This is a genomic window from Escherichia sp. KTE96 (assembly GCF_000408525.1).
Lineage (GTDB): Bacteria > Pseudomonadota > Gammaproteobacteria > Enterobacterales > Enterobacteriaceae > Escherichia > Escherichia marmotae.
This window is the reverse complement of sequence record NZ_KE137149.1, coordinates 1,712,364-1,770,034: the sequence shown is the minus strand read 5'-3', so window position 1 is coordinate 1,770,034 and position 57,671 is coordinate 1,712,364. Positions and strand designations below refer to the sequence as shown.

General features: G+C 52.0%; 50 protein-coding genes, 1 tRNA gene and 3 pseudogenes (1 of these 54 only partly in view). 32 read left to right on the top strand and 22 right to left on the bottom strand.

Annotated features, from left to right (window positions below; genetic code table 11):
• The 3 genes from citR to A1WG_RS06315 all read left to right on the top strand — a co-directional run.
• Window positions 1–239: the 3' portion of a DNA-binding transcriptional repressor CitR gene (gene citR / locus A1WG_RS06305; protein ID WP_000002459.1), read on the top strand. 667 nt of this gene lie to the left of the window's left edge; 239 of the gene's 906 nt are visible here — the last part of the coding sequence; its start codon lies off the left edge, out of view; its stop codon occupies window positions 237–239.
• 141 nt (window positions 240–380) lie between these two features.
• Complete coding sequence (locus tag A1WG_RS06310; protein ID WP_000029788.1) at window positions 381–1,601, top strand: phosphoadenosine phosphosulfate reductase; 1,221 nt, start codon at window positions 381–383, stop codon at window positions 1,599–1,601.
• Entirely contained in the window at window positions 1,574–2,203 is a 630-nt protein-coding gene (locus A1WG_RS06315) for an IbrB-like domain-containing protein (protein WP_000526876.1), read from the top strand. The genes A1WG_RS06310 and A1WG_RS06315 overlap by 28 nt, the downstream gene beginning before the upstream one ends.
• On the opposite strand, the gene ybdL is transcribed toward A1WG_RS06315, so the two are convergent.
• Window positions 2,204–3,364: a methionine-oxo-acid transaminase gene (gene ybdL / locus A1WG_RS06320; RefSeq protein ID WP_000183958.1), complete on the bottom strand. Its 1,161-nt coding sequence runs from the start codon at window positions 3,362–3,364 to the stop codon at window positions 2,204–2,206.
• 108 nt (window positions 3,365–3,472) lie between these two features.
• On the opposite strand from ybdL, the gene hcxA reads away from it, so the two are divergent.
• A complete protein-coding gene (gene hcxA / locus A1WG_RS06325; protein WP_001515956.1) occupies window positions 3,473–4,561 on the top strand; it encodes a hydroxycarboxylate dehydrogenase HcxA in 1,089 nt (362 codons plus the stop codon).
• 9 nt (window positions 4,562–4,570) lie between these two features.
• Here hcxA and A1WG_RS06330 read toward each other — a convergent pair whose 3' ends face one another.
• The 7 genes from A1WG_RS06330 to entC all read right to left on the bottom strand — a co-directional run bounded on the left by A1WG_RS06330 (window position 4,571) and on the right by entC (window position 12,031).
• Window positions 4,571–4,768 carry a YbdD/YjiX family protein gene (locus tag A1WG_RS06330; protein ID WP_000460431.1) on the bottom strand — a complete coding sequence of 66 codons (198 nt, stop codon included), beginning with the start codon at window positions 4,766–4,768 and terminating at the stop codon, window positions 4,571–4,573.
• A 148-nt stretch (window positions 4,769–4,916) separates the two neighbouring features.
• Window positions 4,917–7,022 carry a pyruvate/proton symporter CstA gene (gene cstA / locus A1WG_RS06335; protein WP_001515955.1) on the bottom strand — a complete coding sequence of 702 codons (2,106 nt, stop codon included), beginning with the start codon at window positions 7,020–7,022 and terminating at the stop codon, window positions 4,917–4,919.
• A gap of 180 nt (window positions 7,023–7,202) precedes the next feature.
• Window positions 7,203–7,616: a proofreading thioesterase EntH gene (gene entH / locus A1WG_RS06340; RefSeq protein WP_000637956.1), complete on the bottom strand. Its 414-nt coding sequence runs from the start codon at window positions 7,614–7,616 to the stop codon at window positions 7,203–7,205.
• A gap of 2 nt (window positions 7,617–7,618) precedes the next feature.
• Window positions 7,619–8,365 (bottom strand): 2,3-dihydro-2,3-dihydroxybenzoate dehydrogenase EntA, encoded by a 747-nt coding sequence (entA, locus tag A1WG_RS06345; protein ID WP_001011656.1) that lies wholly within the window; start codon window positions 8,363–8,365, stop codon window positions 7,619–7,621.
• On the bottom strand, window positions 8,365–9,222 hold the full coding sequence (gene entB / locus A1WG_RS06350) for an enterobactin biosynthesis bifunctional isochorismatase/aryl carrier protein EntB (RefSeq protein ID WP_001515953.1): 858 nt from the start codon (window positions 9,220–9,222) through the stop codon (window positions 8,365–8,367). The genes entA and entB overlap by 1 nt, the downstream gene beginning before the upstream one ends.
• A gap of 13 nt (window positions 9,223–9,235) precedes the next feature.
• Window positions 9,236–10,846: a (2,3-dihydroxybenzoyl)adenylate synthase EntE gene (gene entE / locus A1WG_RS06355; RefSeq protein ID WP_001515952.1), complete on the bottom strand. Its 1,611-nt coding sequence runs from the start codon at window positions 10,844–10,846 to the stop codon at window positions 9,236–9,238.
• A gap of 9 nt (window positions 10,847–10,855) precedes the next feature.
• Complete coding sequence (gene entC, locus A1WG_RS06360) at window positions 10,856–12,031, bottom strand: isochorismate synthase EntC (protein ID WP_001515951.1); 1,176 nt, start codon at window positions 12,029–12,031, stop codon at window positions 10,856–10,858.
• 188 nt (window positions 12,032–12,219) lie between these two features.
• On the opposite strand from entC, the gene fepB reads away from it, so the two are divergent.
• The gene (gene fepB / locus A1WG_RS06365; protein WP_001515950.1) at window positions 12,220–13,176 is read left to right on the top strand and encodes a Fe2+-enterobactin ABC transporter substrate-binding protein; all 957 of its coding nucleotides are present in this window, start codon (window positions 12,220–12,222) and stop codon (window positions 13,174–13,176) included.
• A 3-nt stretch (window positions 13,177–13,179) separates the two neighbouring features.
• On the opposite strand, the gene entS is transcribed toward fepB, so the two are convergent.
• The gene (entS, locus tag A1WG_RS06370) at window positions 13,180–14,430 is read right to left on the bottom strand and encodes an enterobactin transporter EntS (protein ID WP_001515949.1); all 1,251 of its coding nucleotides are present in this window, start codon (window positions 14,428–14,430) and stop codon (window positions 13,180–13,182) included.
• Between the two features lie 110 nt (window positions 14,431–14,540).
• Here entS and fepD point away from each other — a divergent pair, with 110 nt between their 5' ends.
• From fepD to fepC, 3 genes are read left to right on the top strand one after another with little or no spacing between them, the layout of a single operon-like run.
• Window positions 14,541–15,545: a Fe(3+)-siderophore ABC transporter permease gene (fepD, locus tag A1WG_RS06375; RefSeq protein WP_001515948.1), complete on the top strand. Its 1,005-nt coding sequence runs from the start codon at window positions 14,541–14,543 to the stop codon at window positions 15,543–15,545.
• Complete coding sequence (gene fepG / locus A1WG_RS06380; RefSeq protein ID WP_000640983.1) at window positions 15,542–16,534, top strand: iron-enterobactin ABC transporter permease; 993 nt, start codon at window positions 15,542–15,544, stop codon at window positions 16,532–16,534. The genes fepD and fepG overlap by 4 nt, the downstream gene beginning before the upstream one ends.
• Entirely contained in the window at window positions 16,531–17,346 is an 816-nt protein-coding gene (fepC, locus tag A1WG_RS06385) for an iron-enterobactin ABC transporter ATP-binding protein (RefSeq protein WP_001515947.1), read from the top strand. The genes fepG and fepC overlap by 4 nt, the downstream gene beginning before the upstream one ends.
• Here fepC and wzz(fepE) read toward each other — a convergent pair.
• The 4 genes from wzz(fepE) to fes form a co-directional block, all read right to left on the bottom strand.
• The gene (wzz(fepE), locus tag A1WG_RS06390) at window positions 17,343–18,476 is read right to left on the bottom strand and encodes an LPS O-antigen length regulator Wzz(fepE) (protein WP_001515946.1); all 1,134 of its coding nucleotides are present in this window, start codon (window positions 18,474–18,476) and stop codon (window positions 17,343–17,345) included. The two genes, fepC and wzz(fepE), sit on opposite strands and share 4 nt — an antisense overlap.
• Before the next feature lie 215 nt (window positions 18,477–18,691).
• A complete protein-coding gene (gene entF, locus A1WG_RS06395; RefSeq protein WP_001515945.1) occupies window positions 18,692–22,573 on the bottom strand; it encodes an enterobactin non-ribosomal peptide synthetase EntF in 3,882 nt (1,293 codons plus the stop codon).
• Window positions 22,570–22,788 carry an MbtH family protein gene (locus A1WG_RS06400; protein WP_000885802.1) on the bottom strand — a complete coding sequence of 73 codons (219 nt, stop codon included), beginning with the start codon at window positions 22,786–22,788 and terminating at the stop codon, window positions 22,570–22,572. The genes entF and A1WG_RS06400 overlap by 4 nt, the downstream gene beginning before the upstream one ends.
• A gap of 2 nt (window positions 22,789–22,790) precedes the next feature.
• On the bottom strand, window positions 22,791–23,993 hold the full coding sequence (gene fes, locus A1WG_RS06405; RefSeq protein ID WP_001515944.1) for an enterochelin esterase: 1,203 nt from the start codon (window positions 23,991–23,993) through the stop codon (window positions 22,791–22,793).
• Window positions 23,994–24,237: 244 nt separating this feature from the next.
• Here fes and fepA point away from each other — a divergent pair, with 244 nt between their 5' ends.
• Together fepA and entD are read left to right on the top strand one after the other, a co-directional pair.
• Entirely contained in the window at window positions 24,238–26,478 is a 2,241-nt protein-coding gene (gene fepA, locus A1WG_RS06410) for a siderophore enterobactin receptor FepA (RefSeq protein WP_001515943.1), read from the top strand.
• A gap of 174 nt (window positions 26,479–26,652) precedes the next feature.
• Window positions 26,653–27,273: an enterobactin synthase subunit EntD gene (gene entD / locus A1WG_RS06415; RefSeq protein WP_077633338.1), complete on the top strand. Its 621-nt coding sequence runs from the start codon at window positions 26,653–26,655 to the stop codon at window positions 27,271–27,273.
• Window positions 27,274–27,398: 125 nt separating this feature from the next.
• Here the strand turns inward: entD and A1WG_RS22675 are convergent.
• A pseudogene (locus tag A1WG_RS22675) lies at window positions 27,399–27,584 on the bottom strand (Hok/Gef family protein); the annotation flags it as partial.
• Between A1WG_RS22675 and A1WG_RS25325 the strand changes: the two are divergent.
• From A1WG_RS25325 to ybdG, 6 genes and pseudogenes are all read left to right on the top strand, one after another.
• Window positions 27,517–27,784 (top strand): annotated as a pseudogene (locus A1WG_RS25325) (hypothetical protein). The pseudogenes A1WG_RS22675 and A1WG_RS25325 sit on opposite strands and share 68 nt — an antisense overlap.
• A 219-nt stretch (window positions 27,785–28,003) precedes the next feature.
• Window positions 28,004–29,122: a YbdK family carboxylate-amine ligase gene (locus A1WG_RS06420; RefSeq protein ID WP_000056358.1), complete on the top strand. Its 1,119-nt coding sequence runs from the start codon at window positions 28,004–28,006 to the stop codon at window positions 29,120–29,122.
• Window positions 29,123–29,187: 65 nt separating this feature from the next.
• Window positions 29,188–29,436 carry a DUF1158 domain-containing protein gene (locus A1WG_RS06425; protein ID WP_001515941.1) on the top strand — a complete coding sequence of 83 codons (249 nt, stop codon included), beginning with the start codon at window positions 29,188–29,190 and terminating at the stop codon, window positions 29,434–29,436.
• Between the two features lie 64 nt (window positions 29,437–29,500).
• Complete coding sequence (locus tag A1WG_RS06430; protein WP_000360970.1) at window positions 29,501–29,869, top strand: MmcQ/YjbR family DNA-binding protein; 369 nt, start codon at window positions 29,501–29,503, stop codon at window positions 29,867–29,869.
• A gap of 92 nt (window positions 29,870–29,961) precedes the next feature.
• Window positions 29,962–30,615, top strand: coding sequence for an oxygen-insensitive NAD(P)H nitroreductase (nfsB, locus tag A1WG_RS06435; RefSeq protein WP_001515940.1), 654 nt, complete (start codon window positions 29,962–29,964; stop codon window positions 30,613–30,615).
• A 107-nt stretch (window positions 30,616–30,722) separates the two neighbouring features.
• Entirely contained in the window at window positions 30,723–31,970 is a 1,248-nt protein-coding gene (gene ybdG / locus A1WG_RS06440) for a mechanosensitive ion channel YbdG (protein WP_001153127.1), read from the top strand.
• A 96-nt stretch (window positions 31,971–32,066) separates the two neighbouring features.
• Here the strand turns inward: ybdG and pheP are convergent, their stop codons facing one another.
• From pheP to cusC, 5 genes are all read right to left on the bottom strand, one after another.
• Complete coding sequence (gene pheP, locus A1WG_RS06445) at window positions 32,067–33,449, bottom strand: phenylalanine transporter (RefSeq protein WP_000786335.1); 1,383 nt, start codon at window positions 33,447–33,449, stop codon at window positions 32,067–32,069.
• A gap of 244 nt (window positions 33,450–33,693) precedes the next feature.
• On the bottom strand, window positions 33,694–36,831 hold the full coding sequence (gene cusA / locus A1WG_RS06450; protein WP_001515938.1) for a Cu(+)/Ag(+) efflux RND transporter permease subunit CusA: 3,138 nt from the start codon (window positions 36,829–36,831) through the stop codon (window positions 33,694–33,696).
• A gap of 11 nt (window positions 36,832–36,842) precedes the next feature.
• Window positions 36,843–38,066 carry a Cu(+)/Ag(+) efflux RND transporter periplasmic adaptor subunit CusB gene (gene cusB, locus A1WG_RS06455; RefSeq protein WP_001515937.1) on the bottom strand — a complete coding sequence of 408 codons (1,224 nt, stop codon included), beginning with the start codon at window positions 38,064–38,066 and terminating at the stop codon, window positions 36,843–36,845.
• Between the two features lie 15 nt (window positions 38,067–38,081).
• On the bottom strand, window positions 38,082–38,414 hold the full coding sequence (cusF, locus tag A1WG_RS06460; RefSeq protein ID WP_000753226.1) for a Cu(+)/Ag(+) efflux RND transporter periplasmic metallochaperone CusF: 333 nt from the start codon (window positions 38,412–38,414) through the stop codon (window positions 38,082–38,084).
• Window positions 38,415–38,438: 24 nt separating this feature from the next.
• On the bottom strand, window positions 38,439–39,821 hold the full coding sequence (cusC, locus tag A1WG_RS06465; RefSeq protein WP_001515936.1) for a Cu(+)/Ag(+) efflux RND transporter outer membrane channel CusC: 1,383 nt from the start codon (window positions 39,819–39,821) through the stop codon (window positions 38,439–38,441).
• A 156-nt stretch (window positions 39,822–39,977) separates the two neighbouring features.
• Between cusC and cusR the strand changes: the two genes are divergently transcribed.
• The 6 genes from cusR (at window position 39,978) to A1WG_RS06500 (ending at window position 49,665) form a co-directional block, all read left to right on the top strand.
• Complete coding sequence (cusR, locus tag A1WG_RS06475; RefSeq protein WP_000770938.1) at window positions 39,978–40,661, top strand: copper response regulator transcription factor CusR; 684 nt, start codon at window positions 39,978–39,980, stop codon at window positions 40,659–40,661.
• A complete protein-coding gene (gene cusS / locus A1WG_RS06480; RefSeq protein ID WP_001284605.1) occupies window positions 40,651–42,093 on the top strand; it encodes a Cu(+)/Ag(+) sensor histidine kinase CusS in 1,443 nt (480 codons plus the stop codon). The genes cusR and cusS overlap by 11 nt, the downstream gene beginning before the upstream one ends.
• Window positions 42,094–42,242: 149 nt before the next feature.
• Window positions 42,243–44,480: a cyclic di-3',5'-guanylate-activated glycosyltransferase NfrB gene (nrfB, locus tag A1WG_RS06485; protein WP_000383933.1), complete on the top strand. Its 2,238-nt coding sequence runs from the start codon at window positions 42,243–42,245 to the stop codon at window positions 44,478–44,480.
• Window positions 44,467–47,439, top strand: coding sequence for a bacteriophage adsorption protein NfrA (gene nfrA / locus A1WG_RS06490; RefSeq protein WP_001515934.1), 2,973 nt, complete (start codon window positions 44,467–44,469; stop codon window positions 47,437–47,439). The genes nrfB and nfrA overlap by 14 nt, the downstream gene beginning before the upstream one ends.
• On the top strand, window positions 47,440–48,330 hold the full coding sequence (locus A1WG_RS06495; protein WP_001515933.1) for a DUF4434 family protein: 891 nt from the start codon (window positions 47,440–47,442) through the stop codon (window positions 48,328–48,330).
• Window positions 48,331–48,987: 657 nt separating this feature from the next.
• Window positions 48,988–49,665, top strand: a complete 678-nt coding sequence (locus A1WG_RS06500) for a hypothetical protein (RefSeq protein WP_001515932.1) — start codon at window positions 48,988–48,990, stop codon at window positions 49,663–49,665.
• 353 nt (window positions 49,666–50,018) lie between these two features.
• On the opposite strand, the gene emrE is transcribed toward A1WG_RS06500, so the two are convergent.
• The gene (emrE, locus tag A1WG_RS06505) at window positions 50,019–50,351 is read right to left on the bottom strand and encodes a multidrug efflux SMR transporter EmrE (RefSeq protein ID WP_001070455.1); all 333 of its coding nucleotides are present in this window, start codon (window positions 50,349–50,351) and stop codon (window positions 50,019–50,021) included.
• Window positions 50,352–50,444: 93 nt separating this feature from the next.
• On the opposite strand from emrE, the pseudogene A1WG_RS23635 reads away from it, so the two are divergent.
• Window positions 50,445–50,614 (top strand): annotated as a pseudogene (locus tag A1WG_RS23635) (integrase); the annotation flags it as partial.
• Window positions 50,615–50,629: 15 nt separating this feature from the next.
• On the opposite strand, the gene A1WG_RS06510 reads toward A1WG_RS23635, so the two are convergent.
• Window positions 50,630–50,706 (bottom strand) — tRNA-Arg (locus tag A1WG_RS06510).
• A gap of 95 nt (window positions 50,707–50,801) precedes the next feature.
• On the opposite strand from A1WG_RS06510, the gene A1WG_RS25135 reads away from it, so the two are divergent.
• The 4 genes from A1WG_RS25135 to A1WG_RS06525 all read left to right on the top strand — a co-directional run bounded on the left by A1WG_RS25135 (window position 50,802) and on the right by A1WG_RS06525 (window position 52,696).
• Window positions 50,802–50,924: a hypothetical protein gene (locus A1WG_RS25135; RefSeq protein WP_256734171.1), complete on the top strand. Its 123-nt coding sequence runs from the start codon at window positions 50,802–50,804 to the stop codon at window positions 50,922–50,924.
• Window positions 50,925–50,976: 52 nt separating this feature from the next.
• The gene (gene folD / locus A1WG_RS06515) at window positions 50,977–51,843 is read left to right on the top strand and encodes a bifunctional methylenetetrahydrofolate dehydrogenase/methenyltetrahydrofolate cyclohydrolase FolD (protein ID WP_000729173.1); all 867 of its coding nucleotides are present in this window, start codon (window positions 50,977–50,979) and stop codon (window positions 51,841–51,843) included.
• A gap of 1 nt (window position 51,844) precedes the next feature.
• On the top strand, window positions 51,845–52,057 hold the full coding sequence (gene ybcJ, locus A1WG_RS06520; RefSeq protein WP_000190288.1) for a ribosome-associated protein YbcJ: 213 nt from the start codon (window positions 51,845–51,847) through the stop codon (window positions 52,055–52,057).
• Window positions 52,058–52,165: 108 nt separating this feature from the next.
• Window positions 52,166–52,696, top strand: coding sequence for a metal-dependent hydrolase (locus A1WG_RS06525; protein WP_001143525.1), 531 nt, complete (start codon window positions 52,166–52,168; stop codon window positions 52,694–52,696).
• 41 nt (window positions 52,697–52,737) lie between these two features.
• Here A1WG_RS06525 and cysS read toward each other — a convergent pair whose 3' ends face one another.
• Window positions 52,738–54,123 (bottom strand): cysteine--tRNA ligase, encoded by a 1,386-nt coding sequence (cysS, locus tag A1WG_RS06530; protein WP_000912352.1) that lies wholly within the window; start codon window positions 54,121–54,123, stop codon window positions 52,738–52,740.
• A gap of 173 nt (window positions 54,124–54,296) precedes the next feature.
• On the opposite strand from cysS, the gene ppiB reads away from it, so the two are divergent.
• The 5 genes from ppiB to purK all read left to right on the top strand — a co-directional run bounded on the left by ppiB (window position 54,297) and on the right by purK (window position 57,626).
• Window positions 54,297–54,791 carry a peptidylprolyl isomerase B gene (ppiB, locus tag A1WG_RS06535; protein WP_000256002.1) on the top strand — a complete coding sequence of 165 codons (495 nt, stop codon included), beginning with the start codon at window positions 54,297–54,299 and terminating at the stop codon, window positions 54,789–54,791.
• A gap of 2 nt (window positions 54,792–54,793) precedes the next feature.
• Complete coding sequence (gene lpxH / locus A1WG_RS06540; RefSeq protein ID WP_000212261.1) at window positions 54,794–55,516, top strand: UDP-2,3-diacylglucosamine diphosphatase; 723 nt, start codon at window positions 54,794–54,796, stop codon at window positions 55,514–55,516.
• 111 nt (window positions 55,517–55,627) lie between these two features.
• Complete coding sequence (locus A1WG_RS06545; protein ID WP_001515931.1) at window positions 55,628–55,957, top strand: hypothetical protein; 330 nt, start codon at window positions 55,628–55,630, stop codon at window positions 55,955–55,957.
• A 95-nt stretch (window positions 55,958–56,052) separates the two neighbouring features.
• A complete protein-coding gene (gene purE, locus A1WG_RS06550; RefSeq protein ID WP_001295318.1) occupies window positions 56,053–56,562 on the top strand; it encodes a 5-(carboxyamino)imidazole ribonucleotide mutase in 510 nt (169 codons plus the stop codon).
• Window positions 56,559–57,626: a 5-(carboxyamino)imidazole ribonucleotide synthase gene (gene purK / locus A1WG_RS06555; RefSeq protein WP_001515930.1), complete on the top strand. Its 1,068-nt coding sequence runs from the start codon at window positions 56,559–56,561 to the stop codon at window positions 57,624–57,626. The genes purE and purK overlap by 4 nt, the downstream gene beginning before the upstream one ends.
• Window positions 57,627–57,671: the final 45 nt, after the last annotated feature.

The window sequence follows — 57,671 nt, the reverse complement described above, 5'->3', positions numbered from 1 at the left end:
AAATAGCATTCCGTAGTTCTTCTCTGTTTACTATTATCAATACTATTGCGGTAACCGATTTACTGGGTATTGTTCCCTTTGAACTATATCGTTGTCATCAGAAAAACCTGCAATTAAAACAAATAAAACTAAAACATAATCTCCCCTCTAATACACTTTATATTTCCTATAATAAATCATCATTAAACAATCTGGCGTTCTCTCGATTTATTGATCGCTTAAATGACAGCTTATCCTGAAAACCTATCAATAAGAACAATATTCATCATAAAAAAATTCACCTAGTGAATATAAAATAAGATATTTCATTTAAGTTTATTAATATTATAATCAGCAAACTATTGCACTTTCTCCCGGTCATGTTAAGAGAGCGTTTACAGATGTCCATTTATAAAATTCCGCTTCCTCTCAATATTCTGGAAGCAGCACAAGACCGTATCACCTGGACACTTAATACACTGCCCCGCGTATGCGTCTCTTTTTCTGGTGGTAAAGATTCTGGCTTAATGCTTCATTTGACCGCAGGTCTGGCCAGGAAAATAGGAAAAAAAATACACGTCCTGTTTATCGACTGGGAAGCACAGTTTTCTTGTACTATTGACTATGTTCAATCGCTACGGGAACAATATGCGGATGTCATCGAAACGTTTTATTGGGTGGCTCTACCGTTAACAACACAAAATTCATTATCCCAATATCAACCTGAATGGCAGTGCTGGCAACCTGATACTGAATGGGTTCGACAGCCACCAGAAGATGCGATAACCGACCCGGCATTTTTCTCGTTTTATCAATCGGGTATGACGTTTGAACATTTCGTGCGTGAATTTGCCGAATGGTTTTCACAACAACGACCAGCCGCAATGATGGTCGGGATCCGTGCCGACGAGTCTTATAATCGTTTCGTCGCCATTGCCAGTTTAAATAAACAACGTTTTGCTGACGATAAGCCGTGGACCACCGCCGCGCCAGGCGGTCATTGTTGGTACATTTACCCCATTTACGACTGGAAAGTCGCTGATATCTGGACCTGGTACGCTAAAGGCCAAAACCTCTGTAATCCGCTGTATAACCTGATGTACCAGGCTGGCGTCCCTCTGCGTCAAATGCGAATTTGCGAACCTTTTGGTCCAGAGCAACGGCAAGGTTTGTGGCTATATCATGTTCTTGAACCTGATCGATGGGCCGCAATGTGCGCCCGGGTCAGTGGCGTAAAAAGCGGTGGAATTTACGCTGGTCACAATAATCAATTCTATGGCCACAGGAAGATCCTAAAACCTGACCATTTAGACTGGCAGGAATATGCCTTATTACTGCTTAACAGCATGCCAGAAAAAACGGCTGATCATTATCGCAATAAAATTGCTGTTTATTTGCACTGGTATCAAAAAAAAGGAATCGAAATTCCTCAGACTCAACAAGGAGATATTGGCTCAAAAGACGTCCCCTCCTGGCGACGTATCTGCAAGGTATTACTCAACAATGATTATTGGTGCCGGGCGTTATCATTCAGCCCTACAAAAGCTAAAAATTATCAACGTTATAACGAACGGATGAAAGAAAAACGTCAGGAGTGGGGAATATTATGCAACAGCGATTAACTCAGGATTTAACGCAATTTCTCGCCAGTTTAGCGGAAGAAGATCGCATTAAGGCGATCAATGAGATCCGGATGGCGATACATCAAGTGAGTCCATTTCGCGACGAGCCGGTGGATTGTGTGTTATGGGTTAAAAATAGCCAACTCGTGCCAAACGATTACAATCCCAATAATGTGGCACCGCCAGAGAAGAAGCTATTAAAAAAATCCATTGAAATTGATGGTTTTACCCAACCGATTGTAGTAACCAACACCAGAGCTAATACGCTTGAAATTGTTGATGGTTTCCACCGCCATGAAATTGGTAAAGGCTCTAACACGTTAAAAACGCGCTTAAAAGGGTATTTACCGGTTACCTGTCTGGAAAGGGATCGTAACGAACGCATCGCTGCAACGATTCGCCACAACCGCGCGCGTGGCCGCCACCAAATCACAGCAATGTCAGAAATCGTTCGTGAACTCAGCCAGTTGGGATGGGACGATAATAAAATCAGTATAGAACTGGGTATGGACAGCGACGAAGTGCTACGCCTCAAGCAAATAAACGGCCTGCAAGAGTTGTTTGCCGACCGTAGATATTCCCGTGCCTGGACGGTGAAATAATTACAACTGGCGCAGGCGTTCAGCCGCCGCCAGCAGCGTCGATTCCTTCTTGGCAAAACAGAGACGAATCAGTTTATGCGGGAAGGGATCGGCACAAAACACCGACAGAGGGATCGCCGCTACACCATGCTCCTGCGTTAACCACTGACAGAACTCGACATCATTCAACGTAGAAACGGCGCTGTAATCCACCAGCAAAAAGTAAGTGCCTTCACAGGGTAAGATCTCCAGTCTGCTCTCTCGTAATGCATTCACAAGAATATCGCGCTTCTGGCGATAAAAGTCCGGTAACGCAAGATAATGTTCAGGTTCCTCCCGCAGCATATCGGCAAGCGCCAGTTGTGTGGGAGTATTGACCGAAAAAGTCAAATACTGATGCACCTTGCGGATCTCGGCGCTGATGGGCGCTGGCGCAACGCAATACCCCACTTTCCAGCCAGTCATATGATAGGTCTTGCCAAACGATGACACCGCCACCGCCCGCTCACGCAGTTGCGGATGCGCCAGTACACTGGCATGGCCCTGCTGTGAAAAATTGATGTGCTCGTAGACCTCATCGCTAATGACAAAAATCTCGCGCTCGGCAATCGCCTGCCACAAGGCTGCAAAATCAGCCTGCTGCCAGACAGTGGCGCTGGGATTATGCGGCGTATTGAGGATCACCAACCGGGTACGCTCGCTCAGTAACGCAGCAAACTCTTGCCAGTCAACGCGAAAATATGGCGGTTGCAGCGCGATGCGTTTCACTACCCCACCCGCTAGCGCGATGGCGGGTGCGTAACTGTCATAGCTGGGATCAAAACAGATAACCTCATCGCCACTACGTACCAACGCGGTAATCGCCGCATATAACGCCTCCGTCGCTCCTGCTGTTACGGTGATGTCATGTTCAGCATCCGGTTGATAGCCATACAGCCGTGCGGTTTTCTCAGCAATCGCCTCGCGCAATGCCTGCACGCCAGTCATTGGCGCGTATTGATTTGCGCCCTGAGCAACGTGATACGCCAGCCGCTCCTGCAAATAGCGCGGGCCATCAAAATCAGGAAAACCTTGCGACAGATTAATCGCCTGGTGCTGCTGCGCCAACGCGCTCATCCGGGTAAAAATAGTCGTGCCTAGTTGTGGAAGTTTGCTTTGTGGAATCAGAGGGTTATTTGTCATTTTTATCATGCCTGACGAAGTTGCGTGTTGAAGGCACTATAACACGATGTTAGTATTTGGCAATCAAGACGTTTAGATGTCTAAATAAAACAATAAGGACAACACAACATGCCTCACAATCCTATCCGCGTCGTCGTCGGCCCTGCTAACTACTTTTCTCATCCAGGAAGCCTGAATCACCTGCATGATTTTTTCACCAACGAACAGCTTGCTCGTGCCGTGTGGATTTATGGCGAACGTGCCATTGCTGCGGCAGAAACAAAACTTCCACCAGCGTTTGAGCTGCCCGGCGCAAAACATATTTTGTTTCGTGGTCATTGCAGCGAAAACGATGTGCAACAACTGGCGGCTGAGTCTGGTGACAATCGCAGCGTCGTGATTGGCGTCGGCGGCGGCGCACTGCTCGACACCGCGAAAGCCCTCGCCCGCCGTCTGGGTCTGCCGTTTGTTGCCGTTCCGACGATCGCCGCTACCTGCGCTGCCTGGACACCGCTCTCCGTCTGGTATAACGACGCCGGACAGGCGCTACATTATGAGATTTTCGACGACACCAATTTTATGGTGCTGGTGGAACCAGAGATTATCCTCAATGCACCGCAAGAATATCTGCTGGCGGGTATCGGTGACACGCTGGCGAAATGGTATGAAGCGGTGGTGCTGGCACCGCAACCGGAAACATTGCCGCTGACTGTGCGTCTGGGGCTCAATAGCGCACAGGCCATCCGCGACGTATTGTTAAGCAGTAGCGAACAGGCTCTTGCCGATCAGCAAAACAAGCAGTTAACGCAGTCATTTTGCGATGTGGTGGATGCGATTATCGCCGGTGGAGGTATGGTAGGAGGTCTGGGCGATCGTTTTACGCGTGTGGCGGCAGCTCATGCCGTGCATAACGGTCTGACCGTGCTGCCGCAAACCGAGAAATTTCTCCACGGCACCAAAGTTGCTTACGGCATTCTGGTACAAAGCGCCTTGCTGGGACAGGATGACGTGCTGGCGCAATTAACCGGGGCATATAAGCGTTTTCATCTACCGACCACGCTGGCGGAACTGGAAGTGGATATCAATAATCAGGCGGAAATCGACAAAGTGATTGCCCATACTTTGCGTCCGGTGGAGTCCATTCATTATTTGCCGGTCACGCTGACACCTGATACGTTGCGTGCAGCGTTCGAAAAAGTGGAATCATTTACCGTCTGACATGCAGATTTAGCAACAGCGCGCGCCGCCTTTGCCACCGTAGCGCGCGTCCTGCCGCTCGCGGAAAAACTCTTCATAAGTCATCGGCGTCTGATCAGGATGATTGACCCGCATATGTTCGACATAGTTATCGTAATCGGGCATGCCAATCATCAGCTTCGCCGCCTGACCTAAATATTTTCCGGCTTTTGCCAGTGAATCAAACATCAATACCTCCGGTAATCAGATTGCTGAGATATTGCCGGATGCGGCGTGAACACCTTATCCTGTCTACAAATGTTGCAGCGCATCAGGCAATTTTGCGTTTGTCATCAGCCTTACGCTCTCCCAAAAGAGAGAGCGTAATAGTGATAATTTAGTGCGCGCCTTTCGCCTGCGCCACGATCTCCTCAACATTTTCCGGCATCGGCTCATACGGCGTTTCTTTCGCCGTCGACTTCGACTCTTTCAATGCCGCCAGTGCCGTCTTAATCGAGAACAGCGCCAGAACCACCACAACCACCATAAAGAAGATGGTCAGTCCGGCATCCAGACGGTTGTTGAACACCAGTTGCGCCAGTTGTGACTCGGTATACTGCGACGGAATATTACCGCTGTCGATCATTGCCTGGAACTTGTTCGCAATTGCCAGGAAGCCGACCTTCGCATCCGGGCTAAACGCTTTCTGCCAGCCTGCGGTCAGGGTACAAATCAGCAACCAGGCCGTTGGCACCAGTGCCACCCAGGCATAACGTTGACGTTTCATCTTGAACAGCACCACGGCACAAAGCATCAGCGCCATCCCCGCCAGCATCTGGTTAGCAATACCAAACAGCGGCCACAGGGTATTAATGCCGCCCAGCGGATCGACCACGCCCTGATGCAGGAAGTAACCCCAGGCCAGTACGCACAGCGCCGTCGCCAGCAGGTTAGCAGGCAGTGAATCCGTCCGTTTCAGACCAGGAGAAACCACGCCCAGCAGATCCTGCAACATAAAGCGCGCAGCACGCGTACCCGCATCTACCGCCGTCAGAATAAACAGCGCTTCAAACAGAATGGCAAAATGATACCAGAACGCCACATCCATCATGCCGCCCAGCGCACCGTGCAGGATGTAGGCCATCCCTACCGCCAGCGTTGGCGCACCGCCCGCACGAGAAATGATCGACTGTTCACCGACTTCACTGGCAATCTGGTTTAACGTATCCGGGGTAATTGCAAAGCCCCAGCTACTCACCACTTGCGCTGCAGAAGCCACCACATCTGCCGTACCTGCCGGAGCCAGCACCGCCATCGGGCTGTTCATGGCGAAGTACACGCCCGGATCGATGATACAGGCGGAAACCAGCGCCATAATCGCCACGAAGGATTCCATCAACATCCCGCCGTAACCGATAAAGCACGCCTGACCTTCGTTCGCCAGCATCTTTGGCGTGGTGCCGGAAGAGATCAGCGCATGGAAGCCAGACACTGCACCACAGGCGATGGTGATAAACAGGAACGGGAACAGGTTACCGGTCCATACCGGGCCAGTACCATCGATAAATTTGGTCAGCGCCGGCATGGTCAGCGTGGGGCGCATAATCAGAATTCCCACCGCCAGACCAACGATAGTCCCGATTTTCAGGAAGGTAGAGAGGTAGTCACGCGGAGCCAACAGCAGCCATACCGGCAGCACTGCCGCCACAAAACCGTAGCCCACCAGCATCCAGGTCAACTGCACGCCCGTAAAGTCAAAGTACGGTGCCCAGGTCGGACTTTCTGCCACCCAGCCGCCAGAAATGATGGCGAAAATCAGGAACACCAGACCGATGATCGACACTTCACCAATGCGACCTGGACGCAGGTAGCGCAGGTAGATCCCCATAAAAAGCGCCAGCGGAATAGTGAACGCAACGGTGTACGTTCCCCACGGACTATGGGTCAGGGCTTTCACCACGATCATCGCCAGCACCGCCAGAATGATCACCATGATCATAAAGCAGGCCACCAGCGCAATCACCCCGGCGGTTGGTCCCATTTCTTCTTTGACCAGTTCACCCAACGAGCGACCATCGCGGCGCGTGGAAACAAACAGCACCATGAAGTCCTGCACCGCACCGGCGAGAACCACCCCGGCAAGCAGCCAGATCATCCCCGGCAGGTAGCCCATCTGCGCCGCCAGCACCGGCCCGACCAGTGGGCCTGCGCCGGCAATGGCCGCAAAATGGTGACCGAACAGCACTTTTTTGTCCGTCGGCACATAGTCCAGACCGTCGTTATGGCGCACGGCTGGCGTCATACGAGTCGGGTCAACCGCCAGCACTTTTTTGGCGATAAACAGACCGTAAAAACGATAAGCGATGAGATAGATACAGACCGACGCCACCACAATCCACAGCGCGTTAATCTGTTCCCCACGATTTAAAGCAATGTATCCCAGAGCGAATGCTCCCATCACAGAGAGCACTGTCCAGACGAGGTATTTCCCTGACTTGTTCATAATTGTTATCCGTGTACGTATCCATAGAGATGTTACATTTTGTTTCTATAACATCTTTGCAAAATTTAACAACGCGATAACCAAACAAATAAGAGTTAAAACCAATAATTAACTTCACAATGTTAACTCGATCACTCCATTAACCGAGTTTTCCTGCAATCTCATTTTATTCTGTCGGGTTCATCCCAAAACCGCCGTACCCAGCCGACAGGTGCAGCAACGCCGTCCCTGTTCATCGAAAACGACAATCTCCCAGCTCTGATTTTGTCGCCCAAGATACAGCGGCTGACAGACGCCACGCACCTTTCCCTGCGAGACAGGGCGATGATGGGTGGCATTAAGTTCCGTCCCCACCACGCACTGCCCGTCGCGAGTCATCATAAATCCAGCCATCGATCCCAACGTTTCTGCCAGCGCCGCCGACGCGCCGCCGTGCAGCAGACCAAACGGCTGATGAGTACGGGTATCGACCGGCATTTCGGCTTCCAGCACATCATCACCCAGACGGGTGTAAACAATTCCCAGATGCGCCACCATCGTGTTATCGCTGGTAGCGTTCAGTTCATCCAGGGTCAAATGACGTTTCCAGATCACAGTTATGCTCCCAGCGTTGAGCCGCCATCCACCACGATATCCTGTAGCGTGATATGGCTGGCGAGATCGGAGGCGAGGAACAAAATCGTGTTGGCGATCTCCTGCGGACGGGCGATTTTCCCCAGTGGAATGCCAAGCTTAAACTGCTCACCAAAGCCGCGAATACGCTGCTCTTCCGCGTCATCGCTCACCCACAGCGTGCGTTGCATGTCGGTGTCGGTGGAACCCGGCGAAACCACGTTGCAACGTACTCCACTACCTGCCAGTTCCAGCCCGACGCTCAACGCCAGACTTTTCAGCGCCGCTTTCGACGCGCCATAAGCACTCATACCAATACGCGGCGTGTGTGCGGCATCGGACGCTACCGTAACAATCGCTCCACCCCGCTGACGGCGAAACTGATTCATGGTCTGTTGAAACAGGTTAAACGCACCGCCGACGTTGACCGCAAAAGTCTGCTGCCAGTCTTCTTTACTCAGTTGGTCTGTCGCGCCCATGCGCAAAATTCCTGCCGCATTGACCAGCACGTCCAGGCGCTGCGTTTCGCCTAACAGCCGCTGGCAGACTTGCGCCACCTGCCCGGCATCAGCAACATCCAGCACTTCAGTCGCAAAGGGATAATGCTCCAGCGTGAATGCCCGATCAAAGCCTGTGACTTTTGCTCCCGCTTCAACAAACGCCAGCGCCGTGGCATAGCCGATGCCTTTCCCCGCGCCGGTTACCCAGACATTTTTGCCGCTGAAATTCATTATTTCACCTCGCGAGAGAGTAGCTTCCACCAGGCGTCGATGGTCGGATTTTTCGCCAGCATGACAAAATCGATATCGCCATGCACTTTGCGCCAGCGCGCCGCCAGCGCCATCATGCGCACCGAATCCAGACCGTAGTCGATCAGGTTGTCGTCATCAAACGGTTCATCAGATTCATCCAGCAACGGCAGAACCACCTCGCGCAGCTCCGCTTTACTGGCAGGGATCGGTGCTGGCAGTAACTCTTCAGTCATCACCACCCGACCGGAACGCCCGGCAACATATTTCAGCGACATCAAATGCTCGTCACGGCTGAAATCGGCCAACGCATCAGCCACCATAAACGGTTTAATATCGCGCATAAACGCGTCGGTCGCAGTGGTCATACAACCGATGTGCGCATACACTCCGGTAATAATCAGTTGGTTACGTCCGCTCTCTTTAAGCATTTGCTCCAGCGGGGAACGATGAAACGCGCTGTAGCGCCACTTCACCAGCACTGTATCGTCAGCATCTGGCGTCAGGCGATCCACCACCTTTTGTTGTTCCGGCGAACGCGTCAGGCCCGGCCCCCACATATCATTCAGCAGCGCCCGATCTTCATCGCTCTGCTCTTTTGGCTGGGCAGTGTAATAAACCGGAATATTGTGTTGCTTACAGTAGTCACGCAGGGCGGCAATATTAGCGATCACCTGCTCCATCATCGGGCAGTTATCGCCCCAGAAGCTGACAAAATAGTCTTGCATATCATGGATTAATAGCGCAGCACGTTGCGGTTCAAAGGCCCAGTCGACTTTATTTTGCGGAATATCGTGAGACTCCGGCAGTGCGTAAGCCTGTAATTTTGGAATAGCCATCGTGTTCTCTCCTTCAGGCTGATGCGCGTGACGCCAGCCACTGACGTAATTGTTTTTTATCGACTTTCCCGACCGCCGTCAGCGGAAGTGAATCCACACACTCCACGCGATCCGGTAATTTAAATTCGGCAATACCCTGTTCACGCAGGAAACGACGCACCTGCACCGCACGCAGCGGCTCTTTTACCACCAGATAAGCGCAGCTTTTTTCGCCCATCAGCTCATCTTCCATGCTCACCAGCGCGGCATAGATCACCGCCGGATGGCGCAGTAACAGGTTTTCGATCTCTTCGGCAGCGATCTTCTCACCGCCACGGTTGATCTGATCTTTCTCGCGCCCCTGCACAATGATGTAACCGTCTGGATCTATGGAGATCAGATCACCGGAACAGTAAAAACCGTTGGCGTCAAAGGCATTGGCATTGTGCTGCGGGCTTTTGTAATAACCGCGGAAGGTGTACGGCCCACGCGTCATCAGACGCCCGACTTCCCCTTGTGGCAATGGATTTCCGTCGGCATCGGCAACCCACACTTCATCGTCCGGACACATTGGGTAGCCCTGGGTATGGATAATTTTCTCCGCGCTATCATCAAGACGGGTGTAGTTCACCAGCCCTTCCGCCATGCCAAACACCTGCTGCAACTGGCAGCCAATCTCTGCGGGAATACGCGCCGCCAACGTGGCAGAAAGACGCGCGCCGCCGACCTGTAACAGTTTTAACGAGGCGAGTTGCGCCCGACTTTCGCCCTCGCTCAATGCCTGTAACCACAGGCTGACTGCCGGTGGCACCAGTGCGGTAACGTTAACCTGATGTTTGGCAATCAATGGGAAACAGAGCGTGGCGCTGGGATCGTCCGCCAGAACCACTGTGCCGCCTGCGAGAAAAACCCCCAGCGATCCAGGCGAACTCATGGCGTAATTGTGAGCCGCCGGAATCGCGCACAGGTAGCGTGTCTGTTGCGTGAACTGACAAATCTCGACGCTACGGCGCACACTGTAGTAATAGTCATTATGGGTACGCGGGATCAACTTCGGCGTGCCGGTCGTGCCGCCGGAAAGCTGGAAATACGCCACTTCATCGGCAGGCGACGGAGTGGCAGTAAAACCGTCTGCCGGGTGGTTAATCGCATCCTGCAAATTGTGCTCGCCGCTGTCGTTCAGCAGTTGCACCACGCGAATGGAGGAATGCTCTGCAACAAATGTATTGAGGAAATCATCCCCGCTAAACAGCGCATGTTGGCGATCGGCAATCAGTAATGCCGGTTCAATCTGGCTGGCATAGGCGTTCAGTTCGCTACGCTGATGGCTGAACAGCGCCAGCACCGGCGCAACGCCCAGTTTCAGCAACGCGAAAAAGGTAATGTAAAGTTCAGCGACGTTACCTAAGTGTACCAGCGCGGTTTCACCAGGTTTAATGCCCTGACGGCGCAAACTACACGCGAGGTTATCAGCCGCTTGATTCAACTGGCGATAACTCAACTGCCGCTCGCCGTCGATAACCGCGACGCTGTCACTCTCAGCATGTCGCGTCAGAATGTCAGTTAGTGGCAAATCCTGCCAGTAGCCTTTTTCCCGATAGCGACGGGCAAATTCTTCCGGCCAGCGGGTGAATGGAATGCTCATCCTCACTCCTTAATGCAATCCAAAAACATTCAACATGGTAGAAAGTTTGACGCCCGTTTCGCGCCACTCCCCCAGCGGTGACGACGCAGGCACAATCCCCGCACCGGCAAACAGACGCACCTGATTTTCCCGCAGCTTCGCGCAGCGGATGGTCACTACCCACTCGCCGTTACCTTCGCTGTCGCACCAGCCAACAATGCCGCCAAACAGTTCGCGGTCGAACGGCTCCAGTTCAGCAATAACCTGGGTCGCGGCCTGATGCGGGAAACCGCTCAGCGCGGGGGTCGGATGCAGCAGACAGGCCAGCGTCAGTGCGTTTTCTTGCGAATTCGCTTTACCTTCAAAGGGCGTTGCGAGATGCCACAGCGTCGGCGTGGTGATCAATTGTGGAGAGGAGGGAACGTGTAACTCACTGCTGCGCTCGCGCAGTACCTCTTTCATCGCCTGGGTCACCAGTTCATGTTCATGGCGATCTTTTTCCGACGCCAGCAGACGATTACCCGCTTCGCGATCGAGCACTTCATCCGGCTGACGACGCGCGGAACCGGCTAACGGAATCGAGCTAAAACGCTCGCCATCTTTACGCAACAGCAGTTCCGGGCTGGCTCCGAGCAGGACGCCACCATCGGCCAGCGGCACATGGAAGTTGTAACTAACCGGGTTTTGCGCGATCAACCGTTCCAGCAGTACGCCGCTGTCGATGGCGGCATCGGTGGTGATATCAATCAACCGTGACAACACCACTTTGTCGACTTGCGGTGTGGCGGTAAGTGCGGCAGCGCGGGCAACCATCTGTTCAAACGTGGCTTGTTCCGGAATTGCCTGCCGTTCAACCACATTCAGCGACTGGCTGCGGGTAAAACGGCGCGCAGAAGCTTGTTTTTCCTGGCGGGAGAATGGCTGCCAGGATTCGGGAATATACAGCGATGAAGGTTGACGTGGATCGAAGGGGATTGCCCCGACCATCACTGGATTTTTAATGCCCTGCGATTTGGCATTAGCAAACAGGGCGGTGAGTCTTTGCTGGAAGGGACTGTCTAGCGAATCCCCGTTCACAGCCGGTTCATCAAAGCGGGCGAAACATCCTGACGTCGTAAAACTGCGGTACGGCGACATAAAGAAAAAGCGATTGGGCGCAAGTGTTGCCATGGTCTGCTGTACTTCCTCAGCCAGTGACGTATCCATATCATCCTCCACAAAATGATAAAGGCTTTAATAATGATTATCATTTATATTTTCGGTCGCTAACCTAAAAGCAAACAGCCACTATGTCAACTCTTGCCGCAACACAATCTACGACTCGGGCTTGCATCTGCTTGTCGTTACAATGAAAATGAGAAGCATTAACTTCACTAATAACAGGACGCTGATTCGTGAGACTCGCCCCGCTCTACCGTAAGACCCTTTTCTTAGCAGGACTTTTGCTTTCAGGAATATCCGCAGTGCAGGCCGCCGACTGGCCGCGTCAGGTGACTGACAGCCGCGGCAGCCATACGCTGGAAAGCCAGCCACAGCGCATCGTCTCAACCAGCGTCACGCTGACGGGGTCGCTGCTGGCGATAGACGCTCCGGTGATTGCCAGTGGTGCAACTACGCCGAATAACCGCGTCGCGGACGACCAGGGATTCTTGCGCCAGTGGAGCGATGTTGCGAAGGAACGCAAACTGCAGCGCCTCTATATCGGAGAACCGAACGCCGAAGCGGTAGCCGCACAAATGCCGGATCTGATTTTGATTAGCGCAACCGGCGGCGATTCTGCAATGCCACTGTACGATCAGCTTTCCACCATCGCGCCGACGTTAATTATCAATTACGACGACAAAAGCTGGCAGTCGCTGTTAACGCAACTTGGCGAAATTACCGGGCATGAGAAACAAGCGGCAGAGCGGATTGCGCAGTTTGATAAGCAACTGGCGGCAGCGAAAGAGCAAATCAAATTACCGCCGCAGCCGGTCACTGCCATTGTTTATACTGCTGCTGCACACAGCGCCAATCTCTGGACGCCGGAATCAGCACAAGGGCAGATGCTGGAACAACTCGGCTTTACGCTGGCGAAACTGCCTGCGGGCTTAAACGCCAGTCAAAGTCAGGGCAAACGCCATGACATCATTCAGCTTGGTGGAGAAAATCTGGCTGCCGGGTTAAACGGTGAGTCGCTGTTCCTGTTCGCCGGCGATCAGAAAGATGCCGATGCAATTTATGCTAATCCGCTGCTCGCGCACCTGCCTGCAGTACAGAACAAGCAGGTTTATGCACTGGGAACCGAGACGTTCCGTCTGGATTACTACAGCGCCATGCAAGTGCTGGAACGACTTAAGGCGCTGTTCTAAGCATTAACTGTCGGACGCTGCCGCTTGTGGTGGCGTCTGGCGAAAACGGCGCAACTCCACCAGCACCAGCAACAACAATACACCGATAATCAACAAGCCAAAGCCACTGACACTGGCGGATGTAACCGGTGTCATCATCGCCCCCAGACCGCCCAGCAACGCCGCACCAATCGCATCGCCCGTCACGTTCTGCGCCGTCCACAAACCGTTAATCCGCCCTAACATCGCTTCCGGAGTTTGCGTTTGCAGCATTGTATATTGCAGCAACGAACTGACCGCGCTCAGCCAGCCGAACAGCGCCAGACAAACCACGCCCGGAATCCACATTGGCATCAGGCCAAACAAACCAATGGCGAGAAATGAACCTAATGTGGAAAGCAGCATTAACAATCCTGGCCGCACGCTATGCGCCAGTTTCCCGCTAGTCAACGCCCCGATTGCCGCACCGAGCGGAATTGCCGCATAGAGAAAGCCAATCTGCGCCGCCGACATCTGCCAGTTGATTGCCAGCGCCGGATACAGTACCCGCACCGCACTCGCCATCGTCAACAACCCACCCAACAGCGCAATGCCGCCCACCAGCGGGCTGGCGAGCAGAAAACGAAAGGCTGCCAGAAGCGATTTCAGCGGATGCTCACGCGGCTGCGGTGGCGGCGGCAGTGCCGGAAGGCTTAACAGAGGCAGTAAAGTGATGAACGTTCCTGCCGCCGCCAGCCCGTAGTTCCAGGCGACGCCGCCAGTCGCCAGCAGTAAGCCACCCATCATGGGCGAAATTACCGATCCCAGGCGCACGGTCAACATGGTAATCGCCCCGGCCTGCATTAAGTTTTCCCGCCCAACTAGCGCAGGCGTTGCCGCCAGCAGCGCCGTAACGCCCAGCGAGGCAAAAAAACCATCCCATAAACCGAGTAAATAGATTGCCAATAGTGATGACTCCGGCAACAGCGCGTTCAGGCACAGACCAATAAAGCCAATACCACAGGTGCCGCGCGCCAGCAAAATCACTTTTTTGCGCTCATAACGATCCGCCAGCACACCACCGACCATCAGACCGACAAACATCGCGCCGCCGGTCAGCGTCACTGAAAGCCCAACCTGCCAGGTGGAATTCGTCATCATCTGGATCTGCACCGGCACCGCGACGCCGAGCAACCCCAGAGAAACAATTGAGATAAAACGAGCGAGGAATACTGCGCGAAACACCGGGTGCGTTTTCAACAGGCTGAGGTTAAGCAGCCAGGATTGTTTATTCATTACAATGCCTTGCCATCAAATATTTTAAATACCTATTCTTAGGCTGCACATGCTAACATATCCAAATAAGATCGATAACGATAATTAATTTCATTATCATGGAAGTTCGTATGTCTGGTTCTGTTGCCGTGACACGCGCCATTGCCGTGCCCGGATTGCTGTTATTACTGATTATCGCGACGGCATTAAGCCTGCTCATTGGGGCAAAATCACTCCCCGCCTCCGTGGTCCTGGAGGCACTCTCCGGCACCTGCCAGAGCGCCGACTGCACCATCGTGCTCGACGCGCGACTGCCGCGCACCCTTGCCGGATTGCTGGCGGGCGGAGCGCTTGGCCTTGCCGGGGCGTTAATGCAAACCCTCACCCGAAACCCGCTTGCCGATCCCGGTTTGCTTGGCGTGAACGCCGGAGCCAGCTTTGCCATTGTGCTCGGCGCAGCGCTGTTTGGTTACTCTTCCGCCCAGGAACAACTGGCGATGGCTTTCGCTGGCGCGCTGGTGGCCTCGTTGATTGTTGCCTTTACCGGCAGCCAGGGCGGCGGGCAGTTAAGTCCGGTGCGTTTAACCCTGGCGGGCGTGGCGCTGGCGGCGGTACTGGAAGGGCTGACCAGCGGCATCGCCCTGCTTAATCCTGACGTCTACGATCAGTTGCGTTTCTGGCAAGCCGGTTCACTGGATATTCGCAACCTCCATACCTTAAAAGTGGTGCTGATCCCGGTGCTGATCGCCGGAGTAACCGCACTCTTACTGAGTCGTGCGTTAAATAGTTTAAGTCTGGGAAACGACACCGCGACGGCGCTGGGTAGCCGCGTAGCGCGCACACAGTTGATTGGTCTGCTGGCGATTACTGTGCTTTGCGGTAGTGCGACGGCAGTGGTGGGTCCAATTGCCTTTATTGGCCTGATGATGCCGCATATGGCGCGCTGGTTGGTAGGAGCAGATCATCGCTGGTCACTCCCCGTTACACTACTCGCCACGCCTGTCCTGCTGCTGTTTGCCGATATCATCGGGCGTGTGATTGTGCCCGGCGAGCTGCGCGTTTCCGTGGTCAGCGCCTTTATTGGCGCACCGGTATTAATCTTCCTCGTCCGACGTAAAACGCGAGGTGGCGCATGATTTACGTCTCTCGCAGATTACTCATAACCTGTTTGTTGCTGATTACCGCCTGTATCGTGGCGGGCATCTGGGGATTACGCAGTGGTGCTGTGACACTGGAAACATCGCAGGTATTCGCCGCGCTGATGGATGATGCTCCCCGCAGTATGACAATGGTCGTCACCGAATGGCGCTTACCGCGCGTGCTGATGGCGCTGTTAATTGGCGCGGCGCTGGGCGTCAGCGGCGCTATTTTTCAGTCGCTGATGCGTAACCCACTCGGCAGCCCTGACGTGATGGGCTTTAACACCGGGGCGTGGAGCGGCGTGCTGGTGGCGATGGTACTGTTTGGTCAGGACCTGACGGCTATCGCCCTGGCAGCAATGGCGGGTGGCATTGTCACTTCACTACTGGTCTGGCTGCTCGCCTGGCGTAACGGTATCGACACCTTTCGCCTGATTATTATCGGTATCGGCGTTCGCGCCATGCTGGTGGCCTTTAATACCTGGCTATTGCTTAAAGCCTCATTAGAGACGGCGCTAACGGCGGGTTTGTGGAATGCCGGCTCGCTCAACGGCCTGACATGGGCGAAAACCTGGCCTTCCGCGCCAATCATTATTTTGATGTTAATTGCCGCAGCCTTGCTGGTAAGGCGGATGCGCTTGCTGGAGATGGGCGATGATACTGCCTGCGCGCTGGGCGTCAGCGTCGAACGCTCGCGTCTGTTAATGATGCTGGTGGCGGTGGTGCTTACCGCTGCTGCAACTGCACTGGCGGGGCCGATCTCCTTTATTGCGCTGGTCGCGCCGCATATTGCCCGACGCATTAGCGGCACCGCTCGCTGGGGGCTGACCCAGGCGGCGCTATGTGGCGCGCTGTTACTGCTGGCAGCAGACCTCTGCGCTCAGCAACTGTTTATGCCGTATCAACTTCCGGTTGGCGTCGTCACCGTCAGCCTCGGCGGTATTTACCTTATCGTCTTGTTAATTCAGGAGTCTCGCAAAAAATGACCGAATCAGTAGCCCGTTTGCGCGGCGAGCAGTTAACCCTGGGATATGGCAAATGTACCGTTGCGGAAAATCTGACCGTAGAGATCCCTGACGGTCATTTCACGGCGATTATCGGGCCAAACGGCTGCGGTAAATCCACGTTGCTGCGCACGTTAAGCCGTCTGATGACACCCGCTCACGGGCATGTCTGGCTGGATGGCGAACAGATTCAGCGTTTCGCCAGTAAAGAGGTCGCACGCCGGATTGGTCTGCTGGCGCAAAACGCTACCACGCCGGGCGACATCACCGTTCAGGAGCTGGTAGCGCGTGGGCGCTATCCGCATCAGCCGTTGTTTACCCGCTGGCGGAAAGAAGATGAAGAGGCGGTTACAAAAGCGATGCAGGCCACGGGAATTACTCATCTGGCGAATCAAAGCGTGGATACCCTCTCCGGCGGGCAACGACAGCGAGCGTGGATCGCGATGGTGCTGGCCCAGGAAACGGCGATTATGTTGCTCGATGAGCCAACGACCTGGCTGGATATCAGTCATCAGATTGATTTGCTGGAGTTGCTCAGTGAACTAAACCGCGAGAAAGGCTATACGCTGGCTGCGGTGCTGCACGATCTCAACCAGGCCTGTCGTTACGCCAGCCATTTGATTGCGCTGCGAGAAGGAAAAATTATCGCCCAGGGTGCGCCTAAGGAGATTGTCACTGCCGAATTAATTGAGCGTATCTATGGTTTGCGCTGCATGATTATTGATGATCCCGTGGCAGGAACACCATTGGTGGTGCCGCTCGGACGAACGGCACCTTCAACCGCGAAGATTTAAACTAAGTGGCCTTCCATCATGGCATCCTGTTTTCTGGATGCCATTGCATGGCGCAAAAGCACGCTGCCACACGCAACCATACCGCCGACCAACGCGGCAAGGATCACAATAATCGCTTTGCCAGGACCGTCTTTTTTCACCGGCAAACTCGGACGCAACTGATATTTAAACGGCGTAAAATTGACATCGCTGACATTTGCTTTTGTTAATTGCTCAACAAGATACTGGCGATTACGTAAATCACCGTTCAGTTCGGCAACATCGGTGACCGCTTTTTCAATTTCCAGTTTACGCTCAATACCGTCTGCGCCGAGAGAAATAGAGAACTCAGGGTCGTCTTTTACTGCCTGACCATTACTGTAAACGGGTTTTTTAATTCCTGCCGCATTAGCAATATCGAGTGAATAATTGAGGCGCTGAATATTTGCATCAAGATGGTTTCTGGTTTTAATCCGATCCTGGGCCAGTTTTTCTTTTTCGAACTGGGTTTTAATTTCCAGTTTATTACGCACATTTTCTAGCGACTCTTTCACCACCAACGTAGAGATATAATCGATATACCCTGCCAGAACGGTCTGGGCTTCTTCACTGGTGGGCGCGGTAAAACTTAGCGTCCAGGAAGTATAAAGTGTCGGCTCATCTTTTTTCTTACTGGCATTGTCATCAACCGCTTTCATTTTTTCGCTCAATGCGACAATAGCGCGATGCAAATCCAGTTCGTCGATTTTCGCCTCTTTTAGTTGGTCCATAACATAAGGTGATGAACGCAGATACTCTTCCAGTAAGCTAACCGACTGAAACTTTTTAATAAAAAGATTGAAAACACCGCCGCGGTCGATATTGACATCGAGATCCAGCACGCGGAGTTTAGTGAAAGTTTTCTCCAGGTCTTGCCACTGAACAGCCTCTGCGGGGGTGATGACAGCCGAACTGGTCCATTTTTGCGGCAGGATGAAAGAGATAAGTAAACCTGCGCAGGCAAACGCAAAAACGACTGCCATGACCGTTTTTTTTGCCTGCCATAAAATGTCGATTAGATTAAGTAAATCAATTTCATTATTACTGGGCGACGCCAGGTGATAATCGGGAAAATGAGAGTCACTTCCCTGCTTAATATTCAGTGATGACATGCGGTATAACCTGAAAATGAGTCCAATATGAGTAAATCTCCATAGCGCTCACTTTACCAGTTGGTGAGAATTATCCGAAGCTGAAGTTTGTAAATTCCACGCACGAACGCAATATTTGGAGCATTTTCAGTCAATCCACTCAGGGGGTATTAATATGATAAATAATAAAATCCATAATTATTTATCATAATTATGGATTTGTATTTAAGATAAAGTTATTTATTTAGTATCGTATGAATTATTGGCCCGATTTTTTCAAACGTCATTGGCGATATAATATCCACGTGCGCGCAATCCTGGCGATAAATATCCAGATCTGCAATCCACGGTGACCAGGCGCGCTCCGGGCTGACACCTTCCGGTAATGTACGCTCAGCAACAAACAGCGTGGCTTTACCATCAAATGGCACACTATGAGCAGTGGTCAACAATCGCACCGCATCAGCATAGTTGCCTTCAATGGAGGTAAACAGCTCCGTTGAAGTGCTTCCCTGCTGTGCCGCCAGGAACGCCTCGCGCTCGCGGTTAATCTCCGCCAGCACTTCCGGATCCAGACCGTTGGCTTCTTTTTCCTGCCAGTTTTGCGTTTCTGGTGGCCAGGTATCCAGCAAACCAAGAAATGCTACCTGTTCGCCACGAGCACGCAGTCGCGCCGCGATACCCTGCGCCAGCGTACCGCCCAGCGAATAACCCAGCAAGTAATAAGGGCCACGAGGTTGTTGTGCCAGTAATGTTGCCAGATGCGCTTCGCATACCTCATCCAGGTTTGTCGCCGTCTGCATGGGGCCATTGGGGCGCGGTGACTGAATACCGATAATCGACCATTGTGGGTCGAGATAACGCGAGAGCACGCTAAACTGCCAGGCAAAACCGGACGCCGGATGGAAACAGAACAGCGTCAGGCCATTGCTTTCACGCAGTGGAAGAACGGTTTCAAATCCCAGACGCTGGGCGTTTTCTGCTCCGCCATCAATAATCATTGCCAGTTTAGCGACGGTTGATGCCACCATCACCTGCCCCGGTGTGACCTGGCGAGCAAACTGTCGACTTAACTGCGCTGCCAGTTTCATCGCCAGTAGCGAATGACCGCCAAGAGCGAAGAAATCAGCGTCGGCATCCTGCACGTCACAACCCAGTAATGACGAAAACGCTTCAGCAATAATCGATTCACTGCCCGTTTTCAGCGCACGTCCCGACGTATGGGCTTTTAGTTCCGGCAACGGCAGAGCTTTGCGATCCAGCTTGCCATTGGCGCTGAGCGGCAACTGCGCAAGTTGCAGCAGAACTACAGGCACCATATGCGGCGGCAATGTTTCGCGCAATTGCGCCTGCAGTGCAGTGGTATCCAGCGGCAAACCTGATTGCGACACCAGATACCCCACCAACTGACGCGCATCACCGCCGGTTGCTGCCGCCTGGTTAATGACACAAGCGTGGGTAACGGCCTGCTCGACATCTGGCAGCGCCTGCATCACGCGATCGATTTCACCCAGTTCAATACGCTGACCACGGATTTTTAGCTGATCATCACTGCGCCCGAGATACTCCACCGCGCCATTTTCCAGCCAGCGAGCCACATCGCCAGTACGATACATGCGTTCACCAGGAGCGAACGGATCGGCAATAAAACGGCTGGCTGTGAGATCGGGTCGTCCAAGATAACCCTGCGCCAGTTGGATGCCGGTGAGATAGAGATCTCCCGCAACACCCGGCGGTACTGGATGCATCATCGCATCAAGAATGCGCAGCCCCGTGTTCCAGACCGGATAGCCAATCGGTACGCTGCTACCACTCACCGCCGCCAGTTCATCGCCAAAGGCCGGATACCAGCTCACATCCACCGCCGCTTCTGTAGGGCCGTAGAGATTATGTAACGGCGTGCCGGTTAATTGCTGCCACTCACGGCATAAATCGGTCGGTAATGCTTCGCCACTACAGAACACCTGTTTCAACGTCGCGCAACTTTGGCGAGCGGTTTCCGCTGTCAGCGAAGCAACAAACGCCGCCAGCATCGACGGTACAAAGTGTGTGGTCGTCACGCCGTATTCGGCAAAAAACCGTTGCATAGCGAGCGGATCGCGGTGCGCTTCCGGCTCTGCCATTACCAGTTTTGCCCCAGCGATAAACGGCCAGAAAAATTCCCATACTGAGACATCAAAACTGCACGGCGTTTTTTGAGCAACGACATCTTCACCTGTCAGCGGGTAATGGTTTTGCATCCATAACAGGCGATTAACGATAGCCTTCTGCCCGACCATCACCCCTTTCGGCCTGCCGGTAGAACCGGAAGTAAAGATGATATAAGCGGTGTGGTGCGGCTGCGAAAGTTGCAGTGGCGCACTGTCGTGAGGGGTAAGTGGGGCGTTATAGCAAAGGCGGGTTAAATTTGCTACATCGCTAAAGCGCGGCAGTTGATCGTCGCTGGTGATTAACAACGACGGGCGTGCATCTTCCAGCATCATCTTCAGACGATCGTCCGGATAGCCCGTATCCAGCGGTAACCAGGCCGCGCCTGCTTCAACAATCGCATGTAATGCCAGGGTCAAAAAGACCGAGCGCGGCAATGCCACCGCTACGCTGTCGCCGGGTTTAACGCCGCGCTCACGCAGCAGATTAGCCAGCGCTACCACCTGCTCGCGCATTTCCCGATAGCTGAACTGGTAATGTGCATCTGCCAGAGCCGGAGCATCCGGCGTTTTCGCTGCCTGTTCTGCCACCAGCGCGCTCAGTGTGGTTTCAGGAATATCGACCTGGGTGGCGTTGATCTGCGCCAACTGAGCATATTCGTCTGGCAGCATAATATCGACATCGCCACACAACAGCGTCGGATCCGCGGCAAATTGCGCAATCAGCATTTTCAGGCGTTCAGCGTGCTGGATTAACGTTGATTCATCGTAACGTTGTTTATTGGCGAGGATTTCAATACTCAAATCACCGTGTTCATCCGGGAACAGCGCCAGTTCAAGGTCATTAACCGGACCGGTTGCCAGGGTGTGAGTTTGCGACTGCACGCCAGGAATATCCAGTTGATAATCAAATACCTTGATATTGAGTACCGGGCCGAAAAGCGGTTCCTCTCCCGCCGCACGTCCGCTGTCACGCACAATTTGTTCCGCATCATAACGTTGATGGCGGCGCATCTTTTTCAACTGCCCTGCCAGCCGGATTGCCAATTGCGGCAGCGTTTCTTGCGCTGCAATGTGAATACCCAATGGCAAAACGTTGAGCACAGGTCCGGTTGCCGTCAACGCCGCCGATCCCAGGCGACGCATAAAAATAAATCCGGCGGCATAGTCCATGCGGTTGCATAATCGCCCCAGCCACAAGGCTGCCAGTGCAAGAGCCAGATCGGTACGTTGTACATCTGGTAATTGCGTAGCCAGTTGGCGGAATTCACCGTCAGTAAATTCCAGTTTCAGGCGCAGAATATCCGCCGAAGCGTTACGCCCGGGCAAAGGTGCGGAAGAGAGTGAAGCTGGCGGCGGCAACTGACAGCGCTGTTCTGCCCAGAATGCTGCATCACGCTGCCAGGCGTCGCTTTCGCGGTACTGCTGGTACTCTTCCACCACTTCAGCAAAAGGAGTAAACGGCGAAACAGGCGTTGGTTCGCCCCGCAGCCATGTGCAGTAAATGTTGGCAATTTGGCGGGTAATCGCCGGGAAACTGAAGCCATCAACCAGCAAATGGTGATAACGTTGATACCAGTACCAGCGGTTATCCGCAATCTGAATGAGCTGATGAAACACCAGCGGTTTACCGCTATCGACGCGCAGGTTTTGGTGTAAATCAGCCTGCATCAATGCCAGCGCAGTACCGTGAGGATCAATGTTGGTACGCAGGTCGATAATTTCTGGCTGTTCGAACGTCATCGCGTCATCGACCCATTGCCAGACTTCGCCGTTATCTTCCGTAAAACGCATCCGCAGCGTATCAGCCTGTGCTACCCCGGCAACCACCGCGCGGGCCAGTAATGGCGCATCAATATCTCCGGTTAATTCAACGTAATGCGCCACGCTCCAGGCGGAAGGTAAATCAGACAGTTTTTCTGCCATCCAGATGCCAGATTGCGCTGCAACCAAAGGTAAATGCTGACTCATTGCGCCTCCTGCGGCTGGGTGAAATTCGCGGGTGTCAGAGTATGCCAGTTAGCTTCCAGCCACTGCTGGCAAGCTTGCTGCGACTGCGGTTCACAAACAACGTCCCAACCCGCCGGTAACGCGCACGGTTGCGGCCACAGACTGAATTGCCCCTGCGCATTGCGCAAAACGTAAAACGCTCCCTGTGGATCATCGAAGGGATTACTGAATGCCATATTCAACTCCTGTCATGGAAAAGCGGTTGCCAGAGGTCGATTAGCCCCTGCATCAAACCGCCGCGCCAACAAAGCGCATCATGTCCGCCGTCAACCTGACGCCAGAAAATGGATTGTTGTGTGGTCTGTAATTGTGCATACAGCGCCTGGTTAGCTCGCATAATCACCGGTTCGCGAATCCCGGCCTCCAGCACTATGCGCAAGCCTTCAGCACTAACATCGCCTGATTTAAGCTGTTCGATCAGTTGCCCCTCCGGCTGCCCACTCCGATGCGGCCACCAGTACGATCCCGACTGGCTTAATACACAGCCAAAACGTTCAGGCCAGTGCAGTCCGGCATACAGTGCTGAAAGGCCGCCAAAACTTTGCCCGGCGACCACGGTACGATCAGCACGATCGCTGAAAGGGGTAATGGCTTTCACCAGGGGTAATAACTCTTGCTGTACTGCCAGCCAGAAATCAGCATTACACGGAAGTTCGCGTGCACGGTGCGCGGTGTCGATGGCATCGATCAACACATACACAGCAGGTGGAAGTTGCTGACGGCGGGTCAACGAAGTCAGCGGCGACCAGACGGGCATGCTTTGCGCCCAAAATTCACCATCGAGCAGAATGGCTAACGGACGCTCTTCGGCTGGTACATCGCCGGTGGTAAAAATCCATACACGGCGTGAATTTCCCAGCCGTTCACTTCTCCAGGTAATTTCCCTGGCTGAATTTTCTGGCGTTTGCCGGCAATCCCAACCAGGTTGCAGGGGCGCTTGCGGCATTTCGAGTGCGGAAACAGCGTGCCCTCGCCCTCCTTTCCAGCTTTGCGGATTCAGCGGATCGGCTATCGCCTGAGGGAGTAATTTTTGCCATCCCTCGCGTAATTCGAGGCGATCTGGTGATGGTGTAGAAAAAATGTCAGCACGTTCGGTGGGAATAAAACAGTAGCTGCCGCGCCAGTTGGCATTAAGTTGTGTCGTCCACTGCCAGACATCGGTGCCTGCTATGCGTTGCATCGACTGGGGCTGGCTGTTCTGATGATGATCGGTAACACCAGTGATATAGACCCATACGCGCTTTATCGCTGAGCGTTCTTCAGAACCTTGTGGGTCACGCCACCAGAAAGTGACCTGATACATTTCGTCATTAAGACGCTGCCATTGCGGGCCATGTTTCGACTGCCACCAGCTATCACTTCCCACCTTTAACGCCGTCACATCATAACCTTATGTTTATTGTGAATTTTTTCACTGATCACAGAAATATATTGATAATATTATTGATAACTATTTGCATTTGCAATAGCGTATTGGCGCGCTATGTCAAGCGCGGGCATTAATTAACCAACTGCACTGCGTGTCTTTCAGGAATCAAAGGTTTTCGCAGTGACGGGCGACATCAATCCAGCTTACGTCTCTTTAGACCGTTGGAATTCGTGGCAAAAATGCAGGAAAAAAAACAATGAACAAGAAGATTCATTCCCTGGCCTTGTTGGTCAATCTGGGGATTTATGGAGTAGCGCAGGCACAAGAGCCAACCGATACCCCTGTTTCACAGGACGATACCATTGTCGTGACCGCCGCCGAACAGAACTTGCAGGCTCCCGGCGTTTCGACCATCACCGCAGATGAAATCCGCAAAAACCCGGTGGCCCGCGATGTATCGGAAATCATCCGTACCATGCCAGGCGTAAACCTGACGGGTAACTCCACCAGCGGTCAGCGCGGTAATAACCGCCAGATTGATATTCGCGGCATGGGTCCGGAAAACACCCTGATTTTGATTGACGGTAAACCGGTCAGCAGCCGCAACTCGGTACGTCAGGGCTGGCGCGGTGAGCGTGATACCCGTGGCGATACCTCCTGGGTGCCACCTGAGATGATCGAACGTATTGAAGTTTTGCGTGGTCCGGCGGCGGCCCGTTACGGTAACGGTGCGGCAGGTGGCGTGGTTAACATCATCACCAAAAAAGGCAGTGGCGAGTGGCACGGTTCCTGGGATGCTTATTTCAATGCCCCTGAACATAAAGACGAAGGTGCCACCAAACGCACCAACTTCAGCCTCACCGGTCCACTGGGCGACGAGTTCAGCTTCCGTTTGTACGGCAACCTCGACAAAACGCAGGCCGACGCGTGGGATATTAACAAAGGTCATCAGTCCGCACGTGCAGGAACCTATGCAACTACCCTACCAGCCGGGCGCGAAGGGGTGATCAACAAAGACATTAACGGCGTAGTTCGCTGGGACTTCGCACCGCTGCAATCGCTGGAACTGGAAGCAGGTTACAGCCGCCAGGGCAACCTGTATGCGGGCGATACCCAGAACACCAACTCTGATGCTTACACTCGCTCTAAATACGGCGATGAAACCAACCGTCTCTATCGCCAGAACTACTCGCTGACCTGGAACGGCGGCTGGGATAACGGCGTGACCACCAGCAACTGGGTGCAGTATGAACACACCCGTAACTCGCGTATCCCGGAAGGTCTGGCGGGCGGCACCGAAGGAAAATTTAACGAAAAAGCGACGCAGGATTTCGTCGATATCGATCTCGATGACGTGATGCTGCATAGCGAAGTTAACCTGCCGATTGATTTCTTCGTTAACCAGACGCTGACGCTGGGTACGGAGTGGAATCAGCAGCGGATGAAGGACTTGAGTTCCAACACCCAGGCGCTGACCGGAACGAATACCGGCGGTGCTATTGATGGTGTGAGTGCCACCGACCGTAGCCCATATTCAAAAGCAGAAATTTTCTCGCTGTTTGCAGAAGACAATATAGAACTGACCGACAGCACCATCGTAACGCCGGGGCTGCGTTTCGATCATCACAGCATTGTCGGTAATAACTGGAGCCCGGCGTTAAACGTATCGCAAGGCTTAGGCGATGACTTCACGCTGAAAATGGGTATCGCACGCGCCTATAAAGCGCCGAGCCTGTATCAGACTAACCCGAACTACATTCTCTACAGTAAAGGTCAGGGCTGCTATGCCAGCGCAGGCGGCTGCTATCTACAAGGTAACGATGACCTGAAAGCAGAAACCAGCATCAACAAAGAGATTGGTCTGGAATTCAAACGCGACGGCTGGCTGGCGGGCGTGACCTGGTTCCGTAACGACTATCGCAACAAGATTGAAGCGGGCTATGTGGCTGTAGGGAAAAATGCGGCAGGCACCGATCTCTATCAGTGGGATAACGTGCCGAAAGCGGTGGTTGAAGGTCTGGAAGGATCGTTAAACGTGCCGGTTAGCGAGACGGTGATGTGGACCAACAACATCACTTATATGCTGAAGAGTGAAAACAAAACCACGGGAGACCGTTTGTCGATCATCCCGGAATATACGTTGAACTCAACGCTGAGCTGGCAGGCGCGGGAAGATTTGTCGATGCAAACCACCTTCACCTGGTATGGCAAACAGCAGCCGAAGAAATATAACTACAAAGGCCAGCCAGCGGTTGGCCCGGAAACCAAAGAGATTAGCCCGTACAGTATTGTTGGCCTGAGTGCGACCTGGGACGTGACGAAGAACGTCAGTCTGACTGGCGGCGTGGATAACCTGTTCGACAAGCGTTTGTGGCGTGAAGGGAATGCCCAGACCACGGGTGATCTTGCCGGTGCGAACTATATCGCAGGTGCTGGCGCGTATACCTATAACGAACCAGGACGGACATGGTATATGAGCATTAATACTCACTTCTGATACTAACGTCAGATTGTTGACAAAGGGCGTGTCGTTCATGCCGGATGCGGCGTGAACGACTTATCCGGCCTACAAAATCTTGCCAATTCAAATATATTGCAGAACCACGCAGGCCTGATAAGCGTAGCGCATCAAGCAGTTTTGCGTTTGTCATCAGTCTCTAATATGGGCGAAATGAAAACCACGCATACCTCCCTTCCCTTTGCCGGACATACGCTGCACATTGTTGAGTTCGATCCTGCAAGTTTTCACGAGCAGGATTTGTTCTGGCTGCCGCATTACGCACAACTGCAACATGCCGGACGTAAACGCAAAGCCGAACATTTAGCCGGACGGATTGCTGCTGTTCATGCGTTGCGGGGATATGGCTATAAATGTGTGCCCGCAATCGGTGAACATCGCCAACCACTTTGGCCTACGGGCTTATACGGCAGTATTAGTCACTGCGGGGATACGGCTATAGCAATCGTCTCTCACCAACCGATTGGTGTGGATATCGAAGAAATTTTTTCTGCACACACAGCCAGAGAATTGACAGATAACATCATTACCCCCACTGAACGCGAGTTTATTACAGGCTGCAATTTACCTTTCCCTGTGGCACTTACACTGGCATTTTCAGCAAAAGAGAGTGCATTTAAGGCAAGCAAGATACAGACCGACGCAGGATTTCTAAATTATCAGGTGGTTAACTGGAATAAACAGCGAATCATTATTCGTTGGGAGGACGAGATGTTTGCTGTGCACTGGCAGATAAGAGGAAAACACATCATAACGCTGTGCCAACACGATTAATGGATAACTCTTGCTGTGGCTCGCCCGCAGCCATCACTGAGCGCGGGCGAAAGTGTAAAGCAGGTGCCCTACCATTCCTGACCTGACAACCGGATATGCAGGGATTTCTCCCCGCACAGCGGCGATTTCTTCGGTTCGTAAGCGAGAACAGCCTTAAACTCAATATTACGTTCCTTTACGGTGAACTCACACAGCGAGTCTCCGACCAGAAGCGTAAATCCCAGTACCGTCAAACACAGTACTATGACTGCCACAAGGGCATATTTCGTCAGCGTGTTTATATTGCCTCCATGCGAAGAAGGGACTAGCATCCAAATTGTTCAGGTTTGGGTAGGTAGCCCCAGGGTTGATAGAAATATCTCCTGGGCTTCATCTTTCCAGACCTCAGAGTAAACCTGAAACCGGAAAGCTTCAGGCACCCGCGGTTATCTTACCCTTCCTTAGCAAAATAACTATTTATTTATACAGTAAATCCTGTTTCGGGCTTTCCACAATTCATCAGATCAACTGAAGCTGAGCCAGTTTTTCTGTACGCCCCAATCGTCAAAATTCTTCGCCACCAGCCAGCTCTGCCATAACTTGTCACATTGCAAAAGTAACCAAATTGCTTCAGTAGTAAGTAGCAATCAGTTCATCATCACCAAAAAAAGAAACATTCCAGAACTTCCGCATCTCGCCCAGCCGCGCCCACTTCTATACTGAAACGAAAACGCCCACATAAGAGAAACCTATGTCATTACCCGATTTTCATATTTCTGAACCTTTTACCCTCGGTATTGAGCTGGAAATGCAGGTGGTTAATCCGCCGGGCTACGATCTTAGTCAGGACTCTTCAACGCTAATTGATGCGGTAAAAAGTGAGATTAGCGCCGGGGAAGTGAAGCACGATATCACCGAAAGTATGCTGGAACTGGCAACTGGTGTTTGCCGTGATATCAACCAGGCTGCCGGGCAATTTTCAGCAATGCAGAAAGTCGTTCTGCAAGCTGCGGCGGAGAATCATCTGGAAATTTGCGGTGGCGGTACGCACCCATTTCAGAAATGGCAGCGTCAGGAGGTGTGCGATAACGCACGCTATCAGCGGACGCTGGAACACTTTGGTTATCTCATTCAGCAGGCGACTGTTTTTGGTCAGCATGTTCACGTTGGCTGCGCCAGTGGCGATGACGCCATTTATTTGCTACACGGCTTATCGCGCTTTGTGCCGCACTTTATCGCCCTTTCTGCCGCGTCGCCGTATATGCAGGGAACAGATACCCATTTTGTCTCCTCACGGCCAAATATCTTTTCCGCCTTTCCCGATAATGGCCCGATGCCGTGGGTCAGTAACTGGCAGCAATTCGAAGCCCTGTTTCGCTGCCTGAGTTACACCACGATGATCGACAGCATTAAAGATTTGCACTGGGATATTCGCCCCAGCCCTCATTTTGGCACAGTAGAAGTTCGGGTGATGGATACCCCGTTAACCCTTAGCCATGCGATAAATATGGCGGGATTGATTCAGTCCACCGCTCACTGGCTGCTGACGGAACGCCCTTTTAAGCATCAGGAAAAGGATTATCTGCTGTATAAGTTCAACCGTTTCCAGGCCTGCCGCTATGGTCTGGAAGGCGTTGTTACCGATCCACACACCGGCGATCGTCGGCCACTAACAGAAGACACCTTACGATTGCTGGAAAAAATCGCCCCTTCTGCGCATAAAATTGGTGCGTCGAGTGCGGTTGAGGCTCTGCATCGCCAGGTCGCCAGCGGTCTGAATGAAGCACAGTTGATGCGTGATTTCGTTGCCGATGGCGGCTCGCTGATTGGGCTGGTGAAAAAGCATTGTGAGATTTGGGCCGGAGACTAAGTCGGGAATTGCCTTACAGAAGAATATCCCTGACAATGGTGTTTTAACTTACATTTAACAATGTTATGAAACATCCTTTAGAAACCTTGACCGCCGCAGCAAGCATTTTGTTGATGGCTTTCCTCTCTTGCCTGCTGCTGCCCGCCCCCGCGCTGGGGCTGACGCTGGCACAGAAACTGATGGCCACGTTCCATCTGATGGATCTGAGTCAGCTTTACACTTTGTTATTTTGTCTGTGGTTTTTAGTGCTGGGCGCTATTGAATATTTTATTCTTAGATTTATCTGGCGACGCTGGTTCTCGCTGGCGGATTAAACATCGATTATCGCCGCGGTTCGCGGCATACTTTGCTTATTCTCCTTCGCCTTAAGGAAAGTTTATGGATAAGCAATCACTGCTTGAAACGGCGAAACGCCTGGCGCTTGAGCTGCCTTTCGTCGAGCTTTGCTGGCCGTTTGGCCCGGAGTTTGATGTTTTTAAAATTGGCGGCAAGATTTTTATGCTGTCGTCAGAACTGCGCGGCGTCCCCTTCATAAATCTGAAGTCCGATCCACAAAAATCCCTGTTAAATCAGCAGATATATCCGAACATTAAGCCTGGATATCACATGAATAAAAAGCACTGGATTTCGGTGTATCCCGGCAAGGAAATCTCCGAAGCGTTACTTCGCGATCTGATCAACGATTCATGGAATTTAGTGGTTGATGGCTTAGCCAAACGCGATCAAAAAAGACTGCGGCCAGGCTAAAACGTAAATCTATAGAGCATTTTTCTCGCTTACCATTTTACTTCGATCCTTGTAATCTGCTGGCACACAAATGTCTTTCACAAGGAGTCTTTATGGATATTATTTCTGTCGCCTTAAAGCGTCATTCCACTAAGGCATTCGATGCCAACAAAAAACTTACCCCAGAACAGGCGGAGCAGATCAAAACCCTGCTGCAATACAGCCCTTCCAGCACCAACTCCCAGCCGTGGCATTTTATCGTTGCCAGCACTGAAGAAGGCAAAGCGCGTGTCGCCAAATCCGCTGCCGATAATTACGTGTTCAACGAACGTAAAATACTTGATGCCTCGCACGTCGTGGTGTTCTGCGCGAAAACCGCAATGGACGATGCCTGGCTGAAGCTGGTTGTTGACCAGGAAGATGCTGATGGCCGCTTTGCCACGCCGGAAGCGAAAGCCGCGAACGATAAAGGCCGCAAATTCTTCGCGGATATGCACCGTAAAGATCTGCAAGATGATGCAGAGTGGATGGCAAAACAGGTATATCTCAACGTCGGTAATTTCCTGCTGGGCGTTGCGGCACTGGGTCTGGACGCGGTGCCAATCGAAGGTTTTGACGCCGCGATCCTCGATGAAGAATTTGGTCTGAAAGAGAAAGGCTACACCAGTCTGGTGATCGTTCCGGTGGGTCATCATAGCGTCGAAGATTTTAACGCTACCCTGCCGAAATCTCGTCTGCCACAAAGTATCACTTTAACCGAAGTGTAATTCTCCCTTGCCGGGCATCCGCCCGGCTATTTATCCTCAGATTTTACTTATTTGCATAACCCCCTTTCACCCGTCATCATAGGCCGCTGTTGTATAAAGGAGACGTTATGCAGGATTTAATATCCCAGGTTGAAGATTTAGCGGGTATTGAGATCGATCACACCACTTCAATGGTGATGATTTTCGGTATTATTTTTCTGACCGCCGTAATAGTGCATATTATTTTGCACTGGGTGGTACTGCGTACCTTCGAAAAACGCGCCATCGCCAGCTCACGGCTGTGGTTGCAAATCATTACCCAGAATAAACTCTTCCACCGTTTAGCTTTTACCCTGCAGGGGATTATCGTCAATATTCAGGCGGTATTCTGGCTGCAAAAAGGCACCGAAGCGGCTGATATCCTGACCACCTGTGCGCAGTTGTGGATCATGATGTATGCGCTGCTTTCAGTCTTCTCCCTGCTGGATGTTATTTTAAATCTGGCTCAGAAATTCCCGGCGGCAAAACAGTTGCCGTTAAAAGGGATATTTCAGGGGATCAAACTGATCGGCGCGATTCTGGTCGGCATATTAATGATCTCACTGCTGATTGGTCAGTCACCGGCAATTCTGATCAGTGGTCTTGGCGCGATGGCTGCCGTACTGATGTTGGTGTTTAAAGATCCGATTCTTGGTCTGGTTGCAGGGATTCAGCTTTCCGCGAACGATATGTTGAAACTGGGCGACTGGCTGGAGATGCCAAAATACGGCGCGGATGGCTCAGTGATCGATATCGGCTTAACTACCGTCAAAGTGCGTAACTGGGATAATACCATTACCACTATTCCCACCTGGTCGTTAGTATCCGACTCCTTTAAAAACTGGAGCGGGATGTCAGCCTCTGGCGGTCGACGTATTAAACGCAGCATCAGTATTGATGTCACCAGTATTCGTTTTCTTGATGAAACCGAAATGCAGCGGCTGAATAAAGCGCATTTGTTGAAACCCTATTTAACCAGCCGCCATCAGGAAATTAACGAGTGGAATCGCCAGCAAGGTTCTACGGAGTCAGTATTAAACCTGCGCCGAATGACCAATATTGGAACGTTTCGCGCCTATCTGAACGAATATCTACGCAATCATCCGCGGATTCGTAAAGATATGACCTTAATGGTGCGCCAGTTAGCTCCCGGCGATAATGGTTTACCGCTTGAGATCTATGCGTTTACTAATACTGTGGTGTGGCTGGAATATGAAAGCATTCAGGCTGATATATTCGACCACATATTTGCCATCGTCGAAGAGTTTGGTCTGCGACTTCATCAGTCACCAACCAGCAATGATATTCGCTCCCTGGCAGAAGCATTTAAGCAGTAATTAAAAAACCGCTCTCATCGAATGAATGAGAGCGGCTTCAAATTGTTGACATCATTTTGTCGGATGCGGCGTGAACGCCTTATCCGACCTACACTATTATTTCGCTTTCCGGCGCAGTGTTTTAAACGCCACAAACAGGAACACAATCCACACCGGCAGCAAAATTGCCGACAAGCGCATATCATCCATCGTGCACATCAACAGCAAAATCATGCCGAGGAAGGCAATGCAAAGATAGTTGCCAAACGGATAGAGCAGCGCCTTAAACTGTGTTTCACGTCCCTGACGTCGCATCGCTGCACGAAAACGCAGATGCGCCAGGCAGATCATAATCCAGTTCAACAGCAAGGTTGCCACCACCAGTGCCATCAGCAAACCAAACGCTTTTTGCGGCAACAGATAGTTGATCAACACCACCAGTGAGGTGATCGCCCCGGAAAGCATCAGCGAGTTGATCGGCACGCCGCGACGGCTAACACGGGTAAGGAACTTCGGTGCGTTACCCTGGACGGAAAGGCCAAACAGCATCCGGCTGTTAGAGTAAACCCCGCTGTTATACACTGACAGCGATGCCACCAGAATGACGAAGTTCAGCGCAGAAGCCACCACGTTGCTGTCGAGGTTATGGAAAATCATCACAAACGGGCTACTGTTAGATTTCACTTCCACCCACGGGTAGAGCGCCAGTAATACCACCAGCGAACCGATATAAAACAGCAAGATACGATAAACCACCTGATTTACCGCCTTCGGGATGCTTTTTTCCGGATCGCGCGCTTCAGCGGCTGTGATCCCAATCAGCTCCAGGCCGCCGAAGGAGAACATGATCACCGCCAGCGACAAAATCAGCCCGTTCCAGCCAGTGGCAAAGAAACCACCAAAGCGCCAGAGGTTATCGATACTGGCTTTCTCGCCGCCGTGACCAGAAAACAGCAGCCACAGACCAAAACCGATCATGCCGATAATCGCCAGCACTTTAATCAGCGCAAACCAGAACTCGGTTTCGCCATACAAGCGCACGTTCACCAGGTTAACGGCGTTGATGATAATAAAGAAGGCGGCGGCCCAGACCCACGTAGGAACATCCGGGAACCAGTACTGCATATAGATGCCCGCAGCGGTCAGCTCTGCCATTCCCACCAGCACGAACATTACCCAATAGTTCCAGCCGGAAAGGAAGCCTGCAAACGGTCCCCAGTATTTATAAGCAAAGTGGGCAAACGAACCGGAAACCGGCTCCTCAACCACCATCTCGCCAAGCTGGCGCATAATCAGGAAAGCGATGATCCCGGCGACGCCGTAGCCCAGCAACACGGCCGGCCCCGCCATCTGAATCGCCGGGCCAATGCCAAGAAACAGACCAGTACCAATTGCACCGCCCAGCGCAATCAGTTGAATATGACGGTTATGTAATCCCCGATGAAGCGTCGGCTCTTGATTCGACGCGGTATCTTCCGATACGGTTGACGCGTTTTTCACGCCTTTCCCCTGTGTGTCTTTTTTAATGAGGGGCATCTTTTAACATTTAGTGCTGGTCGTCGCAAGACACAATCCACACAGTTAAACCGGGTATCCTTTTCTTATGCAAATTGCCGACAAAAAGTACTCTGTTATTGCCAAATAAGGTGTTAACGCCTTATTTGGCCTACAGAAACGTGCAAATTCAATAAATTATAATTCACGCTGTAGGCCTGATAAGGCATAGCGCATCAGGCAATTTTGCCTAAACCCGATGACGGTGCAGCCACATCAACTTATACGCCGCCGGGATAATAAACAGCGACAGCAACGGTGCGGTGATCATACCGCCAATCATCGGCGCAGCGATGCGACTCATCACTTCGGAACCCGCCCCTGTTCCCCACAGAATCGGCAGCAGACCAGCGATAATCACCGCCACCGTCATCGCTTTCGGGCGCACGCGCAGTACCGCGCCGTGATACAACGCCTCATCCAGCTTCTGTTCACTAAAGGTTTGCGGATTATCCAGCGACGGCTCTGCCTCTATGGCGTGACGTAAATACATCAACATCACCACACCAAACTCGGCAGCGACTCCGGCGAGAGCGATAAAACCGGTGCCCGTTGCCACGGAAAGATGAAAGCCCATCCACCACAGGAACCAGATACCGCCCACCAGCGCAAACGGTACACTGCTGATAATCAACAACGCTTCGCCTACGCGACGGAACGCCAGATATAACAGCACGAAAATGATCATCAACGTCATCGGCACCATGAGTTTCAGCTTATGGTTCGCGCGCTCCAGTAACTCGAACTGCCCGGAGAACGCCACACTAGTGCCCGGTTTCAACTGCACTTTCTCGGCAATCGCTTTTTGCAGATCGTGAACCACCGACACCATGTCACGGTCGCGAGCGTCGATATAAATCCAGCTCGTCGGTCGCGCATTCTCGGTTTTCAGCATTGACGGTCCGCCAGAGACTTTGACGTCAGCAACGTCAGCAAGGGTGATTTGCTGTTTCATCGGCGTCAGAATCGGTAGCTGTCGCAGCGCCTGCGGGCTGTCGCGCCAGCTTTGTGGATAACGCAGATTAATCGGGTAACGAGCAATCCCTTCCACCGTTTCGCCAACCATCGCTCCGCCCACTGCGGATGTCACAAACAACTGCACATCCGCCACCGTCATACCGTAACGCGCGGCTTTTTCGCGGTTAATCTCAACGTTGATATAGCGCCCACCTTCCAGGCGTTCGGCAAGCGCAGAAACCACGCCAGGCACCGTTCGCGCCACTTCTTCGATTTGTTCCGCCATCGCGTCGATATCCGCCAGCACGTTGCCGGAAACCTTAATCCCGATGGGACTTTTAATGCCGGTCGAGAGCATATCGATACGGTTACGGATTGGCGGCACCCACAGATTTGCCAGCCCCGGCAGCCGCACTGTGTTATCCAGCTCTTCGATGATTTTGTCCATCGTCATACCTGGCCGCCACTGATCCTGCGGCTTAAGTTGAATGGTCGTTTCTACCATCTCCAGCGGAGCAGAATCAGTTGCCGTTTCCGCTTTCCCGGTCTTGCCAAATACCCGCGCCACTTCCGGCACGCTCATGATCAGCTTGTCAGTTTTTTGCAGCATACTCGCCGCTTCCGCCGCGGAAATCCCCGGTAGCGTCGAAGGCATATACAGCAAGTCCCCTTCATTGATCTGCGGTAAAAATTCGCCGCCAACTTTATTGAGCGGCCAGATTACCGTCAGCACCGAAAGCGCCGCCACCAGCAGCGTGGTTTTTGGCCAGTGCAATACTTTCAGCAACAGCGGATGGTAAATCCGAATCAAAAAGCGGTTGAGCGGATTACTACTTTCTGGCGGAATTTTGCCACGGATCCAGTAACCCATCAGGATCGGGATCACCACGATCGCCAGCAGCGCAGCCCCCGCCATCGCATAGGTTTTAGTGAACGCCAGTGGACCAAACAAACGCCCTTCCTGTCCTTCAAGGGTGAAGATCGGGATAAACGACAACGTAATAATCAGCAAACTGATAAACAGCGCTGGCCCTACTTCAACAGAAGCATCGGTGATCACCTGCCAGCGTGTTTTATTATCCAGCGGGGCGTCAGGATGCTGATGCTGCCACTCTTCCAACCGTTTATGGGCATTCTCGATCATGACGATAGCGGCATCGACCATCGCCCCGACGGCAATCGCAATACCGCCCAGCGACATAATATTGGCGTTCAGCCCCTGAAAGTGCATGACAATAAAAGCAATACACAACCCCAGCGGCAACGAAATAATCGCCACCAGCGCCGAGCGCACATGCCAGAGGAACAGCGCACAGACTACCGCCACCACAATAAACTCTTCCAGCAGCTTGCCGCTGAGATTGTCGATAGCGCGGTCAATAAGCTGGCTGCGATCGTATGTTGTAACTATCTCCACGCCTTCCGGCAGGCTGCTTTTCAGCGCTTCCAGTTTGTCCTTCACGGCGGCAATAACTTCACGGGCGTTTTTGCCGGAGCGCAGGATAACGACCCCACCCGCCACTTCGCCTTCGCCGTTCAGCTCCGCAATACCCCGGCGCATTTCCGGCCCAACCTGAACCTTCGCTACATCACGCAGATAAACGGGAACACCATTTTCACTGGCTTTTAAAACGATGTGATTAAAGTCGTCGAGCGTTTGTAGATAGCCACTGGCACGTACCATATACTCTGCTTCCGCCAGTTCAATCGACGAACCGCCTGCTTCCTGGTTTGAGGCATCCAGCGCACTTTTCACTTCTGCGAGACTGATGCCATATTGCGCCAGGCGCTGAGGATCGATAACTACCTGATACTCTTTTACCACACCGCCCACCGATGCCACTTCCGCAACATTGGGGATGGTTTTTAGCTCATATTTAAGAAACCAGTCCTGCAATGAGCGTAAATCAGCCAGATCGTGCTTCCCGCTGCGATCCACCAGCGCGTATTCATAAATCCAGCCAACGCCCGTGGCATCTGGCCCCAACTCGGCACTGACACCCGCAGGCAGCTTACCCTGCACCTGGTTGAGGTACTCCAGCACCCGCGAGCGCGCCCAGTACGGATCGGTGCCATCTTCGAAAATGACATACACATAAGAGTCGCCAAACTGCGAGAAACCGCGCACTGTCTTCGCGCCCGGCACCGACAGCATGGTAGTGGTTAGCGGATAAGTGACCTGATTTTCAACGATTTGTGGTGCCTGACCGGGGTAACTGGTTTTAATAATCACCTGCACATCGGAGAGATCCGGCAGTGCATCCACTGGCGTGTTAATAATGGTCCAGGTGCCCCAGATACTCAGAAACAATGCGCCCATCAGCACCAGAAAACGGTTCGCCACCGAGCGACGAATAATCCATTCAATCATTGGTTATTCCCTCAATGCGCATGGGTAGCGCTTTCAGAGCGCATCCGCTCCAGCGCACCAGAAATATTGGCTTCGGAATCAATCAGAAACAGCCCGCTGGAAACCACCTTTTCACCTTCCGCCAGACCAGAGCGTAGCGCGGTGATACCTTGTGATGCCTGGAAAACGGAAACGCGTTTCGGAACAAAACGCCCGTCGGCATCAACGGTAATCACCCGCTGTTCGCTGCCGGTGTCGATCAGCGCCTGTGACGGAATCAGCAGCATCGGTTCGCTGGCGGTATTGAGTTGCAACCAGGCGTTCATTCCCGGTTTTAGCGCCTCTTCGGCGTTGTCGACTTCCAGACGCAGTTGCAGCGTGCGGGTCGCGGCATCCACGCCGGGTAGCAGCGTCCATTTGCGAATGGTGAGCGTTTTATCGGGTCGCGCCGGAACGGTGAGCGTAAACTGCGAGGCATCTTTCACCAGCCAGGCGATGGACTCCGGGATCGCGGCAGTGACCCACACCGGGTTCATACCCTGAATTTTCGCTACCACGTTATCTTTGGCGATATTCATTCCCGCGCGCAGATCAAACGCGGTGATCACGCCATCAATAGGCGCTTTGAGCGTAAAGCGAGTCTGGATTTTTTGCGTGGCGATCAAGCGGCGAATATCGGCCTCCGGCATTCCCGCCAGTCGCAGCCGCTCAAGAATGCCTTCGATCTGGGTCGCCGTACCGCCGGTTTCACGTAGCAGTAAATACTCACTCTGCGCTTCCACCCAGTCGGGAATAGTCAGCTCGAGAAGCGGCGCGCCCTTTTTCACTTTATCGCCCACGGTAAGCGGATAAACCTTGTCGATAAACCCGGCGGCGCGGGCCTGCACAATAGCAAACTGATACTCGTTGTAACTGACGTTTGCCGGGAAACTCTGGGCAAACGTCAACGACCCGCGCGTGACGGTGGCCGTTTTCACCCCCAGATTCTGCGTCTGGGTCGGGTCAATACGCACACCAGACGCAGAATTCTCTTCATCGGCATATTTCGGCACCAGATCCATATCCATAAACGGCGATTTACCCGGTTTATCGAACCGCGTATTGGGATACATCGGGTCATACCAGAATAAAATTTTACGTTCTGCGGTTGGTGTTTTTTCTGCTGGCTGTTCCGCCTGGGCAAACCAGGTAAAACCTGCCGTGGAAATAATACCGCCCGCGATCATGCTGCCGATAATAAGCGCGATTTTTTTCATTTCATTAAACCTGGGTTACTGGCTGACTTTAATATCCTGTAATAAAGAAAGGTTGCCCTGCTGGACAAAATTAAACGCCACTTTGTCACCGGTTTTAATTTCGCTCATTTTCGTCTGCGGGGTGATGGTAAAACGCATGGTCATCTCCGGCCAGTTCACGGCAGCAATCGGATCGTGATGGATAGTGATTTTTTTGCTTTCCAGATCAACACCTTTTACCACACCGGTGGCGCTAATTACCTGCGGTTGTGCTTCGCTCATAGTTTCATGATGATGTTCGTTAGCCTGCGCATTAAAGCCAATAACAGTAAACAGACTGAACATTGCGACTTGCAGTGTCTTTTTCATTTTATATCTCCTGGAGTTAAAAAATTATTGCTGCCAACCGCCACCCAGAGCGGTATATAAGGAAACTTCGTTAACCTGACGGGCATAATTCAGGTCGAGTAAGGTTTGTCGGGTAGCAAATAAAGAACGTTCGGCATCCAGCACTTCCAGATAACTTACCGCGCCGTGCTGATATAACGTCCGCGCCCGTTGCAGGGTAATTTGCAACGACGCCAGATAACGCTGCTGAGCGCTGATTTGATCATTCAGGCTTTGGCGTAACGCCAGCGCATCGGCCACTTCTTTAAAGGCGTTCTGGATTTTCTGTTCATAATTCACCACCGACTGCTGCTGGCGAATTTCAGCGATATCCAGATTGGCCTGGTTACGTCCGGCATTAAAAATGGGGATCTCAATTTTGGGGATAAAATTCCACATCCCGCTGCTGGCGTTAAATAATGACGACAGATCGCTGCTGGCGGTTGATATTCCGCTGGTCAGGCTTATAGACGGAAAAAATGCCGCGCGTGCAGCGCCAATATTGGCATTGGCCGCCATTAATGCATGTTCGGCTTCCATAATATCCGGGCGTTGCAATAAGATTTGCGATGACAAACCCGCCGGTAATTTAACGCTTTGCAAGCTGTCGCTGTTTGCTGCCTGCGCTTGCGGCAGCTTGCCGTAGCGTCCCAATAACAGTTGCAACGCATTATTCGCCTGCGCCAGTTCCCCCTGACGTTTAGCAATATCGCTACGGGTACTTTCAATCACCCCACGAGCCTGTTCCAGCGCCAGAACATTGCTGCTACCGGTTAACAGTTGTTTTTCGACAAACGCATATGACTGTTGATAATTACGCAGCGTTTCTTCGGCTATTTGCAATTGCGCATAAGCCAGTTGCTGGTTGTAATAGCTTTGCGCGACATTCGAAACCAGCAGAATATGCACCGCGCGCCGGGCTTCCTCAGTAGCTAAATAATTTTGTCGCTCGGCTTCGCTCATGTTCTTTAAGCGACCGAAAAAATCGAGGTCAAAACTGGCGTTAAGGCCAGTCGAGAACTCCCGTGTCGTGGCGGTATTGCCTTTAAGATTACCGCTCCAGTTGCCGCTACCCTCGCCGTTGAGTTGCGGGTAGCGATCGGCATCGGTCAGTCGATATTGCGCCCGCGCCTCCTGCACTTTTAGCGCCGCCATACGCAAATCCCGGTTATTCGCCAGCGCCTCGCTAATCAGCGTCTTCACCTGATTATCAACAAAAAAGGTGCGCCAGCCCGCACTCTGGTAATTATCGACCGGGTTGATCAGGCTATTCTGACTTAACGAAAACTGCTGCGGCACGGGCATTGCCGGGCGCTGATAATCCGGTGCCAGTGAGCAACCACTTAGCGCGAGGGCCACACAAAGTGTCAGGAGTTTACAATGAGACATAGGCGCATAATTTCTGGTGATTTTATGCCGCCAACTTTACCCGCCAGGCTCTGATTTTCCGGTGACAGGAAAATGACAAAATTGTCATTTTGCCAATAAGCGATTGCCATCTGATCGCGCTCCTCTAGAATTGGCCGGGCAGTATGCGGAGGAAACATGAAACTGTTGATTGTCGAAGATGAAAAGAAAACCGGCGAATATCTGACCAAAGGGTTAACCGAAGCCGGTTTTGTGGTCGATTTGGCCGATAACGGACTTAACGGCTACCATCTGGCGATGACTGGAGATTACGACCTGATAATCCTCGATATTATGCTGCCAGACGTGAACGGCTGGGATATCGTGCGCATGTTGCGTTCTGCCAACAAAGGGATGCCGATTCTGCTGCTCAGCGCGCTGGGTACGATTGAACATCGCGTCAAGGGGCTGGAGCTGGGAGCGGATGATTATCTGGTGAAGCCATTCGCTTTTGCTGAACTGCTGGCGCGGGTGCGCACCTTACTGCGGCGCGGAGCGGCGGTGATTATCGAAAGCCAGTTTCAGGTTGCCGACCTGATGGTCGATCTTGTCAGCCGCAAAGTCACCCGTAGCGGCACGCGTATCACTTTGACCAGTAAAGAATTTACCCTGCTGGAGTTTTTCCTCCGTCATCAGGGCGAAGTACTGCCCCGCTCGCTTATCGCTTCACAGGTATGGGACATGAATTTTGACAGCGACACCAACGCCATTGATGTGGCGGTGAAGCGACTGCGCGGCAAAATCGACAATGATTTTGAGCCAAAACTGATTCAAACCGTGCGTGGCGTGGGTTACATGCTTGAGGTGCCGGATGGCCAATAAGCCATTTCAGCGCCCGTTTTCGCTGGCAACCCGCCTGACCTTTTTTATCAGCCTTGCCACCATCGCGGCATTTTTCGCCTTTGCATGGATCATGATCCACTCGGTAAAAGTCCATTTTGCTGAGCAGGATATTAATGATTTAAAAGAGATTAGCACCACCCTTGAACGGGTACTTAATCACCCTGACGAGACACAAGCCCGACGCTTAATGACGCTGGAAGATATCGTCAGTGGTTATTCCAACGTCTTGATTTCCCTGGCAGATAGCCACGGTAAAACGGTATATCACTCCCCAGGCGCGCCGGATATCCGCGAGTTTGCACGCGATGCCATACCCGATAAAGACGCACGTGGTGGTGAGGTGTATCTCCTCTCCGGCCCGACGATTATGATGCCAGGCCACGGTCACGGGCATAGGGAACACAGCAACTGGCGGATGATTAACTTGTCGGTTGGCCCGCTGGTGGACGGCAAACCGGCTTATACGCTCTACATTGCGCTGTCGATCGATTTTCATCTTCATTACATAAATGATTTGATGAATAAACTTGTAATGACTGCATCGATCATCAGCATCCTGATCGTCTTTATCGTGCTGCTGGCGGTACATAAAGGTCACGCGCCGATCCGCAGCGTCAGCCGCCAGATCCAGAATATCACTTCGAAAGATCTCGACGTTCGCCTGGACCCGCAGACCGTGCCGATTGAGCTGGAGCAACTGGTGCTGTCGTTTAATCATATGATTGAACGTATTGAAGATGTCTTTACCCGCCAGTCCAACTTCTCGGCAGATATCGCCCACGAAATTCGCACGCCAATTACGAATCTGGTGACGCAAACGGAAATTGCCCTGAGTCAGTCGCGCAGCCAGAAGGAACTGGAAGATGTGCTCTACTCTAATCTGGAAGAGTTGACGCGAATGGCGAAAATGGTCAGCGATATGCTGTTTCTCGCCCAGGCCGATAACAACCAGCTAATCCCGGAAAAGAAAATGCTCAACCTGGCAGATGAAGTCAGCAAAGTTTTCGATTTTTTCGAGGCGTTAGCGGAAGATCGCGGCGTGGAACTGCGATTTGTTGGCGACAAGTGTCAGGTCGCGGGCGATCCGCTGATGTTGCGTCGGGCGTTAAGCAACCTGCTTTCTAACGCCCTGCGTTATACGCCGCCCGGAGAGGCAATTGTAGTGCGTTGCCAGACTACCGATCGCCAGGTACAGGTTACCGTCGAAAACCCCGGTACGCCCATTCCGCCCGAACACTTACCGCGATTGTTCGACCGCTTCTACCGCGTTGACCCCTCCCGCCAACGAAAAGGTGAAGGTAGCGGCATTGGCCTGGCGATTGTGAAATCGATTGTTGTCGCGCATAAAGGCACGGTTGCGGTAACGTCAGATGCGCGTGGGACAAGGTTTGTGATCTCATTACCCGCTTAATCATTCAGCAAACAGCAACTTTTATCACCAGTGTAAAAATAACGTGCCGCAATAGTCATACCTATTAATGGTAAAAAGCTGTCACAATTCATAAAAAACCTTAATATACGCCACCCTAAACATAAGCAGCGTTAATGTAAGGTTTTGGCGTGGACTGGCTTCTTGATGTTTTTGCTACCTGGCTTTATGGCTTAAAAGTAATCGCGATAACGTTAGCGGTCATAATGTTCATCAGCGGACTGGACGATTTTTTCATTGATGTCGTCTACTGGGTTCGTCGCATTAAGCGCAAGTTGAGTGTTTATCGGCGCTACCCACGAATGAGTTACCGCGAACTGTACAAACCAGATGAAAAACCGTTAGCGATTATGGTTCCGGCGTGGAATGAAACTGGCGTCATCGGCAATATGGCCGAGCTGGCGGCAACCACGCTCGACTATGAAAACTATCATATCTTTGTCGGCACTTACCCGAACGACCCCGATACTCAGCGTGATGTTGACGAAGTGTGTGCTCGCTTCCCGAACGTGCATAAGGTGGTCTGCGCACGTCCTGGCCCCACCAGCAAAGCAGATTGTCTGAACAATGTGCTGGACGCCATCACCCAGTTTGAGCGAAGCGCCAATTTCGCCTTTGCGGGTTTTATTCTGCATGACGCCGAAGATGTGATTTCGCCAATGGAACTGCGTCTGTTCAACTACCTTGTCGAGCGTAAGGATCTGATTCAGATCCCGGTGTATCCGTTCGAACGCGAATGGACGCACTTCACCAGCATGACCTATATCGATGAGTTTTCCGAACTGCATGGCAAAGATGTTCCGGTGCGTGAAGCCCTCGCCGGACAGGTGCCCAGCGCAGGTGTTGGCACCTGTTTCAGCCGCCGCGCCGTGACCGCGCTGTTGGCTGACGGTGACGGCATTGCTTTTGACGTGCAAAGTCTCACCGAAGATTACGACATTGGTTTCCGCCTGAAAGAGAAAGGAATGACGGAGATTTTTGTCCGTTTTCCGGTGGTGGACGAAGCTAAAGAACGCGAGCAGCGTAAATTTTTACAGCACGCGCGGACGTCAAACATGATCTGCGTGCGCGAATATTTCCCCGATACCTTTTCCACCGCAGTGCGGCAAAAGTCTCGCTGGATCATCGGCATTGTTTTCCAGGGATTTAAAACCCATAAATGGACTTCCAGCCTGACACTCAACTACTTTCTCTGGCGTGACCGCAAAGGGGCAATCAGCAACTTTGTTAGTTTCCTCGCGATGCTGGTGATGATCCAACTTTTGCTGTTACTGGCGTATGAAAGTTTATGGCCTGATGCCTGGCATTTTCTTTCTATTTTCAGCGGCAGCGCATGGTTAATGACCCTGCTATGGCTAAACTTTGGCTTGATGGTTAACCGTATTGTGCAGCGGGTGATTTTTGTCACCGGTTACTACGGCCTGACGCAGGGCCTGCTATCCGTCCTGCGGCTATTCTGGGGCAACCTGATTAACTTTATGGCTAACTGGCGCGCGTTGAAACAGGTGCTTCAACATGGCGATCCGCGTCGCGTAGCGTGGGATAAAACGACGCACGATTTCCCCAGCGTGACTGGCGATACCCGTTCGTTGCGCCCGTTAGGTCAAATTCTGCTGGAAAATCAGGTCATCACCGAAGAACAACTCGATACGGCACTGCGTAATCGCGTCGAAGGTCTGCGTCTCGGCGGTTCGATGCTGATGCAAGGGTTGATCAGCGCCGAACAACTGGCGCAGGCGCTGGCTGAGCAAAACGGCGTGGCATGGGAATCGATCGATGCCTGGCAGATCCCTTCCTCGCTGATTGCCGAAATGCCGGCTTCCGTAGCACTGCATTATGCGGTGCTGCCGCTGCGTCTGGAAAATGATGAGTTAATTGTCGGTAGTGAAGACGGCATTGATCCGGTGTCACTGGCGGCACTGACGCGCAAGGTTGGACGTAAAGTGCGCTACGTCATTGTTCTGCGCGGGCAAATTGTCACCGGATTACGCCACTGGTATGCACGCCGCCGCGGTCACGATCCGCGGGCAATGTTGTACAATGCGGTTCAGCATCAGTGGCTCACGGAACAACAGGCCAGCGATATTTGGCAGCAATATGTGCCGCATCAGTTCCTGTTTGCCGAAATACTGACCACACTCGGCCATATTAATCGTTCAGCGATTAATGTGCTGCTACTGCGTCATGAACGCAGCTCTCTGCCGCTCGGCAAATTTTTGGTTACTGAAGGTGTCATCAGCCAGGAAACGCTGGATCGCGTACTGACAATTCAACGCGAATTACAAGTTTCGATGCAATCTCTATTACTCAAAGCAGGTTTAACCACAGAACAGGTTGCGCAACTGGAGTCCGAAAATGAAGGAAAATAACCTTAATCGCATCATCGGATGGTCTGGTTTACTGCTGACGTCTTTATTGAGTACTGGCGCACTCGCAGACAATATTGGCACCAGCGCCAAAGAGCTGGGGCTTAGCGACTATCGCCATTTTGTTATTTATCCCCGCCTCGATAAGGCGCTGAAAGCACAGAAAAATAACGACGAAGCAACCGCCATCCGTGAATTTGAATATATTCATCAGCAGGTGCCGGATAATATTCCGCTGACTTTATATCTGGCAGAAGCCTATCGCCATTTTGGTCATGATGACCGCGCGCGGCTATTGCTTGAGGATCAGCTTAAACGAACTCCCGGCGATGCCCGGCTTCAACGTAGCCTTGCGGCAATTCCTGTGGAAGTCAAAACAGTGAATACCGTCGAGGAACTGCTGGCCCAGCAAAAAGCGTGCGATGCTGCGCCGACTCTGCGTTGCCGCAGTGAAGTTGGGCAGAATGCGCTGCGGCTGGCACAGTTATCTGTTGCCAAAGCGCAACTGAACGATGCGACGTTTGCCGCATCGCCGGAAGGAAAAACGTTACGTACCGATCTGCTGCAACGCGCAATCTACCTGAAACAATGGTCCCAGGCGGATACGCTATACAATGAAGCACGCCAGCAGAATACATTAAGCGCAGCAGAGCGCCGTCAGTGGTTTGACGTGCTTCTTGCCGGGCATCTGGATGATCGGATCCTGGCGCTGCAATCAGTGGGGATCTTCACCGATCCACAGTCGTATATTACTTACGCGACCGCACTGGCTTATCGTGGCGAAAAAGCACGCCTCCAGCGTTATCTCGCTGAAAACAAACCTCTGTTCACTACGGACTTACAAGAGAAAAGCTGGCTCTATCTGTTATCAAAATACAGTGACACTCCGGTGCAAGCGTTGGCGAATTACACGGTACAGTTTGCCGATAACCGCCAGTACGTTATTGGCGCAACGCTTCCGGAGCTGTTAAAAGAGGGTCAGTACGACGCGGCGCAAAAACTGCTCGCCACCCTCCCCGCCAATGAAATGCTTGAAGAGCGTTATGCCGTCAGTGTGGCAACCCACAACAGAGTTGAAGCACTACGTCTGGCGCGGTTGCTGTATCAGCGAGAACCAGCAAATCTTACGCGCCTGGATCAACTGACCTGGCAACTGATGCAGAACGGACAGTCACGTGAAGCTGCCGATTTGTTACTGCAACGCTACCCTTTCCAGGGCGATGCAAGCGCCAGCCATACGTTAATGACGCGGCTGGCGTCTCTGTTGGAAAGTCATCCTTACCTGGCAACGCCAGCGAAAGTGGCGATTTTATCGAAACCGTTGCCGCTGGCGGCGCAACGCCAGTGGCAAAGCCAGTTGCCGGGTATTGCTGACAATTGCCCGGCAATCGTCCGTTTACTGGGCGATATGTCACCGACTTACGATGCAGCCGCCTGGAACCGTCTGGCGAAGTGTTATCGGGAGACGCTACCTGGTGTGGCGTTGTATGCATGGCTTCAGGCAGAAAAACGGCAACCGAACGCGTGGCAACATCGCGCGGTGGCCTATCAGGCGTATCAGGTTGAAGACTACGCCACCGCGCTGGCGGCCTGGCAGAAAATCAGTCTTCACGACATGAGCAATGAAGATCTGCTCGCTGCCGCCAATACCGCCCAGGCGGCTGGAAATGGCACGGCTCGCGATCGCTGGCTTCAGCAGGCAGAACAACGCGGGCTGGGCAACAATGCTCAGTATTGGTGGCTACATGCACAACGTTATATTCCTGCTCAGCCAGAACTTGCACTGAACGATCTCACTCGCTCAATTAACATTGCGCCTTCAGCTAACGCTTACGTTGCGCGGGCGACGATTTATCGGCAACGTCATAATGTCTCAGCGGCAGTGAGCGATTTGCGCGCCGCTCTGGAACTGGAACCGAATAACAGCAATACCCAGGCGGCGCTCGGTTACGCCTTGTGGGATAGCGGCGATATCGCGCAGTCGCGGGAGATGCTGGAACAGGCGCATAAAGGGCTACCGGACGATCCGGCACTCATCAGACAACTGGCTTACGTGAATCAGCGTCTGGATGATATGCCTGCGACGCAACACTACGCCCGGCTGGTGATTGATGACATTGATAACCAGGCGCTGATTACACCGCTGACACCGGAACAAAATCAGCAACGCTTCAATTTCCGTCGTCTGCATGAGGACGTTGGTCGCCGCTGGACGTTCAGTTTCGATTCCTCCATCGGCTTGCGTTCCGGCGCGATGAGTTCAGCTAGCAATAACGTCGGTGGCGCTGCGCCAGGTAAAAGCTATCGTAGCTACGGACAACTGGAAGCCGAATACCGTATCGGGCGCAATATACTGCTGGAAGGCGACCTGCTTTCGGTTTACAGCCGTGTGTTTGCCGATACCGGAGAAAACGGTGTGGTGATGCCGGTGAAAAATCCGATGTCCGGCACCGGTCTGCGCTGGAAGCCGCTGCGCGATCAGATCTTTTTCCTTGCCGTTGAACAGCAGTTCCCGCTGAATGGGCAAAATGGCACCTCCGACACCATGCTGCGTGCCAGCGCCTCGTTCTTTAACGGCGGTAAATACAGCGATGAGTGGCACCCGAACGGTTCAGGCTGGTTTGCCCAAAATCTGTATCTCGATGCGGCGCAATATGTCCGCCAGGATATTCAGGCATGGACGGCTGATTACCGTGTGAGCTGGCATCAGAAAGTCGCGAACGGGCAGACAATCGAACCTTACGCTCACATACAGGATAACGGCTATCGTGATAAAGGCACTCAGGGCGCACAGCTTGGTGGCGTCGGCGTGCGCTGGAATATCTGGACCGGCGAGACGCATTACGATGCCTGGCCGCACAAAGTCAGTCTCGGCGTCGAATATCAGCATACCTTTAAGGTGATTAATCAACGTAGCGGGGAGCGCAACAACGCGTTTCTCACCATTGGAGTGCACTGGTAAATGCGTAAGTTCATTTTCGTATTGCTGACACTGCTCCTGGTCAGCCCTTTTTCCTTTGCAATGAAAGGTATTATCTGGCAACCGCAAAACCGTGACAGTCAGGTCACCGACGCCCAGTGGCAGGGACTGATGAGTCAGTTGCGTCTCCAGGGCTTCGACACCCTGATTCTGCAATGGACTCGTTATGGCGATGCATTCACCCAGCCAGAACAGCGCGCGTTATTGTTTAAGCGTGCCGCAGCAGCGCAACAGGCTGGTCTGAAGCTGATTGTTGGTCTGAACGCCGATCCGGAGTTTTTTCTGCATCAGAAGCAGTCATCTGCAGCGCTGGAAAGCTACCTTAATCGCCTGCTGGCCGCCGATCTCCAGCAAGCCAGATTATGGCGTGCCGCGCCTGGCGTAACGCCGGATGGCTGGTACATCAGTGCGGAAATTGACGATCTGAACTGGCGCAGTGAAGCCGCCCGACAACCTTTACTAAAATGGTTAAACAATACGCAGCGACTGATTAGCGATGTTTCAGCAAAACCGGTTTATATCAGTAGCTTTTTCGCTGGCAATATGTCGCCCGATGGCTATCGGCAACTGCTGGAACAAGTTAGAGCGACAGGCGTTAATGTCTGGGTACAGGATGGCGGCGGCGTTGATAAACTCACCGCCGAACAGCGTGACCGTTATCTGCAAGCCAGCGCAGATTGCCAAACTGCCTCACCCGCCAGCGGCATTGTTTATGAGTTGTTTGTCGCGGGCAAAGGTAAAACGTTTGCAGCTAAACCAAAACCGAATGCGGAGATCGCCTCGCTACTAGCAAAACGTTCCGCCTGTGGCAAAGACGCACTCTATTTCTCTCTGCGCTATTTGCCCGTCGCGCGTGGCATCCTCGAGTATTAATTGTTTAAGGGAGCAACTTTGCTTGCTCCCTTCCTTTTCACTTGCCTGATCAGAATCCTGTCTGTATTAATTCTCAGTTTTCAACGCATTTTATGCGTCTGACGTTTTTCAATTATTTAACCAAACCGCGATCAAAAAGTGATAGTGTAATTTGCGAAAGAGGAGGCGTTAAAGGAAGAATATAGGTGAAACTAATTTCATCGACTAACTGTTTGTTCTGGAGGTCTTCATTCTCCTACCGGTCAATAGATAACCGGAAGGTTTTAAACTGCTGTTTGTCATGAAACTTCAAAGCTCATTCTTTCATACGTTATATTTTAATTATCTGCCCTCCAATCAAATATTCTTATCAGCGGTTACACCATTATATTCACAATAAACATCATTACCCGCTTTACCATTTGTCACCACATGATAGTTGCCATCAGATCTTGCAATGCTTCGCTCAGGATTACGCTTGCGACGATTTGGCACTTTCCAGATATTCCCGTACATAACACAAATAAGCGGCGTAACCACTACTCAGAGGGAGTATATAATCATATTTATACCACTATATAACTTTTAAATAAGAACAATTATTCATCAAGCGCATTAATATCAGCATATTCCTTTACACAGGAATAAAACCTTTTATTTAATAAACAAAGAGAGTCAATGATGAGTAAAATTACAGGCGTTTTAGTTGACAACCATATCTATGATATTAAAAATGATATGACGAATGGTTACCATTTCCCTAACTGCTTGTTTCCAGGTGCCACCTTTAAGATGGTCATTGATAATGACCCGGTTAATAATGACAAGGTAAAATGGAGCTGTAGCACTGATGCAGACAATAATGTTCTGGCGATCAGTCAGGATGGCACAGTAACTTTTCCTGACGTTGACGAAAAGTGCATCGGGAATATTTTTGCCATTTTCGCTACTGATAAATCAACGAACAAATCTGCCGGTATTTATATGTTTACCGTGAAGCGTTTTTTCAAATACAGCATTGAAACTTATGATTCAGTTAAAGATATTTTACCGTGGGTTAAAAAAATGAACGGAGAATTTCCCGAAGCGCAGGATATCGATAGTTACGATTATAATGATCATGATTCAGGGCATATTATTAAGCAAGAAGTTAACGCAGGACTTTACCAGGAATGGGGCGATGTAGCTAATAGTGGATGGAACACAAATAGTGAATGTGCGGGCATTTGTAGAATTTACGCTTTTAATAAAGAAGATAATATTTATTATTGGCTTAAAAATGATGGGGTCAGACAGGAATTGAGCGTGGGTTTCACCGCTCAGGCAGTTGCATCCTACGGTGAATCCATCGCCTGATTGTGTTTTTGTCCACTATCATTTGTATTATTGTAGCGTAAACATTCACTGAAATTATAAAATTTAACTTACGTAAAACCACCCGTTCAGCGGGTGGCTCTCATATTTATCCACGATGTGGATGAAGTTTAAAAAACAAACAGACTTAAGAGTTTCTTGTTATATTGCTATAAACCATTTAATCACAAAATGCCGACAGTATTTCTTGCCTACAACTTTGTTATTGCTATTCAAAACACAAATATGGTAATCCCCTGCTCCACTTGCAAAAAAACATTTACCCGCAGTATAAAAAAGCAGCCCGTATAAACATACGAGCTGACGTATTTCATTAAACTCGAACGAAACTATTTTTAATGTGGCGCGCTTCGTGACAATAAGTTAATTACCAACACTCCGGCACAAATCAACATCATGCCTATAATGGCTGGAAGATCCAGCCGTTGGCCGAAAAATCCCCAGGACAGTAAACTAATCAGGACGATACCGACGCCTGACCAGATAGCATAAGCAATCCCTGTAGGAATATAAGCCAGCGTCTGAGCTAATAACCAGAATGATGTACAGTAACAAATAATTGTACCAACAGAGGGCCATAACCGTGTAAAACCCTCTGAAAACTTCATTAAGGTTGTACCAATAACCTCTGCAAGTATTGCACCACCAAGATAAATATAAGGGTTCATAGCATATTCATTCCTGTTAATACCGGAGGGAATTGTACTACAGTTCGAACTTAACTCACTGGTTCCCCCTGGTGCATTCATTGATGCTCTTCATCAGTGCTTCAGGGAATGGGCGGATGGGGATCCATAGAAATGGTGCGTAGATATGCTCACCTTACGTCTAATCATTTGACAGAGCACGCGAGGAAAATAGACGATATTTTTGGTAATGATGCCCCAAATACGTCCACTCTGAAATTATGAAGGTGGTAAAGAAGGTGTAACTGGTTGAATTGTAATGGCGCGCCCTGCAGGATTCGAACCTGCGGCCCACGACTTAGAAGGTCGTTGCTCTATCCAACTGAGCTAAGGGCGCATTGATACCACGATGTGCTGTAATCGCGTGAATTATACGGTCAACCCTTGCTGAGTCAATGGCTTTTGAACTGGTTGCTGAACAAGTGTACGGTCGTGTCTGATTTATCTCACTACGACGGCAAACCAACGGCGGTTATCATTATCGGCGTTAATCTGCCTGGTACAGAAGGTTTTACTTTTCAGAAAACGAAAACTGACAGCGCGCTACGCTTCTGACAAAATAGACGCATCCCCTTCGACCTACGTAACAGATGGAATCCTCTCTCTGATGGCAGCAAAGATTATTGACGGTAAAACGATTGCGCAGCAGGTGCGCTCTGAAGTTGCTCAAAAAGTTCAGGCACGCGTTGCGGCCGGACTGCGGGCGCCAGGACTGGCCGTTGTGCTGGTCGGCAGCAACCCTGCATCGCAAATTTATGTCGCAAGCAAACGCAAAGCTTGCGAAGAAGTCGGGTTCGTCTCCCGCTCCTATGACCTTCCTGAAACCACCAGCGAAGCAGAACTGCTTGAGCTTATCGATGCGCTGAATGCCGACAATACCATCGATGGTATTCTGGTGCAGTTGCCGCTTCCGGCGGGAATTGACTACGTCAAAGTACTGGAACGTATTCACCCGGACAAAGACGTAGACGGTTTCCATCCTTATAACGTTGGTCGTCTGTGCCAGCGTGCGCCGCGCCTGCGTCCTTGCACCCCGCGCGGTATCGTCACGCTGCTTGAGCGTTACAACATTGATACCTTTGGCCTTAATGCTGTGGTGATTGGTGCATCGAATATCGTCGGTCGCCCGATGAGCATGGAACTGCTACTGGCAGGTTGCACCACCACCGTGACTCACCGCTTCACCAAAAATCTGCGTCATCATGTGGAAAACGCCGATTTGTTGATCGTCGCCGTCGGCAAGCCAGGCTTTATTCCCGGTGACTGGATCAAAGAAGGCGCAATTGTGATTGATGTCGGTATCAACCGTCTGGAAAATGGCAAAGTTGTGGGCGACGTCGTGTTTGAAGAAGCGGCTAAGCGCGCCTCATACATTACGCCTGTTCCCGGCGGCGTTGGCCCAATGACGGTTGCCACGCTGATTGAAAACACGCTACAGGCGTGCGTTGAATATCATGATCCACAGGGTGAGTAACATGGCGACATTTTCTTTAGGTAAACATCCGCACGTTGAGCTGTGCGACTTGCTGAAACTGGAAGGCTGGAGCGAAAGCGGCGCGCAGGCGAAAATCGCGATTGCTGAAGGCCAGGTGAAAGTCGACGGCGCAGTTGAAACGCGCAAACGTTGCAAAATCGTCGCCGGTCAGACAGTGAGTTTTGCAGGTCACAGCGTACAGGTTGTTGCCTGACCCCATTCCGGCCTGCCTGTATGCAGGCCGATTCTCTTTTCAGACCTTTGCCCTCTTCGTTGCTTTCATTCATGCTGTTAGCATCAACATTTTGCCGAAGCAATCATCATGCCAACCGTTATTACCCACGCCGCCGTCCCCCTTTGTATTGGTTTAGGGTTGGGGTCGAAAATCATCCCGCCGCGTCTGTTATTTGCCGGAATCGTCCTGGCGATGCTGCCAGACGCCGACGTATTGTCGTTTAAATTTGGCGTTGCTTACGGCAATGTTTTTGGCCATCGCGGTTTTACTCATTCGCTGGTATTTGCGTTTGTTGTCCCGCTGTTATGCGTGCTTATTGGGCATCGATGGTTCAGGACGGGGCTGATTCGCTGCTGGCTATTTTTAACCGTATCGCTGTTATCACACAGCTTGCTGGATTCGGTAACCACTGGCGGCAAAGGTGTTGGCTGGTTGTGGCCGTGGTCAGAGGAACGATTTTTCGCCCCCTGGCAGGTGATTAAAGTCGCGCCGTTTGCGTTATCGCGTTACACCACACCATATGGGCATCAGGTGATTATTTCAGAGCTAATGTGGGTATGGCTACCAGGAATAATAGTGATGGGAATATTGTGGTGGAGCAGGCGTAAATTGCGCTGAGCGTATCCTCTCCCTTGCGGGAGAGGATAAGAGTGAGGGTGTTACTTACGACGCCAGGTGGTTCCTTGCGGACCATCTTCCAGCACGATCCCCATCTCGTTAAGACGATCACGCGCCGCATCCGCTGCCGCCCAGTCTTTGGCTTTACGAGCATCCAGACGCTGTTGAATTAACGCTTCAATCTCAGCCACTTCGCTGTCGTCTGCCTGTGCGCCGCTTTGCAGGAACGCTTCCGGTTCTTGCTCCAGCAGACCCAGCACGGCAGAGAGTTTACGCAGGTGAGACGCCATTGCGTTCGCCGCTGCCATATCTTCTGCTTTCAGACGGTTCACTTCACGCGCCATATCAAACAACACGGAATAGGCTTCCGGCGTGTTGAAGTCGTCATTCATCGCCTCGATAAAGCGCGCTTCAAACGCTTCGCCACCCGCAGGAGCAACGGTTTTGTCTGTGCCACGCAGCGCAGTGTAGAGACGTTCCAGCGCCGCACGCGCCTGTTTCAGGTTCTCTTCACTGTAGTTCAACTGGCTGCGATAGTGACCCGACATCAGGAAGTAACGCACGGTTTCGGCGTCGTAGTATTTCAGCACATCGCGCACGGTGAAGAAGTTACCCAGCGATTTGGACATCTTCTCGCGGTCAACCATCACCATGCCGGAGTGCATCCAGTAGTTGACGTATTGACCATCGTGCGCACAGGTGGACTGGGCAATTTCGTTCTCGTGGTGCGGGAACATCAGGTCAGAACCGCCGCCGTGGATATCAAAGTGATTACCCAACTGTTTGCAGTTCATTGCCGAGCATTCAATGTGCCAGCCAGGACGACCCGCGCCCCACGGAGAAGGCCAGCTCGGTTCGCCCTCTTTCGACATCTTCCACAGCACGAAGTCCATCGGGTTGCGTTTGTCATCGACCACGTCAACGCGCGCGCCTGCCTGCAACTGGTCGAGATCCTGACGCGAGAGCACGCCGTAAGTTGGATCGGTCGGTACGTCGAACATCACGTCGCCGTTGTCCGCCACATAGGCGTGACCTTTAGCAATCAGTTGTTCAGTGAGTTCAATAATTTCTGCGATATGGTGCGTTGCACGCGGCTCCATGTCCGGGCGCAGGATATTCAAAGCATCGAAATCTTTGTGCATTTCAGCGATCATGCGATCCACCAGTGCCACAAAGCTTTCGCCGTTTTCATTGGCGCGTTTGATGATTTTGTCGTCGATATCGGTAATGTTGCGCACATACTTCAGCTTATAGCCGAGGAAACGCAGGTAACGCGCAACCACGTCAAAGGCGACAAAAGTACGCCCATGACCAATATGACAGAGATCGTAAACGGTGATTCCACACACGTACATGCCGACTTCCCCGGCGTGAATAGGCTTAAATTCCTCTTTTTGGCGTGTCAGAGTATTGAAGATTTTTAGCATCGAAGATTCCGTTTAGACATGTGTGGGTAATTGAGTTGCGTATAATACCCATATTTCCCGCGCGAATCAGCATACATTGCGAGATGATCCGATCGTGCGGTTATGCTATAACACCACCCTATATATGACCCGAACCGGGTTGAAGCACCAATCAAACGGAACAGGATGCAAAAATGGTTACTTTCCACACCAATCACGGCGATATTGTCATCAAAACTTTTGACGATAAAGCACCTGAAACAGTTAAAAACTTCCTGGACTACTGCCGCGAAGGTTTTTACAACAACACCATTTTCCACCGTGTTATCAACGGCTTTATGATTCAGGGCGGCGGTTTTGAACCGGGCATGAAGCAAAAAGCCACCAAAGAGCCAATCAAAAACGAAGCCAACAACGGTCTGAAAAACACCCGTGGTACGCTGGCAATGGCTCGTACTCAGGCTCCGCACTCTGCAACTGCCCAGTTCTTCATCAACGTGGTTGATAACGACTTCCTGAACTTCTCCGGCGAGAGCCTGCAAGGTTGGGGTTACTGCGTATTTGCCGAAGTGGTTGAAGGCATGGACGTAGTCGACAAAATCAAAGGTGTCGCAACCGGTCGTAGCGGTATGCACCAGGACGTGCCAAAAGAAGACGTTATCATTGAAAGCGTGACCGTTAGCGAGTAATCGTGGCGACACTCTTTATTGCAGATCTTCATCTCTGCGTGGAAGAACCGGCGATCACCGCCGGTTTTCTGCGTTTTTTAGCGGGAGAAGCCCGCAAGGCCGACGCGCTGTATATTCTTGGCGATCTGTTTGAAGCATGGATTGGCGACGATGATCCCAGCCCGTTTCATCGCCAGATGGCGGCGGCGATCAAAGCGGTATCCGACTCCGGCGTTCCCTGTTATTTCATTCATGGCAACCGTGATTTTCTGCTCGGCAAACGCTTTGCCCGTGAAAGCGGTATGACGTTATTGCCAGAAGAAAAAGTGCTCGAACTTTATGGTCGTCGGGTGCTGATTATGCATGGCGACACGCTGTGCACCGATGACGTCGGTTATCAGGCTTTTCGCGCCAAAGTCCACAAGCCCTGGTTGCAAACGCTATTCCTCGCCCTGCCGCTGTTTTTACGTAAACGTATTGCTGCGCGAATGCGCGCAAACAGTAAAGAAGCCAACAGCAGTAAATCGCTGGCGATCATGGACGTTAACCAAAACGCGGTGGTCAGTGCGATGGAAAAGCATCAGGTGCAATGGCTGATCCACGGGCATACGCATCGCCCGGCGGTGCATGAACTCATCGCCAATGCGCAACCTGCTTTCCGCGTCGTGCTGGGAGCCTGGCATACCGAAGGTTCGATGGTGAAAGTCACGGCAGATGACGTTGAGCTAATCCATTTTCCTTTCTGACCGCGAATGAACAGATTCTGAAAAAGCGCCAGACTACCGCAACCTGTATATCTTTTTCTGAGTCAGCAAGGTAATAAGTCCCTGAGTGAAATAACAACAGGGAATATTATTATGCGACGCTGCAACGGATTTTTGATTTCTGGCATCGCCCTTACGGCAGGAGCGCCTCTGTGTATTAGCTGGTTTGGCCTTGTCGGCTTCTATTTTGGCGTATTGTCACTGGTAGCTGCGGCGGTCATTTCGTGGATAGTCTATTTCTGGCTCATTTACTTAGTACTCACCCGCCCCCATAACCAACGTTTTGTCGAAAGATTTGTATTGATTGTCGGTATTTGCTTTTTTCCGTGGAGCATTGTGCTGATATGGGCATTCTTTGCCAGTTCATCCAGAGCGCATAATCAACACGCAGATCAGATTAAAAACTCAACCAATGACGGTTAATCCCGCCTACGCAACCGTTTTCCTTGCTCTCTTTCCGTGCTATTCTCTGTGCCCTCTAAAGCCGAGAGTTGTGCACCACAGGAGTTTTAAGACGCATGTCTTCCCGCAATAATCCGGCGCGTGTCGCCATCGTGATGGGGTCCAAAAGCGACTGGGCTACCATGCAGTTCGCCGCCGAAATCTTCGAAATCCTGAATGTCCCGCACCACGTAGAAGTGGTATCTGCTCACCGCACCCCTGATAAACTGTTCAGCTTCGCTGAAAGCGCCGAAGAGAACGGTTATCAGGTGATTATTGCGGGCGCTGGCGGCGCAGCGCACCTGCCAGGCATGATTGCCGCAAAAACGCTGGTGCCGGTGCTGGGCGTACCAGTACAGAGCGCCGCACTGAGCGGTGTCGATAGCCTTTACTCCATCGTGCAAATGCCGCGCGGCATTCCGGTGGGTACGCTGGCGATTGGTAAAGCGGGCGCGGCAAACGCGGCGTTACTGGCAGCACAAATTCTTGCTACTCATGATAAAGAACTGCACCAGCGTCTGAATGACTGGCGCAAAGCCCAGACCGACGAAGTACTGGAAAACCCGGACCCGCGAGGTGCGGCATGAAACAGGTTTGCGTCCTCGGTAACGGGCAGTTAGGCCGTATGTTGCGCCAGGCAGGCGAACCGTTAGGCATTGCTGTCTGGCCGGTCGGGCTGGACGCTGAACCGGCGGCGGTGCCTTTTCAACAAAGCGTGATTACCGCTGAGATCGAACGCTGGCCAGAAACCGCATTAACTCGCGAGCTGGCGCGCCATCCGGCCTTTGTGAACCGCGATGTATTCCCGATTATTGCCGATCGCCTGACTCAGAAGCAGCTTTTCGACAAACTTCACCTACCGACCGCGCCGTGGCAGTTACTTGCCGATCGCAGCGAGTGGCCTGCGGTGTTTGATCGTTTAGGTGAGCTGGCGATTGTTAAGCGTCGTATTGGTGGCTATGACGGTCGCGGTCAATGGCGTTTACGCGCCGATGAAACCGAACAGTTACCGGCTGAATGCTACGGCGAATGTATTGTCGAGCAGGGCATTAACTTCTCTGGCGAAGTGTCACTGGTTGGCGCGCGCGGCTTTGATGGCAGCACAGTGTTTTATCCGCTGACGCACAACCTGCATCAGGACGGTATTTTACGCACCAGCGTGGCTTTCCCGCAGGCCAATGCACCGCAGCAGGCGCAGTCCGAAGAAATGCTGTCAGCGATTATGCAGGAACTGGGTTATGTCGGTGTGATGGCGATGGAGTGTTTTGTCACCCCGCAAGGTCTGTTGATCAACGAACTGGCTCCGCGTGTGCATAACAGCGGTCACTGGACGCAAAACGGTGCCAGCATCAGCCAGTTTGAGCTGCACCTGCGGGCGATTACCGATCTGCCGTTACCGCAACCGGTGGTTAATAGCCCGTCGGTGATGATCAACCTGATTGGTAGCGATGTGAACTATGACTGGCTGAAACTGCCGCTGGTGCATCTGCACTGGTACGACAAAGAAGTACGCCCAGGTCGTAAAGTGGGGCATCTGAATTTGACCGACAGCGACACATCGCGTCTGACCGCGACGCTGGAAGCATTAATCCCACTGCTGCCGCCGGAGTATGCCAGCGGCGTGATTTGGGCGCAGAGTAAGTTCAGTTAACCTGGTGCTCATATTCTTGCCGGATGCGGCGGGAACGCCTTATCC

Coding starts and splice junctions, on each gene's coding strand:
- cusB (WP_001515937.1), bottom strand. CDS start 38,066: ATGAAAAAAATCGCGCTTATTATCGGCAGCATGATCGCGGGCGGTATT.
- ybdG (WP_001153127.1), top strand. CDS start 30,723: ATGCAGGATTTAATATCCCAGGTTGAAGATTTAGCGGGTATTGAGATC.
- cysS (WP_000912352.1), bottom strand. CDS start 54,123: ATGCTAAAAATCTTCAATACTCTGACACGCCAAAAAGAGGAATTTAAG.
- fepA (WP_001515943.1), top strand. CDS start 24,238: ATGAACAAGAAGATTCATTCCCTGGCCTTGTTGGTCAATCTGGGGATT.
- hcxA (WP_001515956.1), top strand. CDS start 3,473: ATGCCTCACAATCCTATCCGCGTCGTCGTCGGCCCTGCTAACTACTTT.
- purK (WP_001515930.1), top strand. CDS start 56,559: ATGAAACAGGTTTGCGTCCTCGGTAACGGGCAGTTAGGCCGTATGTTG.
- cusR (WP_000770938.1), top strand. CDS start 39,978: ATGAAACTGTTGATTGTCGAAGATGAAAAGAAAACCGGCGAATATCTG.
- emrE (WP_001070455.1), bottom strand. CDS start 50,351: ATGAACCCTTATATTTATCTTGGTGGTGCAATACTTGCAGAGGTTATT.
- A1WG_RS06425 (WP_001515941.1), top strand. CDS start 29,188: ATGAAACATCCTTTAGAAACCTTGACCGCCGCAGCAAGCATTTTGTTG.
- A1WG_RS06400 (WP_000885802.1), bottom strand. CDS start 22,788: ATGGCATTCAGTAATCCCTTCGATGATCCACAGGGAGCGTTTTACGTT.
- nfrA (WP_001515934.1), top strand. CDS start 44,467: ATGAAGGAAAATAACCTTAATCGCATCATCGGATGGTCTGGTTTACTG.
- ppiB (WP_000256002.1), top strand. CDS start 54,297: ATGGTTACTTTCCACACCAATCACGGCGATATTGTCATCAAAACTTTT.
- A1WG_RS06525 (WP_001143525.1), top strand. CDS start 52,166: ATGCCAACCGTTATTACCCACGCCGCCGTCCCCCTTTGTATTGGTTTA.
- cusS (WP_001284605.1), top strand. CDS start 40,651: ATGGCCAATAAGCCATTTCAGCGCCCGTTTTCGCTGGCAACCCGCCTG.
- fepD (WP_001515948.1), top strand. CDS start 14,541: ATGTCTGGTTCTGTTGCCGTGACACGCGCCATTGCCGTGCCCGGATTG.
- cusA (WP_001515938.1), bottom strand. CDS start 36,831: ATGATTGAATGGATTATTCGTCGCTCGGTGGCGAACCGTTTTCTGGTG.
- A1WG_RS06495 (WP_001515933.1), top strand. CDS start 47,440: ATGCGTAAGTTCATTTTCGTATTGCTGACACTGCTCCTGGTCAGCCCT.
- A1WG_RS06420 (WP_000056358.1), top strand. CDS start 28,004: ATGTCATTACCCGATTTTCATATTTCTGAACCTTTTACCCTCGGTATT.
- A1WG_RS06430 (WP_000360970.1), top strand. CDS start 29,501: ATGGATAAGCAATCACTGCTTGAAACGGCGAAACGCCTGGCGCTTGAG.
- cusF (WP_000753226.1), bottom strand. CDS start 38,414: ATGAAAAAGACACTGCAAGTCGCAATGTTCAGTCTGTTTACTGTTATT.
- entE (WP_001515952.1), bottom strand. CDS start 10,846: ATGAGCATTCCATTCACCCGCTGGCCGGAAGAATTTGCCCGTCGCTAT.
- A1WG_RS06500 (WP_001515932.1), top strand. CDS start 48,988: ATGATGAGTAAAATTACAGGCGTTTTAGTTGACAACCATATCTATGAT.
- entD (WP_077633338.1), top strand. CDS start 26,653: ATGAAAACCACGCATACCTCCCTTCCCTTTGCCGGACATACGCTGCAC.
- A1WG_RS06330 (WP_000460431.1), bottom strand. CDS start 4,768: ATGTTTGATTCACTGGCAAAAGCCGGAAAATATTTAGGTCAGGCGGCG.
- purE (WP_001295318.1), top strand. CDS start 56,053: ATGTCTTCCCGCAATAATCCGGCGCGTGTCGCCATCGTGATGGGGTCC.
- entA (WP_001011656.1), bottom strand. CDS start 8,365: ATGAATTTCAGCGGCAAAAATGTCTGGGTAACCGGCGCGGGGAAAGGC.
- cusC (WP_001515936.1), bottom strand. CDS start 39,821: ATGTCTCATTGTAAACTCCTGACACTTTGTGTGGCCCTCGCGCTAAGT.
- entB (WP_001515953.1), bottom strand. CDS start 9,222: ATGGCTATTCCAAAATTACAGGCTTACGCACTGCCGGAGTCTCACGAT.
- entF (WP_001515945.1), bottom strand. CDS start 22,573: ATGAGTCAGCATTTACCTTTGGTTGCAGCGCAATCTGGCATCTGGATG.
- fepC (WP_001515947.1), top strand. CDS start 16,531: ATGACCGAATCAGTAGCCCGTTTGCGCGGCGAGCAGTTAACCCTGGGA.
- entC (WP_001515951.1), bottom strand. CDS start 12,031: ATGGATACGTCACTGGCTGAGGAAGTACAGCAGACCATGGCAACACTT.
- A1WG_RS06310 (WP_000029788.1), top strand. CDS start 381: ATGTCCATTTATAAAATTCCGCTTCCTCTCAATATTCTGGAAGCAGCA.
- cstA (WP_001515955.1), bottom strand. CDS start 7,022: ATGAACAAGTCAGGGAAATACCTCGTCTGGACAGTGCTCTCTGTGATG.
- ybdL (WP_000183958.1), bottom strand. CDS start 3,364: ATGACAAATAACCCTCTGATTCCACAAAGCAAACTTCCACAACTAGGC.
- ybcJ (WP_000190288.1), top strand. CDS start 51,845: ATGGCGACATTTTCTTTAGGTAAACATCCGCACGTTGAGCTGTGCGAC.
- folD (WP_000729173.1), top strand. CDS start 50,977: ATGGCAGCAAAGATTATTGACGGTAAAACGATTGCGCAGCAGGTGCGC.
- A1WG_RS06545 (WP_001515931.1), top strand. CDS start 55,628: ATGCGACGCTGCAACGGATTTTTGATTTCTGGCATCGCCCTTACGGCA.
- entS (WP_001515949.1), bottom strand. CDS start 14,430: ATGAATAAACAATCCTGGCTGCTTAACCTCAGCCTGTTGAAAACGCAC.
- fepG (WP_000640983.1), top strand. CDS start 15,542: ATGATTTACGTCTCTCGCAGATTACTCATAACCTGTTTGTTGCTGATT.
- nfsB (WP_001515940.1), top strand. CDS start 29,962: ATGGATATTATTTCTGTCGCCTTAAAGCGTCATTCCACTAAGGCATTC.